Here is a 57,671-nt window from a genome sequence, read left to right as displayed (position 1 = left end):
TAGCGGCGTCAGGGCATTCAAAATTCCTGTATCCCCAATAATGGCCGATGCCATTGATGACTCCTGCAGCAAATAGCGGAATCCACATCATTTGGATTGCCCATACTGTGATTCCAGGAATCCCAAAGAAAAATAAATCCAGTAATAACATCAGCAAAATGCCTTTGCTTGAATGGCGCGAGTAGACATTTCGCTCTATCCAATCGGTTGGTGTGCCATGAGAATATTTGGCAACCATATCCCTGTCCTTACGCGCCTCTCTGTAAAGTTCAGCACCTTGCCAAAATACCTTCCTGATCCCCTCAACCACAGGGCTATGAGGATCTCCCTCGACATCAGTTGTTGCATGGTGTTTGCGGTGGATAGCAACCCAATCCGCAGTAACCATACCGGTAGTTAACCATAGCCATAAACGGAAAAAATGACTGACAACAGGATGTAATGTTAGCGCTCTGTGAGTCTGGTTCCTATGAAGGTAGAGAGTAACAGATGCTATTGTGATTTGAGTCAGGATAAAAGTTGCAAGAACATATCCCCAGAAAGACAGATTTAAAAAGCCGAATACCATAATAACCCCACATTGTACGGAATTATAAAAATATCTATAATTTAAGAGTGAATGTATGTTATCCCTAAATTATAGAATCAATATATGTGTAATGATAACACATTTTTTATCATTTCATTGCATGATTTCATGATGTAGTCGATAATAAATTTAATCATCTTATTTTATCAGGGTATAAATATGAGCGATAAAATTCAGAAATTGATTGAAAATATTGTGCCTTTTATAGTGATTGGTGTTGGGATCGCAATAGTCATAGCCTTATTGTTCATGTTTTTTTATGTAGCCATTTGGGGCGTAATCATCGGTGGAATACTCTGGCTTGGGGCCTTAGCTAAGGAATATTTCTTCCCCAGCAAATCATCCCAAAAAGAACAAGGAAGAATTATAGAACATGATGATAAAAAATAATGCCTGAATTACCCGAAGTTGAAACAACAAAGCAAGGTATTAAACCCCATCTTGAAGGCCGTATGATTACCGCGGTGCAAGTGCGTAATCGAAAACTTAGATTACCAGTACCTCTAAACCTGAATGAATTATGCCAAGGAAAGCATATAACCGCTATTACCCGTAGAGGAAAATACATCTTACTTCATATGGATAAAGGTTATCTTCTCATCCATCTTGGAATGTCCGGACATTTGCGTATCGTCTCCCAGACAACAAATCCTCAAAAACATGATCATATTGATCTGCACATTAATAATGGGCTTGCTCTCAGATTCTGCGATCCAAGAAGATTTGGCTTATTTATTTACATTGATGAAAATCCTTACCAACACCCACTGCTGGCACATTTAGGCCCGGAACCTCTGTCTGATGACTTTAATAGCGAGTACTTATTACGTAAAGCTGCGAATAAATCGCAATCCATCAAGTCATTTATTATGGATAGTCAAATTGTTGTCGGGATAGGTAATATTTATGCAGCAGAGAGTCTTTTTCTTGCCAAAATCCATCCAAATACCTCTGCAAAAAAGATAACTACAGAAAAATTCAATGCTCTGACTGGTCACATCAAAAAGATACTTGAATCTGCCATAGAGGCAGGAGGGACGACACTTCGTGATTTCTATTCTTCTGATGGTAAACCAGGGTACTTTCGTTTTGCTTTAAAGGTTTATGGCAGGAAAAATCTCCCCTGTTTGGTATGTGAAAATAAAATAGAAACTGTCGTGATTGCCGGGCGCCACTCCGCATTTTGCCCGCATTGCCAGCCAATCATTACATAATAAGTTTAATAATGGCCACCTGGAATCATTTTTGTTTCTTAATTGATTCTGTTGTTGTGACAAAAGGTTAATTTATGGATATTAAAAAACTTAAAAAGGCAGCCTCTAATTTTCTGGAAAGATATCCAGGAGGTTTCTACCACCCTGAAATGATTGAAATCGGTAAAAAGCATAAAATGGATAAGATGGTTACTTTGGCTCAAGGGAGTTTTGCCAGGCAAAATTTTAAAAATCCTGATAAAATAATAAATGCTATGTTAAAAATTGTTAGTCAGTCCTCTCTGATTTCAATATTTGAAAAACCTAAATTTAGAGATTTTATTAAAAGAACTCCTCCAAACGATAAAGAACTCATTGCAAAAGGATTAAAAGAACTTTTGTATGGAAATGAACAAGAAGGTTTTGAAGAACTTCTTTTTCAATTGCAAAGAGAGAAACTGGCGAAGTGGACTTTAATGACCGTTTTTCAGGCTTACTTTAATCCTGAAGTGGATGTGTTTATAAAACCTACGACAACCAAAAATATCATTAAAGAACTGAATCTTGATCTCGTATATAGCCCGCTCCCTTCCTGGAAGTTCTATGAATATTACAGGGATATCATTAACCAGATGAAAACAAAAATTGAACGATCGCTAGCGCCCAGCAATGCCGCATTCTGTGGTTTTTTAATGATGAGCCTATAGCTATTAAGTTTTCTTATGATTACCGCCTCATGGACTCTATGAAGACAGGCAACATTATTTTATTGAGCGGGTGATGGGAATCGAACCCACGCCATCAGCTTGGGAAGCTGAGGTTCTACCATTGAACTACACCCGCAAAAACCCACTAACCCTTTCATTAATAAAATATAAGGTACCACTTTGTAATTCTTGGTTCAATTGTGTTATCACAACGGCGATTTAAATTTAAAAACGGGCTTTAAAACTGAACGATTAACGTTTTGCAGAGTATGGCAAACGTAATTTACAGAACATAACCTGATTGCTTATTTTGATTACAATATTATATTCTTATCAAATAAGATAAAGAAATAGTTATTCTGTAGACTAAACTGTACAGATTCAAGAAAATCAGCCAAGACCTAATATGAAATCTCTGTTACTGCAATCTGCGATTGAAAAATGAATCCGATAAGAAAAATTATCCATATTGACATGGACTGTTTTTATGCGGCAATTGAAATGCGTGATTTCCCTGAGTTGGCAAATAAGCCTATCGCCGTAGGCGGGGAGGCAAGCCGTCGTGGAGTAATAGCAACTTGTAATTATGCCGCCCGTCAGTTTGGTATACACTCCGCAATGCCAACAGCCCATGCACTCAAACTTTGCAAAGAACTCATTTTGCGACCAGTACGTATGGATGTATATCAAAAAGAAAGTCAATATATTAGAACCCTATTTGCAGAATATACAGACATTATCGAACCCTTGTCATTAGATGAAGCCTATCTTGATGTCACTGAATCCACACAATGCCAGGGAAGCGCGACCTGGATTTCGCAAGAGATTCGCGCCCGAATTTATCAAACGAGACAACTCACTGCAAGTGCGGGCATTGCGCCTAATAAGAGCCTTGCAAAAATAGCCAGTGATTGGCATAAACCCAATGGGCAAATGGTTATTAGACCTGAAGACGTTAACACATTTATTCTTGATTTACCTGTACGTAAATTATTCGGTGTGGGGCCCAAGATGGAAGAAAAATTGAATGCTCTCAACATTAAAACCTGCGCTGATTTGCAGCGATATTCCGTTGAATATCTATTACATAAATTTGGTACCATAGGACAGAGACTTTATGAGTTAGCGCGAGGCATTGATAATCGCCCAGTCAATCCTGAACGTATTCGAAAATCCATTAGCGTTGAAGAAACCTATCCAATAGACTTGCCAGATAGTGAAGCTTGCCTGGAGGCCTTGCCAGATCTTATGGTGCGCCTGGAAGCACGGATACAACGAGCAGGTAAAATTTCTGGTATTCACAATTTATTTGTAAAATTGAAGTTTAATGACTTTCAGCAAACAACCATTGAACGAGTTCATGACAAGCTTGATTTAATCGTTTTACGTCAACTGATACAAGAAGGTTTTGCCAGAAAATGCTTGCCTGTGCGATTATTAGGCATAGGAATCAAATTAAAACAGGAAAACGTGTATCAAAGTATGCAACTTCCATTGCTTGACTTATAACGACTATATTATTCTCAAATAATAACAACTGGAAATATTATTTTGATGCACTCATTAATAATCAATGAAACACTGGTTTGTCGTTTAATCGCCAGCCAGTTTCCCCATTATTCCAATCTCCCTGTTAGCCCGGTAGCTGTCGGTGGATGGGATAACAGGACTTTTCATCTTGGTAAAGAAATGCTTGTGCGACTGCCCAGTGCCGAGCAATATGAATTGCAAGTTGAAAAAGAGCAACAATGGCTCCCTCAATTGGCTCCCTTGCTGCCTGTCCCAATTCCGATACCTTTGGAAATGGGGATGCCTGGCGAAGGATACCCTTGGAAATGGTCAATTTACCGCTGGCTTGAAGGTGAGGCAATAGCCTCTGCTAATGTATCCAACCTGAATGAAATCGCGAAGGATCTGGCAACATTCCTCACTGCTTTTCATAAAATTGATTCTACCGGCGGCCCAAAACCTGGGTTGCATAGCTTTTATCGTGGTGGAGATTTGAAAATTTATGATCCGGAAACCCGTCAAGCTATTGATTGTTTAAAAGGAAAAATTGATACAGATCATGCCACTGAAATTTGGGAAACTGCTCTGAATACTTCTTGGCAAAGTACTCCGGTGTGGGTACATGGTGATATCAGCGCTGGTAATCTTCTGGTTAAAAATGAAAAATTATGCGCTATTATCGATTTTGGGCAGTTATCCGTCGGCGATCCGGCCTGTGATCTTGCTATTACCTGGACATTATTTGCAGGGGACAGCAGAAAAATCTTCCGTGAAATGCTTCCTTTGGACAAGGGTACCTGGTCACGTGGGCAAGCTTGGACTTTATGGAAAGCGTTAATCGTAGCTGCAGGCATTGTAAACACCAATGCTATGGAAGCGCAAAAATCCTACCGTATTATTAATGAGCTATTTTTGACTGAGTTATAATCTATACCTTATCCCTCAATTGGACACAGGGAATACTATTGCCTCGAAAACAGTGATATGCTATGAAATAATCTCCGGACGAGACGCGCCGTACCCGGTTAAGACAAGACGACGCCTTTAATCATTTTAAAAGGAGTCGCTATGCTATTGCCTTGGCTTTATTTATTTATCGCGGGACTCTTGGAAGTCTGTTGGGCTGTTGGTTTAAAATATACGGATGGTTTTTCGAAATGGCTGCCAAGCCTGTTTACAGGCGCCACACTGATTATCAGTATGTTTTTATTAGCCAAAGCTGCTCAAACATTACCTATCGGTACTGCCTATGCAGTATGGGTAGGGATAGGTACACTAGGGACTGCTATCATGGGCGTACTCCTGTTTCAGGAACATCTATCTGTCTACCGTTTGCTATACCTTGTATTAATGCTAATATCTATCTTCGGTTTAAAATACACGTCTTGATTTGAATCGTTCCAGTATTCGTCAACTTGTTGTATGATGACCCTCTCATAATCCCATGCGTCCTAACGATGAAAATAAGTCGATTAAAAACTTTTTGGATAATTACCCGTCTATTTTATTACACAGGTGTTGCCTGCACACGCTCTATATTTAAGTACCTTTTTAGCACCCCTACGAGACCATGGGTCGATAACGTCATTCACCATTGGGTTGACCAGCTCTTAAATGCTGTAAAAGTAGAATATAAAGTAATCAATCCCCATAATGTCCAACCTCAGCCTGGCAAAGCAACAATTCTTATGTGCAATCATTCGAGTGCTTATGATATTCCTTTAGGCTTTAAAGCATTCCCCAATAACTCCATCCGTATGCTTGCCAAGCGAGAGCTCTCCAAAATTCCACTTTTAGGAAAAGGGATGGCTGCAGCAGAATTCCCTTTTATTGACAGAAAAAACAGATTTCAAGCCATAAAGGATTTGGAATTTGCCCAGCAACTAATGGAAAGTGGAATTATTCTATGGATTGCACCTGAAGGAACTCGCTCAAAAGATGGTAAACTAGCCTCATTTAAAAAAGGTGGCTTTATCACTGCTATTCAAGCCAAAGCTACTATAATTCCCATAGGAATTCGTGGGGCTTTTGATATTCTCCCTGCCCGCACCTTTAATATACATTTGAATCAAAAAGCAGAAATTCATATTGGTGAGCCTATTGATGCTGCTCAATATACAATTCAAAATAAAGAGGAATTAATCGAAAAAACTTACCAATCAATAAAAAAACTGGTTGGGGAGAATTGAAAAACTCACATTCAGGTTTGCTGAAAAAGATAGCTAAAAATAGCTATAATAACTAGTAGAAAAAAAGCCCACGTTACACAAGAAAATAAAATTGATTTTTACAATAGAATTAAGCAATCCAGACTACCTGCCTTTTAATATCGGTACTAACTGTTTTGAAATTTCCTAAAATGTCACCTAGACTTTAAAAAGCAAATCAATATGACCATGCCATGAGCATTAATAAAATAGAAGAAGAAGAAAGGGATACCTCTTCTGATCTGGAAAAGAAAACCAAGATGTATTTAGCGCATCGAATGGGTAATGTCGGACCATTAACAGTGAAAGATGTTCAAGTTCTGGTAAAAAAGTTAAGTAAAGATTTGCAAAAAAAACAGTTAACATTAATCGAATGCCTACGGATAATAAACCTTGTTGAATCCCGCTTTACCTTGGTCAAACAAGCAATAAGACATCTACAATTTTTTCTAAATAAACTTGGTGGCAAATCAATTAACCCCATCTTAATCCCACTTTCAAATAAGCCCTTTTGGCAAAATGAACCACATCCATTCGATCACTATCGTTCTACCGATTCCCTACCTGAACAAGCAGATATCGTAATCATAGGAGCAGGTTTAACTGGCGCCTCTACTGCCTATCATCTGATCGATACAGTCAAGAAAAGCAACCTTACTGTTGTATTGTTAGATAAAGGGAATCCAGCCACTGAAGCCAGCGGTCGCAATGGGGGTAATTTTGAATTATTACCTGAAAACTCTGTGGGAATCTATAGTGGTTTGGTTTCAGAGCGCTTTCGTTTTTTAAAACGATGTTACCCATATGTAGATCCGTCGATATTACAAATTGAAAGCGAATACCATGCTTCACTGGTTTTCCAGTTTGCTTTAAAAAATCGTAATCGCTTTAAGGAAATAGTACGAAAAGAACGTATTCATTGTGATCTTTCAGCAAAAGGATGGCTCTATATTGCTCATACTGAAGAGGAAGAACAAGCAATTTGTGATGAAGTCACTCTCGCTGCCCAACATGGCGAACGTATCTACATTTGGTCTCGTAAAAAAATTAGAGAACAATTTGGCATCAACTCCAGGTTCATCGGTCGATTTATTCCGGATGACGGTACCTACAATCCTTTTAAATACACCTGCTGTCTGATTAAAGCAGCCATCAAAAGCGGTATCAAGCTCTATACGTTTGTAAAAGTTGAACAAATTCAAAGTATGGATGAAGAATACCATCAATTGAAAACCAATATGGGTTTGCTTAAGGCTCGACAAGTTATTGTTGCAACAAACGCGTTTACTAGCGAATTACTCCCTGAATTGGGAGCCATTAAGCCTCACCAAAGTCAAATTGCAATTACTGAATCAACACCAGATTACTGTAAAGGCCGATTAATAACCAGTGAAGATGGACCTCTCTATCTCAATCAACCCAGAGCCAAATCAAAGAATGGTTTGGTGCCTTTGCTTATTGGTGCTGGTGACGACCGGGCAATGAAAAACCCTTATTATCGCAAGCGTTCAAAAAAGGTTCATGATCTTATTGTGCAGCAAAGAGATAAATATTTCCCGGACCTTAAAGGGAAACCATTTTCAACAGAATGGGTTGGTGCCTTGGCTTTTACACCTGATCAATTACCCGCCATTGGTTACCTGTCTCCGGGAATCATTATTGTGATGTGCTGTAATGGATATGGAGGAAGCTATACCACTGCAGCAGGATTTGCCGCGGCTGAAATTGCATTAACTGGAAAAAATCCCCCATGGTTACCTGCAGATGTATTTTCTCCTAAACGCCTCCTGTCAGACAAGCCGCTATTTTGGGAGGATAGTGACAGTTTGTGGCGGATTGGAAAAACACTTTGTACAACACTTAATAATCTCAATCAACTACTGGCTGAGTCCTTATCATATCAGTCCATATATCAACCTTATTCTACAACTTCTTCATTGCCTCATGGGCATCAAGAGAAAACTTGCATTCTTGACCCACTAAAAATAATGCATCAATTAGCAATCTTTAGATCTTTTGCATATCACGAATTAGAAATGTTAATTCGCTATACCTCGCCTGTTTGCTTAAATCAAGGAGAAATTCTTTTTAAACAAGGTGATGCTGGACATTCCTGTTTTATTCTGATTCAAGGAAAAATCAATCTTTATTATGAGCATGCTGAAGGCTTTACTTCAATGATTGCAGAAATGGAAGCAGGATCAGTATTTGGTCAAATGGCATTATTCCTTGAGAACAAGCGTATGGCCACTTGTCAGGCTACAGAAAACTGTTCCATGTTAGAAATCATGGTAGAGCCCTGTAAATCACTTTTTATTCAGCAACAGGCTCTTGGAATTAAATTACTCCGTCTCTTAAATCAGGGAGTCATCGATGCATTGCATAAGCTCAACAAGCGATTGAAAAACACTTAACACAAATCATAAAACAAATATTGCTTTCAATTGTTTTATTCCGCATTAACAATTTACGTATCGAGTGTAGCTGGCCAATTCATTTTAAAAATGTATTCTAGTAATTAACCCCATACCCATATGCCATATTAGATATCGCAGCAGCTAAACCAATATGTCTTGGATCAGAAGCAGCCGTTAAGACATTACTTTCTTTATCCCATGTAATGGCTTGCATATCTCCATAATATTGTTTCAATGGCATTAAATGGTATCCCATAGCTTGTAAACCCTGTTGAATTGAACTTGGGAAAGTATCAGGCTCAAATTGCAAAACATCTGGTAAATATTGATGATGAAATCGCATGGCTGAAACCATACTGATAGCTCCATACCCATCATAAAATAATAATGAAGCAAGTAAAACCATAGTAGGAATGCGGCTTCCTCCAGGAGTCCCCAAGATAGCTACCCGCCCTGGCATCTCCAGAAAGGTTGGAGTCATGCTGGATAGAGGTCTTTTTCGCGGTTCAATGGCATTGCGCTCGCTTCCCACTAAACCAAAGACATTTTGCTCACCCACTTTGGTAGAAAAATCGTCCATTTCATCATTTAATAGTACCCCAGTTCCCTTAGCAACTACACTTGATCCAAAAATGTAATTAATTGTCATTGTTGCAGCAACGCGATTACCTTCCATATCAATAATCGAAATATGTGAGGTATTTGAGTGCTTTCCAATAGGAACTGAGCCTTGCAAGATTTTACTATCAATCGCTTTATCAGGTGAAATCAAGCGGCTTAATTGTTTTGCATTATCAGAGGAAACCAACTTATCAAGAGGGACCTTAATAAAATCGGGATCACCCAGAAATTGATCTCTTTGCCAATAAGCCAATCTCATCGATTCAACAACGTAATGAACCCATTTTAATTTGGGGAATGAAGATAAAGGAAATTTAGATAATATATTCAGCATGGTTACCAATGCCACTCCACCAGCTGAAGGAAGAGGAGCGGTGATAATTAACATATTATTATAAGCACTAATTAAAGGTGGCCTCACTTTAATTTTATATTGATCCAAATCATCAAGAGACCAAATGCCACCTGCCGCATTGACACCTTGAACTAGAAGAGAAGCCGTTTCTCCCGAATAAAATCCGGCATTTCCATACTTGGCTATCAATCTGAGTGTTTTTGCTAAATCTTTTTGAATAAGCTTATCTCCAATTTCAAAAGGCTGGCCATTTTTTAAAAAAATGGCCGCAGTATCTGGATATTTCTTCAAGTTTTCTAATCTATCATCCAGAGTGGAAAAGTAGCGAAATTGAGGATCAACAGGAAAACCCTCTTCCGCAAGCTTAATAGCCGGAGCCAATGTCTTGCTAAGTGGGAGACGGCCATAATTCTTGGCTATATAAACCAGAGCAGCAGGCTGTCCCGGTATAGCTGCAGATAAACCACCATTGAGAGAAAGCCCGGGAATCACTTTGCCGTCAGGAGCCAGATACATATCTTTACTCGCGGCCAGAGGAGCTACCTCTCTGCCATCAATAAAGAGGTTTAAATGCTCCTTTTCCTGATGAAGCAGCCAAAAACCTCCCCCTCCGAGTCCTGAATGATATGGTTCGACTACCGCCAAGGCAGCTGCTACCGCAACGGCAGCATCAAAAGCATTTCCTCCAGCGGCTAAAATCTCTAAACCGGCATTAGTTGCCAAGGGGTGAGCACTCGCTACGGCATATCCTGGAGGGTGTTGTGGAAATATTTTTGCATTAACCTGATAAATACTACAAATTAATAAAAATAAACCACTCAGCCATCTACAGTTATATTTCATTTTGTCTCTTTTTTAATTCTCTAACTACATTGGGCGGAACAAATTGAGAAACATCTCCATTTAGGGCTGCAATTTCACGAACTAAAGTGGATGAGATATACATTAAATGCTCAGCAGGGGTTAAAAATAATGTTTCTACCTTTTTAGAGAGTTTTCTGTTCATTCCAGCCAATTGAAATTCATACTCAAAATCTGAAACTGCTCTCAATCCGCGTAAAATAATGCCTGCATTTTGCTCTAATACAAAATCAATCAGCAAGTTATCAAAACCCACGACCCTCACACCAGTTAAATGTCCAACAGACTCTTCCAGTAAACTAATTCTGGTTTCCCAAGATAAATAAGGCCGTTTGTTCTTATTGCTTGCCACAGCTACTATCAATTCTGGAAAAATAGTGCTGGCCCGAGTAATAATATCAACATGGCCATTGGTTACAGGGTCAAATGTTCCCGGGTAGATTGCTTTTTGTTTCATTTCGTTAATTACCATTTGCATATAGAAGCAGTCTAGCGTATTGTAAATTGAAAAACTATAAAAAAATGGAATTGAGGTAAGCAATGAATGCGATAAAACGTTTAACAATAATCTTAATTTGTTTTTTAACAGCATGTGCTCCCCCAAGACCCTCTGAAGAGCCGCCTGCAAACCGTGAAATTCCTCTTGCAGAACGCAAGGCAGAAACAGCCACTGTTTCATCATGGGAAATTAAAGGCGCCCTGGCTGCAAAAACCAAAGCGAAAGGCTGGTCTGCTACTATGAATTGGGTACAACAAGGAGCCAACTCATACCAAATTCGTTTAATGGGGCCATTAGGTGGTGGAGCCGTTCTAATCAGCAAGAAAGGGAATACTATTACATTTCAAGATGGCTCCAAAATAACTACTTCCACCAATGCGGATGAGTTATTACTAAAACAAACTGGCATTAGACTTCCTGTAAATAACTTGTATTACTGGGTAAGAGGTCTACCTGCACCAGGCGGAGTCCAATCAGAAAAACATGACCAATTCAATCATCTGGTACAATTGAAGCAAAATGGCTATACCATTGATTTTACTAAGTATACTTCTGTCAAAGGAATAGATTTACCAAGCATGATTCGCCTTGAAGGAAATGGTGTCATGGTAAAGGTAGTGATAAAGAATTGGATTGTATAAATTAATTCTTATAATTTATTTGCTTTCCGAAGTTGACATCGATAAAAAAGCACTGCAAAATACGCAGCACATTGCAGGGATGAATACTATTTTTAAACTCACGGAAGATTAAAGAATCTACAATTATAGGGGTGTCGCCAAGCGGTAAGGCACAGGGTTTTGATCCCTGCATACCTAGGTTCGAATCCTAGCACCCCTGCCATTTTCTTGTTGATTCAACCTAGAATATGACGTTGAATCTAGGTACAAGTAAACAGACGGCAGAAGATAACCTGGAAGGATGCGTACTTCGTATCGCTCAAATAATAATAATATCTTTTTGGCTGTCTTCTGCTATGTGTTTAAGTTATGTGATTAACCTAAATCTAAGGCTTTTGACACATGTCCACGATGATGATTTTTACAGGGAATGCTAACCCTGAATTAGCACTAAAAATATCCTCACATTTGCAAATACCTATTGGTAAAGCCACCGTTGGCACCTTCAGCGATGGAGAGACTATGGTCGAGATTTTGGAAAATGTGCGAGGTAAAGATGTTTTTGTTCTCCAATCTACTTGCGCACCCGCAAATAATAATTTAATGGAATTGCTGATTATGGCAGATGCCCTGAGAAGATCGTCTGCTGGCCGTATTACAGCTGTAGTTCCTTATTTTGGCTACGCCCGTCAAGATAGACGGGTACGCTCTGCCCGTGTCCCTATTACAGCTAAAGTGGTAGCAGACATGATGGCTTCAGTTGGAATTTGTCGAGTTCTTACTGTTGATTTGCATGCGGATCAAATACAAGGTTTCTTTTATATGCCAGTTGATAACGTTTACTCAACTCCGGTATTACTGGAAGATATAACCAAACAAAAATTAAATAACATCATGATCGTATCGCCAGATGTCGGTGGGGTTGTTCGTGCCAGAGCAGTTGCTAAAAGGCTGAATGACGCTGAGCTGTCAATTATTGATAAACGCCGTAGCGGGCCAAACAAATCAGAAGTGATGCACATTATTGGTGAACCAGCTAATAAAAACTGTATTATTGTAGACGACATAGTAGATACTGCTGGAACACTTTGTACGGCTGCTCAAGAGCTAAAGAAAAGCGGAGCAAATAGCGTCAGAGCTTACATTACCCATCCTGTATTGTCCGGCCCCGCAGTTAACAATATTAAACATTCAGGTCTTGATGAAGTGGTAGTAACTGATACTATCCCTTTATCAGCGGAAGCACAAAACTGTGAAAAAATCAGAGTGGTTAGTCTTGCTGATATGCTAGCCCAAGCAATCAAGCGAGTAAATGTTGAAGAATCGGTAAGCTCTATGTTTGCCGAATAAAATGATTATTCTTTGATAACAAAAAGGGAGCCTAGGCTCCCTTTTTGTTATCAACCTCTCTTAATCCCTTGTACCGACGTATTTATCATCAAAATAACGTCTTAATTTAGTTCTTAAAGTTCCACGACTAATTCCCAGCATGATTGCAGCGCGGGACTGATTATACTTGCAATGTTCCATTACTGCACGAAATAGAGGGGTCTCAATTTCTTCAAGTACAAACTGGTATAAGTCAACAGGATCAGTTCCCTTAAGCTCTGAAAAATATTTTTGTACAGATTGAGTCACGCTTTCGGCTAGTGAAGCAGTGGTATCTCCTGCATCATTACTGATTGTTGTCATTATTATTAGCTCCTCCTTTTAAAAGCGGTATATTACCGAATTGAGCAATACGAGACAAGGGCAGAACAGAAAAAACTACATTAAAATTCAATATATACTGTTTGCACCTGAATCATTGCCACGTTTCTCACCACAGTGGATTGAAAAGAGGACAAGCTGCTCTCAACAGCTTATCCTATATTTAACGAACTACTGGAATTTCATCATAGATGGATCAAATGGTTTCCCATTAACCGTGAATTTTCCCTCACTCAAACTCATCTCAATGACATAGTCTTTGCCATCGACAGTAATTAAACCAGATTGCTCCAACTCGTTAATTTGCTTATCTACTTGCATTGAAGCGATTTGCTCAGGGGTAGGTTCTGCCTGGTTTGATTGACCTTGACTACTTTGCAGCTGTTGAATTAACGCTTGTTGCATTTCTGGCTGTTTTGCCATTTGCTGCATAATCGATTGCTGCATCAGTTGCTTCACTACCTCGATTGGCATTTTTAACTTGGCATTACCTTGAGTTTTTTGAATCAACTCGAAAGGATTGGAACTATCGCCCTTAGGTAAAGTAATTAACAAGTTACCATCAATCATGCCTTGTGGAAGTTTGAGACTTAATTTGGAAATTTCAAACTCTGCGCCTTTACTAAATAGCTTTGGTAATTCTGGCAACATTGCCATTAAGGCTTGTTGACGCTCTTGATCTGTACCCCTTTGCATCGCATTAGCTTGCTCATTGATTTTGGCCAGTACTTCAGCATCAAGGTTTCTTAAAGACATCTCGACTTCACCAGGACCGTAATTTTGTCCATTGGCGAATAGTGATTTTAAAGCAGCACTAAAATGCGTGCTGAAGAGATTATCGTCTATATCGCTGCTTGAACTTAATGTCAATTCACTAATTTCAAACATCTTTTGATCTTTAACAACTACTGCAAGTGATGGTAATGAAAAACTGGCTTGACCCAAGTATAATCCTGTAGTCGTTTTATGTAAGTCATACTCGCTGGTTACCTTCCCCAAAGAGAGCTTGGTATCATCTTTAGAAAATTCAGCGCCATCAAATTCAATTTCTCCTTCGACTTTATCCAAATTGGAAGACATTGATGTGGTACTGTCCATACCCATCCAATTAAATTTACCATTTCCATCTTTAGCAGTTAATTTGAAAGAAGGAATGGACAACTCCACTGTACTTTTATTCAAATAATTTACAAAAATGCTTAAATCCAGCTGAGGCTTTTCTGAATCTTGAGAAAAAAGCTCATTAAATTGTTGATTATATTTTTCTGGAAATGGAAATACGGTTTGTGCAAAGCCCATTCCAAAACGTACCTGCTTATTCGCGTATATAATGGGGCCGTGATAAATCTTAATCGGCATTTCCATTTGATAATCTTGAGCAGGCGTAGTTTGCAATTTTCCATCATCGTCTTTTACTACTCGCTCGGGTACATGTAAACGCCATTTAACTAATGCATCAGAGCAAAACCAACCTCTCTTATATTGCTGAATATCAGCGAAAAGCCCATTGGATTGATTAATTACCTCGACAGTTTTTTTAACCGTTCTTTCGGTTAGAATTCCCATGCCATAATATCCACCTAGGATTAAAACAGCCAGGATAATTACTAATCCTGTAAGTTTTTTCATTATTATCTCCATGTTATTAATTTGCAAATAGCATTACTCGAGCGCAGCAAAGTGCTGCGAAAAGTATAACAGCAAATAACCTAAAAGTGCGACAGTCTAATGCAAGAAGATTAAAACTTAATGAAAAAAATTTTCATTAAGTTTTAATCAGTTGGTGTTTTTACAGCAAAAATCAAACAATGATAAGGTATTGATAATTCCATGCTCAGTGTTTGATCTTTACTATCTTAATGTCTTATGGGTTTACAATAGGTTTCTTTAACTGTAAACGCAAGGATTAAAGCAACTAAAGAACATAAGGGAAGTAATTTTAAACCGGCCTGGAAATCTGATAATAATAACGTTTCAACATTATAGGCTCTGGGTCCAGATACCATGTCTATGATACGTCCGACTAAAGGTTGGAATAATGCCCCGACAAAAATCGAAGTCATATTGGTAAATGCGATAGATGTACCAACGACACTCCTGTCATGTATTTCTGTAGAAACTGCATATGAAATCGCAACTCCAGTATTCGTAATACCAAAAACAAAAAATAATATGTAAGCCGTTGTTTGACTCATTTCAGGAATAAAAACAAATAAACTGCTCAATATAACCCCGCATACTGCGGAAATAATCATCAATGGCTTACGACGCCCCATTTTATCAGAGATCCAACCGGATAATGGGCCACTAATTCCCCAGCCTATAAAGATCAATCCCGTTGCAAAAGCAGCAGCGTGCGCGCCTAAACCACGACCAAACTGTAAGTAAGCAGGGCCTATTGCTTCACCAATTACAGCGGTGGGACCAAATAAAAATCCAGCATACATCGCATTAAGCCATGTTTGTTTATTTGACAAAATAATCTTTAAACTTTCCAATATACTGATTCGATTAACGGAACGAATTTCACTGCGATACTCACCGGGCTTATCTTGAACAAATTGGTACAATAATCCTGATAAGGCAATAAATAAGAACGCAATAATCAACATACTATGACGCCACCCAACATTACTCACTAAAAATGAAACAGGGGCTTCCCCTGCAGCAGCACCTAGCATTCCTAATGCTTGAGTTAATCCTGATAATAAACCGAGCATGGTTGGAGGAAACCATGAGGTGGCAAGGCGAAGTGAGCAAATAAATGCAAAAGCCGCACTAAAGCCAATCAACATTCTCCCAATTGATGCAGTCAGCAGACCATCCGCAAGACCAAATACACAGCAGCCAAAAGCAGTAACTAATGACATAATCGTCAATAACCATCGTATGCTTAAACGATCGACTGTTAATCCTACGGGAATTTGCATTAAGATATATGGAACATAGAAGGATGCAGTTAATATGCCGAAACCTGCTTCATTAATGCCAAAGTCCATTTGTAGATATCGGTGCATTACACCAGGCGCTACTCTAGCTAAATAATCAGAAAAATAAAAAGCAGCTGCCAACCCCCAAACTAACCACGCAAAACCCAGGTAATTTTTACGTTTATAAATTTCCACTTTAGATATTCCCATTTTGGTATAACCACCACATGCTGTATTTATTTAAAAAATGATCAATAAATTAACAATGATAACCTATCATTATACTGCTGTTGTAACTTATTTCAACATGTAGTTTATTTTTACCTTTTCCATATTAGTAATGTATTGAGAATTTAGGATATAATCCTAATTTTTAATGATTCATCGTCATACAGTTGAACAAAAAATTCTTTGGATTGAATTGGATTAATCGATGAATTCAAGATAATACTGAATAATTCCCGAAGGTTGACTACAAAATTTTAAAGTAGATAGGGCAAAATCATACATTGAGTATAAAATAAAAATTGACTTATTACTGCACAAGCGTGTATCGATCGTGCAAGCTACAACAAAGTTTGCTACTGAAATGGATTCATAACTGCTCGGGAATAGCAAAATATGCTCAAATTTATAAAGTATCACGGACCATAATCAACTTAAATTGGTATGATCTTGCCTTGCTTAAGTAGAATCTTCATATATTTTAAATAATAGAAATTAGTCACTCTGAACAAGTTTAAAAATCAAATTTTCAATATACTATAAAGACATGAGATCCATCCCTGATGAATAAACTAAATATTGCTATTAAAGAAGCTTTTGAATCTTCCGGAAGCTCAAAAGAAGCGAATAAAGTTTACCTTGAATTTATCAAAGCAAACTTTATTATCCCTATTGAATCTAATTCCGATGATAATGATCCTAGAGTATTATTTTTGGAAGAGAATAATACTGTTTTTTTGCCAGTATTCACTGACATGAAATACCTGGATACTTGGGCAAAGGAAATTAGCCCGCATATCAAATTACTTAAATTATCAGGGGTTGACCTGCTGAAAGGTTTAGGTGAGCAAGTTACAGTTTGCCTTGATATCGGCAGTGAACTTTATAAAGAATTTAATCCATCTGAAATTGAACGAATGAGGTCGATGGTTTTAAAATTATTTAAAGACTGAACTCAACACAAGAAATACTCCTATTCAATTGAAGAAGCATTAAATTATGCTCTTCAATTGAATGCGATGATCATGCTACAAGCTCAAGTAATTGGTAACCTACTATTGCAGAAGCGGCTATCGCACCACCAATTTCAAAGACTAAAGATAGAAAACTGTTTTTATGATGATATTGCTGATCATTTGCAGCATTGGTTTTATCTAAAAGAATATCTTCCTCGATATTATTCAAATCAAATAAAGGCTTTTCCCCATATATTCCAGCCCACCATCCTTCAAGCCATTGTTCTGCTTCTTGAGAACCTTCGCGGAAAGGATTATCTTCTTCTGGAACCTCTGCCAATGCACATTCATACCCAAAAACATAACATTCTTCATAGCTTGGGTGTTCGATGTTAAATCGTAATCTAATATGTGATAATAAGGATGTTGTCTCGTTCATGATGATAGCCTCTTTTATGTATCCTGAATATATTTCCGCTTTTCAACTCATTTACTCCTAAGCCTATAATTATTAATACAATTGGTGCAGAACCACTTTTTAGTGCATATAACTCCCACACTTAAATCAATTTTACGACTTTAATTTGCCCCCTGCCTTCGAAGATAAAATATTTACATTATCTTGACAAAAAACTTTTTACCTTTGGAGTTACAACATAATACTAAGTTAACTTATTGATTTTATTGATATGGAAGCAAGTATCAGGCCAACTTTTTTATCTTATATTTCATGTGCTTTTTGACTAACAAGAGGCCTTCATGTTTAATTTACCAACTAAAATGATGATAAATTATCCATTTTTAAATAACCAATCATAAATAAGATATTTATAAGACTTAAATAAAACCCTAAGGCCAAGCTGAAAATGTTTTTAACAAAGAGATTGGAGTTTTTGATAAGCCCTGATTTGTTAACCTAACAAAATTTGTGAACACAGCGTACTTATTAAAAATAATCTACTATATCTCAATAATAAAATAATGCCGGCAGGAATGATGACAAAAACTGCCGGTCAAGGTGCCAATCTACGGTGAATCCATTCATTACCATGCCGGTAATAATGAATTCGATCATGTAACCTGTTATCTCTACCCTGCCAAAACTCAATCTCATCCGGGATTATCATGTACCCGCCCCAATTTTCCGGCCTGATTACGGGTTTTTGACCATATTGTTCAATCAACTGATTTAACGCTTCTTCTAGAGAAATCCTATCCTGAATTTCTTGACTTTGGGGAGAAACAATCGCACTAAACTGACTTTTTAAAGGTCTCGAAGAAAAATAGGCGTCGGATTGCTCGCTACTGATTTTCTTCACTCGGCCACGAACACGCACTTGCCTTGCCATTTGAGGCCAATAAAAATTAAGTGCGGCATAAGGATTTTTTTGCATTTGCATTGCCTTGGCACTTTGATAATTGGTATAAAAGACAAAATTACCGTTCTCTAATCCTTTTAATAAGACAACTCTGGAATCTGGATAACCTTTTTCATCTACTGTAGACAGAACCATCGCCGTGGGATCATTCGTTTCATTTTGTAATACATCATCAAACCATAGTTTGAATTGGGAAATAGGATCATTTGCAGCCGATTCTTCACTAAGCTGCAACTCGCCATAATCTCGTCTAATATCCGCAATACTCCTAAATTTGCTCATAGCAAACCTTCACAAAAAAAAATGTAAACAATTATACTCTCTAAAATTTATAATTTGCGACAAGTTTTGCAGTTAAAATTTTTCAATAGACCCCATGCATAACCTGATTATTTTCAGGACTTATGAAAATCACATGATCAAGGCAAACAATGTTTTTAATGAGGGTGTTCAGATAAACTAAATGACCAATTTAAAACTTTTTTAACAAAGAGATTAGGGGCGTAAATCCTGATTTTGTTTTAGGGCAAGGTACAAATGTTTTGAGGAGCATAGTTTACATGTAGTCAATGAGCACCGCAAAAACATTTACAACGCGACAATAAAATAAAAGAGGCAGGTTAAAGTGATCCAGGCTTATTTAATCCAGTGTAAATCATGATGAGTGTTGGGCTGCGCTTAACACAGCACCAACATTAATCGAGTAAAAATCACCAATTTATTTTAATCAGTTCATATTTTTATAATGCAATCGCCCTTGAGTTAGAGAAAATAAATATTTTCTTACCAACCAGTGATTTCAGCTATTGCATCTCCCAAATCAGCAGGAGAGCGGACCGTTTTCACACCCGCCGCTTCCAGCGCAGCATATTTTTCTGCTGCGGTTCCCTTCCCACCAGAGATAATTGCTCCCGCGTGCCCCATCCGTTTTCCGGCAGGTGCTGTGACTCCAGCAATGTAAGATACTACAGGTTTTTTGACATGAGACTTAATGTATTCAGCTGCCTCTTCCTCTGCTGAACCACCAATTTCTCCTACCATGATGATGGCTTCAGTTTTAGGATCTTTTTCAAACAAAGACAAAGCATCAATAAAGCTGGTTCCTGGAATTGGATCTCCACCTATCCCTATGCAAGTACTTTGGCCAAACCCTTTATCAGTAGTTTGTTTTACTGCTTCGTAAGTTAATGTTCCTGAACGTGAAACGATTCCAACTTTTCCAGGTAAATGGATATAGCCTGGCATGATACCTATCTTGCACTCGCCTGGTGTAATTATTCCCGGACAGTTAGGACCAATTAACCGAGCCTGTGTATTGTTTTCTATATATACTTTTACTTGCAACATATCCAATACAGGCACGCCTTCTGTAATGCAAACAATTAGTTTAATACCCGCTTCTGCTGCTTCAATAATTGAATCTTTGCAAAATGGTGCAGGAACATAGATAACACTGGCATCTGCCTTGGTTTCCTCGACGGCTTCACGCATGGTATTAAATACAGGTAATCCTAAATGCATTTGACCACCTTTGCCTGGGGTAACGCCCCCCACCATCTTGGTTCCATAAGCTAGCGCTTGCTCTGTATGATAAGTACCTTGTTTTCCAGTAAAACCCTGACATAGTACTTTTGTATGTTTATCAACTAAGACACTCATTGTTAACCTCGTAATTTAATGGCATATCTGCTGTGAAAACCACCTTTACCAATAATGCCAAAATCAATTTATTCTTTATTTGGAAACTGCAGCTACAATTTTCTTGGCCGCGTCTGTCAAACTCGTTGCAGCAATCACATTCAAATTGCTTTTATTCAATATCTCGGCACCTAACTGGGCATTATTACCTTCCAGTCTGACAACCACAGGAATTTTTACATCCACTTCTTTTACAGCAGCAAGAATTCCATCAGCAATAAGGTCACAACGAACAATTCCACCAAAAATATTAACCAGGATTCCTTTGACTTTTTCATCTGACACAATAATCTTCAAGGCTTCGCTTACTCTTTCTTTTGTGGCGCCGCCCCCAACATCCAGGAAATTAGCCGGCTCACCGCCATGCAGTTTTATCACGTCCATAGTAGCCATAGCCAAACCAGCACCATTTACCATACAACCTATTGTCCCATCCAAAGGGATATAATTCAGTTCCCAATCACTGGCTCGGTTTTCTCGATCATCTTCCTGAGATACATCTCGCATATTTTTCAGTTTAGGTTGTCGGAATAAAGCATTTCCATCGATATTAATTTTTCCATCCAGGCAAATCAGTTGCCCAGATTTTGTTACAACAAGAGGATTTATCTCTAATAGACTTAAATCACATTCAACAAACATTTTCCCTAATCCCATCATTAAATGGGTGAATTGTTTGATTTGATCGTCTTTTAATCCAAGTTTAAAACCTGTTTCACGACATTGAAAAGGCATAACACCAACTAGTGGGTCAACAACCACTTTGAAAATTTTTTCAGGTGTTTCATGTGCAACTTTTTCAATTTCAACACCACCTTCCGTAGAGGCCATAATAACAACTCGTCTGGTGGCTCTATCAACAACAGCACCAAGGTATAATTCTCTGTCTATTTCACAAGTTTCTTCAACCAAAATAGCATTAACCGGTTGGCCTCTGGCATCAGTTTGATAGGTAACCAGGCGTGTACCTAACATCGATTTCGCAACTGCAGCCAATTCATCCTTGCTAGAAACCAATTTCACACCACCGGCTTTACCTCTACCACCTGCATGGACTTGTGCTTTCACAACCCATCGAGAGGTTGATAATTGAGAAGCAACGAGCAAGGCATCCTCAACATTATAAGCGACCTCACCACGAGGCACTGGTAAATCATAGCTCGCGAATAATTGCTTGGCTTGATATTCATGTAAATTCATTCTAATTACCTTTTAAAAAAGCAAGACCCGTCAAGACGGGTCTCGCAGTTAAACATGACTCATTAAACATTAAGTAAAAGTCGAGATGGATCTTCCAACAACTCTTTAACACTCACTAAAAATTGTACAGAATCTTTTCCATCAATTAAACGATGATCATAGGACAAGGCAACATACATCATAGGACGGATTACTATTTGCCCTTTCTCTACAACAGGTCTTTCCTCAATTTTATGCATCCCTAAGATACCTGTTTGCGGTGGGTTGATAATGGGAGTAGCTAATAATGAACCGAATACTCCACCGTTGGTTATGGTAAATGTGCCTCCTTGCATCTCTTCCATAGACAACTTACCAGTTCTGGCTTTTGATGCAGCATCATTAATGGCTAATTCAATTTCTGCCATGCTTAATTGATCAGCGTCTCTAATTACCGGAACAACCAATCCTCTTTCAGTAGAAACAGCGATTCCTATATCATAAAAACCATGATACACAATATCTTGCCCATCAATAGAAGCATTCACAGCCGGGAATCGTTTAAGCGACTCTACTACCGCTTTTGTGAAAAAAGACATAAACCCAAGTTTTACACCATGTTTTTTTTCAAAACTATCTTTATACTGAGAACGCATGTCCATAACTGCCTTCAAATTCACTTCGTTAAAAGTGGTTAACATGGCAGCATTGTGTTGTGCTTGTAATAAACGTTCCGCAATCTTGGCTCTTAGTCTCGTCATAGGGACACGTTTTTCTTCCCTGCCGCCAAAGGAAAGGGCTCTCATAGAAGGTTCTTTTTGAACTTCAGCGGTTTGGCTAGCTTTTTCTCTGTTAGATTCTATATAAGATAAAACATCTTCTTTGGTTATCCTGCCATCTTTACCGGTACCTTGAATCTGCCCAGCTTTCAAATCATTTTCAGCCATCATGCGTCTTACTACTGGACTGGTTGACTTATCTTCTTTTGAGCTGATTGATTCTCTTTCAGAAACTTTCATTTCTTCTTTTTTAGCGGGTTTCTCTTCTTTTTCAGTTTTTTGAGGTTCCGCGGAAACGCCTTGAGAAATTTTTGCAAGTAAGTCTCCTGAACCAACCGTATCTCCGGCTTTAAACAGAATATCGGATAATACTCCATCCACCGGTGATGGAACTTCAAGGACAACTTTATCTGTTTCCAGATCAACCAGGTTCTCATCGCGAGACACTTTATCACCCACTTTCTTATGCCATGCAGCCACTGTTGCATCAGCTACTGATTCGGGTAGAACAGGTACTTTGACTTCAATAGACATGGTTATACCTTCTCTTAATATTATATTGTTTAGATTTATTTTTTACCAAGTAATGCTTGCTCAACCAAAGCAACTTGTTGCTCCGCATGCAACCCGGGACTGCCCACTGCGGGTGCTGCAGCAAACTCTCTACCAGCATAATGCAAGGTTTGATCAGAACGCAAACAATCACGTATATTATGCTGAGAAGAGAACCAGACTCCTTGGTTTTGAGGTTCTTCCTGGCACCAGACTACTTCATTAGCCTGTTGATATTTCTCCAATTCAGCCATTAATGCTTTTTTGGGAAATGGATACAATTGCTCTATACGCACAATCGCTACGTGGTTTAAGTTTTTATCGCGGCGCATTTGCAATAAATCATAATAAACCTTACCACAACATAACACCACTTTTGTTACTTTTTGTGCGTTCAAGGCATCAATTTCCGGAATCACTGTGTGAAATTTTCCTTTAAACAAAGCTTCCAAAGGTGAAACAGCCAATTTATGCCGTAGAAGACTTTTGGGAGTCATGACAATTAAAGGTTTCCTGAAATTACGAATCACTTGTCGTCTTAATAAATGAAATATTTGTGCTGGAGTTGTTGGGGTGCATACTTGAATATTATGCTGTGCACAAAGCTGCATATAGCGCTCCAATCGCGCGGAAGAGTGCTCAGGGCCTTGGCCTTCGTAGCCATGGGGTAAAAGCATCACCAACCCGCATAGTCGCCCCCACTTTTGCTCACCGGAACTTATAAATTGATCGATAACAACTTGAGCTCCATTTGCAAAATCACCAAATTGAGCTTCCCAAATAACCAAGAAAGATGGCTCAGACGAAGCAAAGCCATATTCGAAAGCTAATACCGCTTCTTCGGAAAGTACTGAATCGATTACAGTAAAATAACGTTTGGGATTGGTTGATATATGTTCCAAAGGAATAAAAGTGTCGCCTGTTTCAATGTCATGGAGTACAGCATGTCTATGGGCAAAAGTTCCTCGACCACTATCTTGTCCAGAAATTCTTACTCCATAGCCTTCATGCAACAAACTGGCATAAGCCATAATCTCAGCATAGCCCCAATTCATAGGGATTTCACCAGCAGTCATTTTATTTCGTTCAGCCAACAAACGCTCCACAACGGGATGCAGTTTCATTCCTTCAGGCAATTTGTTTAATTGAGATGCAATTTTTTCCAATTCTTCCTTGCTAATGGTTGTATCAACTTTATCAGTCCACTTGGCATTCATATAAGGAGTCCAATCCAGTGATTGCTTTCCTTCATAATCCTCATGGACCAAATCAACAACCGCCTTGCCTTTATCCAATGTTTCTCTGTAAGAATCAACTAACTTATCTACTTCTGATTTGGTTAATAAATTAGCATTGACCAATTGTTCGCCATATTTTTCGCGTAATGTAGGCATGGATTTGATTTTTTTATACATCTTTGGCTGAGTCACTGAAGGTTCATCCGCTTCATTGTGGCCATGACGTCTGTAACAGACAAGATCAATTACTATGTCTCGCTTAAACTTCATTCGGAAATCAAAAGCAACCTGGGTGGCGAAAACTACTGCCTCAGGATCCTCTCCATTGACATGAATGACTGGCGCTTGAACCATTTTGGCAACATCTGTGCAATAAAGGGTTGAACGGGCATCCAAGGGATTGCTCGTTGTAAATCCTATCTGATTGTTGATAACAATATGGATCGTTCCACCAGTACAATAACCACGTGCCTGGGAGAAGTTAAAAGTTTCCATAACCACACCCTGGCCTGCAAAAGCGGCATCACCATGAATAACAATGGGAACTACTTTATCCTTTTTGGCCAAATCGTTGCGTCTTCCCAAACGTGAACGTACAGATCCTTCTACTACTGGCCCAATAATTTCCAAGTGGGAAGGGTTAAATGCCAACGCCAAGTGCACAATAGCGCCTGATTCTGTTTTTATGTCAGAGGAAAAACCCAGATGATACTTCACATCACCAGTTCGTTCGTATTTAATTTTTCCTTCAAATTCTTGAAACAATAATCCTGGTTCTTTACCGAGGACATTCACTAACACATTTAAGCGCCCTCTGTGTGCCATTCCAATGACAAGCTCTTTAACATGATTTACACCCGATCTTCTGATGAGTTCTTTCATCATTGGAATTAAAGAATCTCCCCCTTCAAGAGAAAATCGCTTTTGACCAACATATCGGGTTCCGAGATAACGCTCCAAACCATCTGCCGCTATCAAGTCTTTAAGGATGTTCAGTTTTTCCTTTGTACTGAACTCAGGGCAGCCACGAACTGATTCCATCTTATGTTGTAACCATTCAGTGACTTCTGTATCAGATATATGCATGTATTCAATGCCTATACTGCGACAGTATGTTTCACGAAGGGCGTTGTATATTTCCCCCAATGTCATCTCTGGTCCATTAAAACTGGTACCAGCAAAAAAAGTACGATTCACATCAACATCTGCAAGATTATGATAAGCCAACTCGAGACGTGGCACTGGCATACGCTCCGTCATTTCCAACGGATCTAACTTGGCTGCTAGATGTCCTAATGATCTAAAGTCATTAATCAAACTGGCAACCTGGTACTGCTGACTGTCTGCAATTTGAATTATTTTATTAAGCTTCTTATCAGCATGCTGCAAAAAATAATCCCGAATGTCTCTATGAGATACTTCTTTAGTGGCACTGTTTACTTTAGGTAAAGCACTAAATACCGCTCTCCAATCCTCTGACACTGAACCAGGGTCGGCGAGGTAATCCTCATAAAGACTATCAACATACGCCATACTTCCTCCAGACAAATAGGAAGAAGCCCATTCTTTTTGCAGATCAGAACTGCTCATTATCATTCTCTCCAAAGGGTTCACTCAGAAACTCTCTGAGTAACAAGAATTGATTTATTACGTTTCCTGCGTCAACATTTGCGTGCGAATTTTTGCAATCGCTTGCGTTGGATTGAGTCCCTTCGGGCATACATTCGTGCAATTCATAATAGTACGACAACGAAATACACTGAAAGGATCTTGTAATAAATCCAAACGATGTTGCGTTGCCTTATCACGACTGTCTGCTAAAAAACGCCTGGCTTGTAAAAGTCCAGCAGGGCCTACAAATTTATCAGGATTCCACCAATAAGATGGACATGAACTGGTACAACAAGCACATAAAATGCACTCATACAAGCCATCCAATTGTGCCCGCTCTTCAGGAGATTGTAACCTCTCTCGAGCAGGTGCCACTTCATCATTCTGTAAATAAGGCTCAATGCGTTCATATTGCTGATAAAATTGGGTCATATCGACTGCCAGGTCACGAATTACTGGAAAACCTGGTAAAGGACGTATCACAATTTTATCTGTATTTAATTGCGAAAGATGTGTAATGCAAGCTAATCCATTAGTCCCATTGATGTTCATGCCATCAGAGCCACATACCCCCTCTCGACAAGACCGCCTGTAAGTAATAGAAGGATCTTGCTCAGCCTTCAAGCGTTCAAGCAAAGTAAGCAGCATGGGATCACTTTTAGCCGGAATTTCTATCTCATAATCTTTCATGTAAGGTTTAGCATCCACCTCAGGATTATAGCGATAAATCGACAGGATTAATTTTCTACTATCAGCCATAAAATACCCTCATTAGTAAACGCGTTCTTTCGGCTCAAAAGGCTCGACATATTTGGGTGAGGTATTAACCGGACGATAATCTATCACCTCACCTTCCTCAAAATACAATGTGTGCTTAATCCAGTTTGCATCATCTCGTTTTGGATAATCTTCCCTGCTGTGAGCTCCTCTGCTTTCAGTTCTTGCAATTGCAGATAAAGCCGTTGCATAGGCAGTTGCCATTAAATTATCCAATTCCATAGCTTCAACGCGTTCTGTATTAAAAATTTGACTTTTATCATCAAGTTTAGCATGAGCCAATCGATCGCGCAGGGCTTGCAAACGTTTCAATCCTGATGCCATTACCTCACCGGTACGGAATACTCCAAAATCTTCCTGCATGACTCGTTGCATTTCATCTCGTATTACTGCATGGCTTTCACCATCTTTTGAGTTTTCCCAACGCTCATAACGAACCAAAGAGGCCGCTACATCGTCTTCGCTCACATAAGACATATCAGGCAGTTGATTTGATTGCCATAATTCTTCAACATGTATCCCGGCAGCGCGGCCAAACACCACCAAATCCAATAAGGAATTACCACCTAATCGATTGGCACCATGTACTGAAACACAGGCACATTCTCCTACCGCATACAATCCCTCCACCACATGCTCTTTGCCATCAGTTTTAGTTATAACCTGGCCATGCATGTTGGTGGGTATTCCTCCCATACTGTAGTGGCAAGTTGGAACAACTGGAATCGGCTCAACGATTGGATCCACACCGGCAAACTTCATAGATAACTCGCGAATACCAGGCAAGCGAGACATAATCAAATCAGCGCCCAGATGATCAAGTTTTAATTTCACATGATCAACGCCTTTTGGATCAAATCCCTTCCCAGCCCGAATTTCCAAAGCCATCGCACGAGCGACCACATCCCGAGAAGCCAAATCCTTTACTCTGGGGGCATAACGCTCCATAAAGCGCTCGCCATCTTTGTTAATTAAATAACCACCCTCACCTCGACAGCCTTCAGTCACCAGAACACCGGCGCCTGCTATACCCGTTGGATGAAATTGCCACATTTCCATGTCTTGAAGGGGTATGCCCGCTCTTAGAGCCATGCCAAAGCCATCGCCAGTATTGATAAAAGCATTCGTTGTCGATTGAAAAATTCTACCGGCTCCCCCAGTTGCCAAAATACAAACTCGAGTTTGAAAAAACACAATCTCGCCTGTCTCCATACACATTGCAGTAACACCTGCAATCCTTCCTTGCGAGTTTTTTACCAGATCGAGAGCATACCATTCACTAAATACGTGAGTTTTAGCTTTTAAATTCTGTTGATAAAGAGTATGCAGTAAAGCATGCCCGGTTCTATCTGCGGCAGCACAGGTACGAGCCGCTTGTTCCCCACCAAAATGTTTTGATTGGCCGCCAAACTGACGTTGGTAAATTTTTCCATTATCCATTCGTGAAAAGGGTAGCCCCATATGTTCCAGTTCATAAACTGCTTCAGGGCCAGTTTTACACAAATATTCTATACAATCCTGATCACCAATGTAATCAGCGCCTTTCACGGTATCATACATGTGCCAACGCCAATCGTCTTCATCAGCATTTCCCAAAGCCGCCGTAATACCGCCTTGAGCCGACACAGTATGTGAGCGGGTTGGAAATACTTTTGATAACAACGCTACTTTTAAACCAGAATTTGTCATCTGGAGTGCAGCACGCATTCCTGCACCACCAGCTCCTATAATTACCGCATCAAACCTGTTACGTGCCACTGTCATGCTATTGTCCCCAAATGATCATAAGGCCCCAAATGAATTGACCAAGGAGCCATAAAACAACTAATAACTGCACTGATAAACGTATAACAGTACATTTCATATAATCTGTAGTTACTGTCCAAATACCTATCCAGGCATGCAATGTCAAAGCTATCAATCCAATTGTTGTTGCAATTTGAAATGCCTTATTAGCAAACAAAAGATGCCATTGAGAAAAACTTAAATCAGGATTTGCCAATATAAATCCAAACAAAAAGATTAAATAGGCTGCAAAATAGACAGCGGTAACTCGTTGAATTAACCAATCCTTTAACCCATTTCCTGTTAAACTGGTGACATTGTTTACCATATCCAGATTCCTAGAAAAATTGCCAAAATAACTGCAAGAACTATAATTGAAACGGCCGACATACGACCAGCACGAAGACTCTCACCAAATCCCATATCCATTATCAGGTGTCTTATACCTGCGATGACATGATAAATCATAGAAGCACCAAAAGCCCATAACATAAGTTTATAGTAGGGATTGGCTAAAATTATTTTAGTCTGTACAAAAGATTCCTCTGATTGCAAGGAACAACCAAGAATAAATAATACGAAGGGAAATAATAAAAATATCAGAACTCCTGAAATCCTATGTAATATAGATGCAATAGCCATAGGCGGAAATTTCAGACTGCTTAAATCAAGATTGATCGGTCTTTTCTTGTTCACTATTAATTTCTTCCTCATAAGAAAATGTCATCAATATATTTTCTTCTAAATGTTGAATCCCATTCAATTATTTCACATTCACCCTTTAGACTTATTGAGAAACATAATTCATTAAGTATATTGCGCAACAAATGGCTTTGAAAAATAAAAAAATTGGGTCTTAAAAACTATTTAGAATTACTAAATTTCAATTCATGCATGGGAAGTATAGCACTCTGTTTTTATCACGCAAAGTTCAGTTTATAAGGAAAATGAATAGTCTATTGGCCAATTATAAAAACCCGTACTATGATTACATAATGTGAGCAAAAGGAGATCTTTATGATCACCAAGAGGCCAATATATAATCAACAATTAAAATGTGTCGCCTTTGAAATATTATCCTGCCGCAATGTAATGCTTAATGAAGAATTAACAAGGCAACTTTATGATCTCATTTACCACTCAGACACCCAATTACCTTTATTTGTCCCTTTTTCCCTAAAAAAATTGCTTGAGCAATTTGAAACTCCAATCAACAACCCCATTATTTTAAAATTATCCGCAGATGAAATCGAATCTGTTTATTCACTAGCTGAACTACAAGATTCTCTATTTTCTATCGCCTTGCTGATTAATACTCCCCAACAATTGGCATGGCTGAATTTTGCCGAATACATAGGACTGACTGAGCAGTTAATGAGTAAATCGGATGTAACCAAGGTAGTACAATACAGTAAGGCAAAAAATCGTAAAATTATTGCTTATGGTCTAAATCAACACGTTAATTTTGAAAAATGTAAGGCCATGACCATGGATTATTATTGTGGTGATTTCCTGCTTAACTCCATTGCAGAGGAACGAACAGAAATAGCGGCAAACAAATTAAATGTACTTCAACTTATCCAGGAATTACAAAAAGAAGATTGCGATTTAAACACGATCACTCATATTATCCAAATCGATCCATTACTAAGCTATCAACTTCTAAAACTAGTCAATTCAGTTGGATTTTCTAGCGGACCAAGCATAGAATCCATCGATCAAGCTGTTATAAGGCTTGGTATCATTAACCTGAAAAAATGGGTTATGTTATTTTCCATGAAAAATATCTCTGATAAACCCATAGAAATATTGGAATCAGGCCTAATCAGAGCCCATATGGCGGAAGCAATCGCCAAAAAAAGTTCAAATATTTTCAGTCAAAGTGCTTACACGGCAGGATTATTATCCATATTAGACTGTTTATTAAACAAACCCATGCCAGCGTTGGTAGAGCAAATTACCCTGGCTGAGGAGATAAAAAATGCTCTGACAAATAAATCAGGACCTTTAGGAAATCTATTGTCTTTGGTAATTGCTTATGAAGAAGGACATTGGGAAGAAGTAACTCAACTCAACATTAATGGAATTGATTTAAGTCAATTGTATATTGACAGTTTAGCCTTGGTAAGCCAAGGTACAAAAATCATGAATAGCTGATTGCACAATCACTTAATCAATATTCTTTTTATTTTTCCATGCCTGACCCAGGCTTCTATTTGAGCGACAAAAAATTTAGAATGTGTTTTTCCAAATGGTCAATATTGCAAAAATTATAGTTGAAATCAATACAGGATAAGTATTAGTTATGTTTTTCATCAAATATACAGGCGCAATGATTTATGATTTAATCATTCTATCTATTTTATTTTTTGCATACACCTCTGTCCTGCTCTTATTCACTCATGGACAAGCTATTCCACCTGCTACCCGTTGGTACCAATGTTCATTATTCGGTATCGCTTTCGTTTATTATTATGCATCTATTCGATTTGGTGGACAAACTGTAGGTATGAAAGCCTGGCGCTTTAAACTGACAACCGACTCTGGTAAAAAACTATCAAGACAACAAATCATCGCCCGATTTTTTTATTTTATTCCTGCCACTTTAATAGCCCCTTTTTGCTTAAAAGGGAGTTATACGCTTTTGCATCAATGGACCCAAACTGGTTTTAAAAAAGTTTAAAACACTGTTGAGCTATTCTCGCTAATTATTTATTTTCGTGCAGTAGTTGCAGAAGATACAGGATGCTTATAATTTTCTCTTGGGGATTCAGGAGGATAACCATACCCCTTATCCGCCAATCGCTTCACATTTTGTAAATATTTTTCACCCCATATTCCAGGATCAAAATTAGTCACAACAACGTTATAAGGTAAATTAATAATGGACTCAAAAGCCTTTCTCTGTGCTATTTCATGGCCAGCAAAAGCTATCTGAACTTCTGCTTCCATACTTACTCCACCAGATTTTAAGCGATCTACCAATATATGAACCATTTTTTCAATAGTATAGAAAAGTTTGCACATGGACATACCCGCACTAAACATATCCTGGCTTTTGGATGTAGATAATTTAGAGCCACTATCATGAATGGGATAAACAAATTCATGATCATTAGAACCAGGTATCAGCTCGGGTTCGATGACTATCGCAGGAGTAATAGTATCAATATGCGGAGAAATAACATGAAGATGAAAATCTGCCCAATGCCACCATATTAGATAGACTCGCTCCACTATGGCTAATGGATTATTCAAATCATCTATCATTGTCAATTTGCGATCGTCTAGATCAGTTTCTGCAAAACCTGCTTTGATTTCGATATCGCCGTCTGCCATTTATATTTACTCAGGTAATAAGGATATTACTGTTATATTAGCCCAAAATTGACAATAGAACATTAAACAGACCTTAAGAAAAGGTAAAAAAGCCGTAAAATCAATGTATAGCATAAAATAGATACCCGCTTATTCATAATAATTTGTGTTTATATCGTTTCATATGAATAAATTAAGGGGTGTTTTGAGGTAAATTTAAGTACTCAAATCAACAATCAATCGACGGATAAATTAACTTCAAGTAAAATAACTCGTATATTTTCTCAAGTTATTAAATTAATCAAATAAATTTCAAACAAAAGCGGAGTGTAGCTCAGACTGGTAGAGCACTGCCTTCGGGAGGCAGGGGTCGCAGGTTCAATTCCTGTCACTCCGACCAATAAAATCAAAGAATTAGAATTTGCCCGGTAACAATATTGGAAATTAATACAAATTATCATGACGCAATTTTAATGCTAAACGATCATACAGTAATTAGTCACGACGACTTGGATCAAAAAAATGTCTTATGGGATTGCTCAAAAAATCCCGTACTCATTGACTGGGAATCCGCTCGCAAGCTTAACCCTACCTATGAAATTATGAATGCAGCATTAGATTGGTCTGGGATTACTACACAACTTGATAAAAATTTATTTGGTAAAATGATAATAGCATACAAAGAAGCTGGCGGAATAATTGATATAAACATAGTTGAAGCCGCCTTTTTTGGTGTTTTAGGTAACTGGATTAATTGGATGGTCTATAACATCCAACGGGCTGCAAACCAGCACAATCCAGAACAACAAAAAATTGGAATGGAGCAAGTAATGCAAGTATTACCTACTATTATACGCCTCAAAAGTTTAATGCCTGAACTCATCAATGTAAGCAAAGCATGATCACCATAGACCTTCTAAAAAATTATCCAGACACTATCCCCGGATGTGCAAAAATATGGCATGAAGTGCTTGGAAAAATCTGGGTTCCTGAGATCCCGGTCGAACAAGTGATTCAACGGTTCCGTGAACACCTAAATGCTGACAAACTACCCATTACGTTTATTGCACTTGATACTGGGAAACCCGTTGGGATGTGCTCTTTACGTGAAAATGATGGCATCAGGCCTGACATAACCCCATGGCTTGGCTCCCTTGTGGTTGACCCTGCATATCAGAAACAAGGTATTGGAAATAGACTAATTGACGCCACAAAAAATAAAGCCAGAGATTTAGGTTTTAATAAGCTGCATCTTTTTGCCTTTGACCCAACCATTCCTAATTATTACTCCCGTCTTGGTTGGACCATAATCGGCATGGATCAATTTAAAGGGCATCCAGTCACTGTGATGGAGATATTATTATGACTCCTCATATTATTGGCATTAGTGGTATAACAGGCGCTGGAAAATCCACTTTGGCAAAAGCATTGTCCCTGGATTTAAAAGCAACTCTTATTTCATGGGATGACTTTGATGACATTTCTTTAGAACCCGAAGATTATATCGAGTGGTATCATAAGGGTTGTAATTACAATGAATTTCAAAGAGAACGTCTTGCAAAGACTTTAGCAAGCCTGAAATCAAAAAAAGAGAGCATCCATCCGGTTTTACGCACTTTGCTCAATCCCACGGAATACATAATTTTTGATGCTCCTTTAGGGAAACTTCACAGACAAACAGGTGAATATATTGATACCTGTGTTCATATTGAGGTGCCACTTGATATTTCATTGTGCCGTCGTGTTTTGAGGAATTTTAAAGATGAATTACAAACTAAAGAAAATCTTCTTGAAGAAATCAGTTTTTATTTAAACCATTCAAGACCTTTATTTTTTGATGACGATCTTAAACAAAATGCCACTATAGTAATTGACGGTCTCCTAAGTACCGAAGTGCAAATTCAAATAATCAAAAATTTTTTAATTGGTAAAAAAGATGACAAAACTAAAAAACCTGGATACTTATCTTAGCCTGTGCACTGAGGTCTATGACTTAAGCAAACCTAAGCCTCCTGAAGATGCTTATGCATTTTATCGCAGTTATGTAATGAATGTGAAAGGTCCTATTTTAGAGCCAATGTGTGGTACGGGTCGTTTCTTACTTCCATTAGTTGAAGAAGGATTCGAAGTGCATGGCTTTGATGCAAGCGAATATATGCTTGAAGCTCTCAATATTAAAGCCAAAGCTAAAAATATCAAACCCAAAGTATGGAGAGGTTTTGTTGAAGATTTGACGAGACCAGAAAAATACAATTTGATTTTTATACCAAGCGGTTCCTTTTGCTTGATTACCGATCCTGCAACGGTAAGATTAGCTCTTCAAACATTTTATAATCACCTAAGCGATGATGGTATTTTATTGTTTGAGGGCGAAACACTCAAATCAGTACCACAACTCGATGTCTGGAGAGGCTCAGTTTGGCATAAACCCAATGGCCAGAGGATTATACTAAGTCAATTAGCAACCCTGAAGAATAAGATTTGTAATTCTATCGGTAAATATGAACTCGTTCACAACAATAATATAATTCATACGGAAGTTGAAGAGTTGAGGATAAGAATTTACAACCCGCAGGAGTTAACAGGCATTCTTAAAAGTTGTGGTTTTAAAAATGTCCGTTTGATTAAAGCATTTGATAGTGCTGCAACCCCAGATGCACAAGATGAGACAATTGTTTATGAATGCCGAAAATAATGTTCTCAATACCCTGAATAACTTATCTAAGGAAATAAATAAACTCTATGGATACATCACCATTGCTGGTGACAATTTTGGTGAACCTGCAATTAACTCAGGCCCTTGTGGTCCATTTGCCAATGCTTTTTACAAGATATGGAATCAAAAATTTACTGAAAAAGTAAATATTGCATTTATTATGGTGAAAAATTCTGATGAATGCTGGCATATCTTAATCCGACTGCCCAATGGGTTGCTTTTTGATGGAGGTTTTGGTGTTCATAATGAAGACAGATGGAATAAAGACATTTTCGATATAGAAGATATGTTGGAATATGACCTTCAACTTTTAGAGAAGCATTCTGGTGGCTTAAATAGGACGTATCCTCGGTATTGCCCTAACTTTTCGATTGATGTTATTACCAATTTAATACACAACCATCTGGATTTAATTGAAAAAAATCTGTGAATAACTTGCTATCGCACCCCTGTTTATTGTTTTTAATTCGATAAAATTTACATTGTACTCCATGATAAACTCCCTCTTGTAGTATTCCATACCGCATTTTTCCATCACACGATGTGGTGCATCATGGTCGATTGGAACAAGTGCAATAATAAAGAAAGTTTATTCAATGAGTTATATCCAATAAGGGTATTATTGGTTCTTGGTTCTTTTGGCTTGGGTGCAAAACACCAGAAAACAGATGCAAACATCAAATACAACATGGGCCAATATTGGTCATTTGTGTTTTTTTGGTTATACTCTCCTCGCTTGTTTAACTAACATAGAGAGAGACCATAATGACAGACCTTAGAAAAGAAATTGAATCGCTCATTCACGATGGATTATTACCAGATAGAGAATATATTTCAACCAAGCGATTTATTAATCACTATGCCGATACCAATGAATTTTGGACTGGTTTGGCATTAGTAGGAATTACCCCTATTATCAATGGGTTATATGCTTGCTATCATGCTTCAAGGGCAGTATGGGCAACCTTACGTACTGTAGGTAATTTATTAATTTTAAAACCAGGCTTGGCTTTCGACGCAATCAAAGATGTGGGCTGCCATTTGACTCTCTCTACCTGTTTACTGCTTATGGCTCCAATTCACGCTCTGACTCATGCTGTTGAAATTCTTACAAGAGTCATATCATCATGGTTTGTTGGACAAGAGCCACGTCATAATTTATTAGAAACAGGACTTATGGAAAAGTGGGCAAACAGAACAAGTGGATATCAAATGGTTAATGAGCTGCCTTCATCCAATTACTTTAATAAAACCAGGTTCTTTTCTTCTTATAAAAATGCCTGGGATTGTTTAGAACAAATGGCATCTCCACTTACCTCCTTGGCTAAAGGTGGATTTCATTCATTAGTCGAAGCATTCTATGGGGTTGAATCTGCGATAGAGTGTATTGTCAATTTGGCTATCTGTAAGCCTTTACATGCAAAAGAGAATTTCCATAACTTACAAGTACATTTTGGTTTGGCTGTCTCTTTGGCTGTGATGACCCCAATTAACGCTCTGGTCGAAGGAATTGCCTTTATGGCACGTCTTGGCACTACCTGGGTTTCTGCTTGCCTCAAACCGGAAGTGGCTGAGACTGAGCATGAGAATACAACCGCTTATCAATTCAACTAATTCTTACCTGCCTGCCACAGTCGCTTGCGACTGTGGCTCATTAAAATACTCAGGTCCTTGTGATGACGGACTGATCTCCTTGTATAATTCTATAAAAATAATATGTTCTTCGAGTAGCCTCTTTCAATTAATGACGCTTGTTGTCTTTTTGGCAAAGATTTGTAACTATTGAAAATTAAAACAATGGGTAAGGCAAAAAAACCCTATGCAAGACACACAGCCTGCCATGACTCATTCTTTTTTTGAATCAAAATAGAGTCTGTTTGCAGGTAATAAATCAAGAAGGAGATTGAATGATGGACTTTGGCTTTCCAAATTTTATATATGGAACCGCCTGGAAAGAAAAACGTACAAGTGAACTAGTCGAGCTTGCATTAACAACAGGATTTCGGGGTATAGATACCGCAAACCAAAGAAAACACTATTATGAAGAAGGTGTTGGATACGCCTTGCAACAATACTATAAAAAATCAGGTATCTTGCGTGATGATATTTTTTTACAATCTAAGTTCACCTATGCTCATGGCCAGGATCATCGCAAACCTTATGATGATACGGCAAGCCTGACTATTCAAGTCCAGCAATCCTTTGCAAGCAGCCTTGAACATTTAAATACTGATTATTTGAATTCCTATATTTTACATGGCCCTTATTATCAATATCACTTTTCCGATGAAGATAAAGAAGTCTGGAGTAAAATGGAATCTCTGCATAAAGATGGGAAAGTAAAACACCTTGGCATATCCAATGTGAGTTATGAGCAATTAACCGAGCTCCTTTCATTTGCTTCGGTAAAACCCAGGTTTGTTCAAAACAGATGCTTTGCCCGTCTATTATGGGATAAACAAATTCGCAAATATTGCCAGGATCATGGAATTATTTATCAGGGATTTTCTCTGTTAACGGCCAATCAATATGAATTAAGACACCCTAAACTTGCAAATATCAGCAAAAAATACGAGAAATCAATTGAACAAATCATTTTTAGGTTTTCACAACAGGCAGGAATACTTCCTTTAACTGGCACTACAAATGCAGATCACATGAAAGAAGACCTGGCTATTAATCCATTCAAACTCACTGATGATGAAGTCCACTTCATTGAAAATATTGCTTTTACTTCATGAAGTTTTTTCAATTTGACTGGAATAAGTAATGTATTTAATTTCTGTTATCACCCGGGAGTTGGTATATCAGGATTTGGCTCATCATTCTCAAGGGATGAGTTTTCTATTTTAGTATCTTTAGGCCCAAAATTATTACGTTGAGCATCTGCTTCTTCAACAGTATCAATTGGGCTACCTACCTGTGTATCCAGATAAAGCTTTTTAATTCTATCTGCCGTTGACACTGGAGCTTGATTGTTATCTACTTTATTATCACCGTCTGATAGTCGTTTAATTTCATGCCATTTGGATTTTGGGGGTTGATCTGCCATAGTGTTTCTCAATTAAAGTAATATAGTACAATTATAGAACACTATGTTTATAGATCACAATATTAAGATTAGGACTTCTAAATAAGTTGATACATCGTTTAGCTCTAACATTAGACCACAAAATCCAAGTTCATTACGCCTATTCATCCTTGTCTGCTCATGACAATTTATTAATTTTGAGCTAATTTTAAAATTTGATTGATAAATTCACTCTTTGCATCAGTGTATTGCTCCCTATTATACTTGTGTTCCCGAGCCAATTTGATTTTTAGCTGCTGATATTTTTCTGCTGCTTCCGAATGAGAGAGCAAATAGTCTCTGAAAAGTATCTTTCCTTTCCAATGACTGGATGATGTTTCAACAATATGAACATGGTGTGTTCGCCCATTACCATAGGGTGGCATGCCTTTTACAAAGAACATTCGTTCAGAGTCCGGATTATCTTCCCAATATTCATAACCTAATTTCTGTAATATCGGCACAGCAATAATCTTCATTTCCTCCAATGACCTGGCTGCAATCTGAATATCAATAATGGGTTTTGCTGCCATGCCAGGTATTGCTGTACTACCCACATGCTGGAGATCAATCACACTATTGGCTGGAAATGAAGCGCGTAATTTCGCCATTTCTATTTTAGCTAGCAGTGGCCACTCGGTATTATAGGCAACAATGTCGATATGATCTTTTTCAAGCACATCATTATTATCCTTGATAAAATCTTCATAAGTCATGGCCCAATGCTCATGACCTTGCCACACATCATTCACCCTCAAATAACGTGGAGAAAATCCTTCATAACGAAAACCATTTTTCTTCACCAGCCAGATTGAACGGTTATTTTCAGGTTGTATATTCGCCTCTAACCGATGCAACCCCATTTCCTTAAAAATCCTGGTTAATATTAATTTTAAACCCTTACTCATGTATCCTTTACCCGCATGAGCCTCAACAGCATAAAAGCCCAAATACGCATTTTGAAAGTAACCACGTACTATTTCGCTGATATTAAAGACGCCCGCTAAGTTATTGGCAGAAAAAAGCAGATAACTTTTTTGGTTTGGTTTTTGATAGCGAGAAAAATACTCATCAAACTCATCAGGTGTTACAGGCGCTTTAACCCAAGGATGATGTAATGCTTGACTACTTTGCATTGCGCAAAGAAATATCTCTTTATCTTCGGACTTTATCTCACGAATAATTACGTCGCTCATTGGATTATAAACTCCAAAATATTTTATGAACCATAAGCTAAAATATGATACTTAAGCTTGGGAATAATAGATATCTATGGTTTCTAGCCAGATTCTTAGGGAAATATCAAGGTGTTTAATTTGGATTGCTTTATAAGTCACAGGATATTTTTCTTAGAAATGCTTAAGAGGCGATTGATTTGATTCAATAAAGCAAAATCTACCGTTCTTTCCCTATCGAAGGGTGACCCTTAAGAAATAATATCCATGATTATGAGTAAACCTATTTCACAGTAATGATATCAATACCACCTAAATAAGGCTTCAGAGCATCCGGTATATGAATGTTTCCATGCTCGTCTTGATAATTCTCCATAATGGCAACTAAAGTTCTTCCAACGGCTAAACCTGATCCATTTAGAGTGTGGACTAATTGAATCTCATTAGTATCCGGATTGCGGAAACGCGCTTTCATTCGGCGTGCCTGAAATGCCTCCATATTGGAACAAGAGGATATTTCTCGATAAGTATTCTGGCTAGGCAACCAAACCTCAAGATCATAGGTTTTGGCTGAACCGGCGCCTATATCCCCGGTACACAAAGCAACCACTCGGTAAGGCAAGTTCAAACGCTGTAAAATAACTTCAGCATGCTGAGTCAGTTGCTCTAAAGCATTATAAGAATCTTCCGGTTTGGTAATCCAGACCAGTTCAACTTTCTCAAATTGATGCTGTCTAATCATTCCCTTTGTGTCTTTACCGTAAGAACCCGCCTCACTACGAAAACACGGGGAATGGCAAACATAACGAATAGGTAATTGCTCAGCAGACAATATCATTTCCCTTACTGTATTGGTCACTGGAATTTCTGAAGTAGACGTCAAGTAGTACCCATTATCTCCTGTTAATTTAAATAAATCGGCCTCAAACTTTGGTAACTGTCCAGTCCCTAGTAAGCTATCCGCATTAACAATATAAGGTACATATATTTCCTGGTAACCATGTTGCTGAATATGTATATCCAGCATGAATTGAATTAAAGCCCGATGTAATCGGGCCAGATGCCCTTTCATGACGACAAAACGACTACCAGTAATTTTAGCTGCGAGTGCAAAATCCATTTGCCCCAGCGCTTCACCCAACTCATCATGTGACTTTACCGGGAAAGAAAAAGCAGGTACTTCCCCCCATGTTCTGATTTCCTGATTGTCCAATTCATCTTTACCCACAGGCACTGATTCATGAGGAATATTAGGTAATGACAGAGTAATTGCTTCAATTTGCTTAAGAACCTCTTCCAGTTCCGTCTTTTGTTGCTCTAATTTGGCGCCAAGTTTATTCACTTCTTCGCGCATAGGCTCTATGTTTTCACCTCGAGCTTTTGCTTCGCCGATTGCTTTCGAACGCATATTTCGTTCGTTCTGTAATGATTGTGTGCTTACTTGCAAAGCCTTACGCTTTTCTTCCAACTGACTGAAAGTGACAGCATCAAATTGAAATCCTCGTTTCAGCAATTGGGTTGCCACATATTGAGGATTTTCTCGAAGTAATTGATTATCTAACATAAGCCAACACTCTAAAAATTATTAAATGGGGTCCTGATGTCCTAATAATACATATTTAGCAACTAATGTTCCAATAAAGACCATGGATAATGAGCCAACATTATTAACCAGTATATTGGTAATTAATTTAAACCAATAACCTTGCTCAAACATAAACAAAGATTCTGCGGCAAAACTTGAAAAGGTAGTAAAAGCGCCTAAAAATCCCGTAAAAAGGAATAAACGAAATGACTCCTCAGCGCTAAAACGACCTGTTAATACAATAAGAAAAAAACCAGCTAGAAAAGAGCCTATTGTATTGACTAAAAGAGTACCATAAGGAAATTTTATTCCCCATGTATTTTGCGCCATTATTGTAACTAAATAACGTGAAATTGCCCCTAGGGAACCTCCGATAGCTACAGCCAAATAGGGAGCAACAACCATTGGTTACCTCACAATGCCTCTTGTTGATTGATTCAAAGCATCAATCATAGGGACAATTTCAGGACACTCATTTTGAATCAGCTCTAATTCTGAAACTGCCTGTTGAACTGTTAATCCTTTTCGGAAGATAATTTTATACGCACGGCGCAAACAATCAATCGCTGCGGAAGAAAAACCTCGCCTTCTTAAACCAACCGTATTGATTCCACAAGCAGAGGTAGTATGACCTGCAATCATGACATAGGGTAATACGTCTTTAGTGACATAAGTAGCTCGGGCTATAAAAGCGTAAGCTCCCACCTGACAAAATTGGTGAACTGCAGCATAAGGACCGATAATTGCGTAATCATTAATAGTGACATGACCTGACAAGGCAGCATAATTCACCATAATGATATGATTACCAACCATACAATCATGGCCAATATGTGAATAAGCCATTAAATAATTACTATTGCCAATGCGAGTAACTCCCCCACCTTTGACCGTTCCACGGCTAATCATGCAATATTCTCTGATTACATTATTATCACCAATTTCAAGACGAGTTGGCTCGCCCTTGTAAGTGATATCTTGCGGCTCATCTCCTACGGAGGCAAATTGAAAGATTTTATTGTTTTTACCAATTACAGTAGGTCCTTCAATTACCACATGCGGCCCTATCCAGGTATTTTCACCAATCTCAACATCAGCGCCTATTACTGTCCCGGGGCCTATTGACACTCCGCTTGCCAGCTTCGCCGATGGGTGAATCATTGCTCTTTCATCTATCACTTTTTAATTTCCTTTGTTGCGCTCAACAAGTCTGCGGAACAAGCTAATTTATCACCGATATAAGCTTCTCCGTGCATACGCCAAAAATCTCTTTTTTGCCCAACTAGTCTCACCTCTAATCGCAATTGATCCCCAGGAATCACTACTTGCTTGAACCGAGCATTGTCAATACCGGCAAAATAATGCAGAAACTCATACCCTTCTTTGGGTTGGCGAGACAAATTAGCCAAAATGCCGCTAGCTTGAGCCAAAGCCTCAAGCATTAGTACTCCAGGCATAATAGGATTTCCTGGAAAATGCCCAGTAAAGAAGTTCTCATTAATAGTCACATTCTTAATTGCAATCAAATATTCCATTACTTTGTAATCTATGACTCTATCAACCAGAATAAATGGATAGCGGTGTGGTAACAAAGTAAAAATTTGATTTATATCTATCGATTCGTTCATACCCTAGTTCTCATTAATCGCCTATTGCATTACAAAATGGCTCATTATCTTGGTTTAGCTCATTCTAATCAATTAAAAATTTCAAAAAAATGTTACTTCAGATTGTTAAAACATAATCAGTTGTTATTATTCAATTTTTTTTCTATTGTTTTCAGCTTTGTAATGTAATCATCTAAATGCCTGAACCGCGCTGTATTACGACGCCACTTGTGATGCTCGTGAACTGTCGTTCCTGAAGAATAAACTCCGGAGCGAGTAATGGATTTTGTCACAGTAGACATCCCTGTTATTACTACATCATTGGTCAAGCGAATGTTCGCCGCAAGGCAACTTGCCCCGCCTATGATACAATCCATCCCTATTTGCACTAGAGCACCAATTGCAGCACAACCTGCAATAGCAGTGTTATTTCCTACATAAACATCATGTGCGATAAGTACTAAACTGTCTATACAAACTCCATCACCTAAATAAGTATCGCCAATGCAGCCTCTGTGAATTACTGTATTTGCACCGATTTGAGTTCTTTGACCAATTACAACTCCACCAAAGATTGGTCCTTGTTGCCAAACACCATGCTCTTTGTAGTAATTAAACGGGGCAGCACCAACAATACACCCGGAACCAACAATCACAGATTGGCCTAAAACTGTACCCGAATGAATTATTGATCCAGAACCTAGCTGACTTCCTCTACCAATCAATACTGAACATTCAATGGTCGTATTAGAACCAATAGTCACGTTATCATCCAATTGTACATTTTCACCAATCACGCTGTTAGCACCAACTGATACATGCTGGCCTAATTGGGCAGACTTGTGAATTTGAGCTGTAGGATGAATTCCGCAAGCCTTGTTGCCAAGGTGAGGCAAGATCTTTGCTGCTTTAAACATGGCTTCTGACGGATTGGGGACTACAATACAGTTTACAGGAGACCAGTCCAAGTGCTCAGATTTTAACAAAACGGCGCCCGCTCTGGTAGAGTTTAAGACAGACTGCAATAAAGGATTATCAAAATATGCAAGATCTTTAGATGAAGCGCGAGCTAATGAGGATACACTAAAAATGGCGTGATTGGCATTTCCATGCCAGACGCCATTTAAATAGTTTGCCAGTTCCTCTAAGGTTAGCAACGCATCCGCCGAATTAATTAATTAATTGCTTTAATAACTTTATCTGTTACATCAAGAGATTCGCTGCTGAAAGGAGCTGCATCTTTCTGAACAATAATATCGTATTTTTCATCCTTGGCAATTTTAGTAATAGCAGTACGAACTTTATTATACAAACCTTCCATAGCTTCATTGTGAGCTGTACTCAATTCTTGCTGATATTGTTGTCCATCACGTTCAAACTGTTGTTGTGCTGCAACAATTTTCTTTTCCAATTCTTTCTTTTGGCTAGCACTCATTATAGCACCATCACGCTTAAATTTTTCCATGTCGCTTTTCAAGCTCGCTTCCATTGCAACAAGCTTGTCTCGACGAGGCTTAAATTCTTTTTCCAGCTTCTGTTGAATTTCTTTCATTTGATTTGAAGTTTGCATGATTTTTTGTAAATCAACCACGCCTATCTTTGCCCAATCAGCAAATACAGTCGTGCCGAACAAACCCAAAAACAATGCGACCAGCACCGCACCCAGACGTTTCATAATGTTCTCCTAATTTAAAGTTAGAAATGCTAGCACAATTCGAAAAAGGTTGCGATATGTACAGCACTAGTTTTTAAAATACTCAAAAATCTGCTTGCTCCAAGCCATAATATATCTCTAAAAACCCGAGGAAAGAGCAAATTGGAAAATTTGTGTCTGATCGAATGGCTGTGGGTTCAATGCCTTAGCCAAGCTAAAAGACAATGGACCAAAAGGTGAACGCCATTCTAATGATACACCGGCTGAATAACGCATCGGACCCGCAGGAGTACCACGTAAAGCAGGAGGTGTCCCAGAAGCAAAAACATTACCTGCATCAGCAAAAATAGTCGTTCTTACATTATCTCGACTCAATGGGTATGGTAGTATCAGACCAACACTTCCATTCACAAGGAAATTCGCTCCCATAGCATTTCCAAAATTATCTAGCGGGCCTAGAGAATAACTGTCATATCCTCGAACCTGGCCTGGTTGAACTGGACCACCAGCATAGTAGTTTTCAAAAAAGGGTAATCCGAAATTATCAAACGTATTTCCGTATCCCACATTCCCTAAGACAGAAAAGATCCAGCCGCGAGTTAGAGGGTAATATAAATGCGCCTGATAAGAACTCTTATAGTAAGATAGTGATTGTGAGGTCGCAGGCAAAGCGACCATGGCAATGGCTTGTTGATTAAATCCCCGGTTAGGATAGGGCATTTGATCGTAACTGTTTCTGCTCCAACCGGATGTCAACCGTATTTCCTGAAAATGACTTCCATTTAACGCAACGAAATTGATGATGGGGAGTACATAACCCACCGATTTGATATTAACGTCTTGATAACCATATCCCAATTGAAAACTGCTTTTTTCACCTAACGGGAAGTTATAACTGATATCGCCACCATAACGATTAGAGCTGTATGTACTGACATTTAAATTTTTAGGATCGATCCTTGAATAATATAAGCTTCCTCCACGACCTACCCCAGTATCCGTATAGAACGGATTATAATAGTTAAAAGAGTAGTCCTGCCCCCATTGACTTGCATTGAAAGAAGCACCCATGGAGCGCCCGCTTCCCATAAAATTACGCTGGTTAACAGATGCATTGAATTGATAGCCGTTTGTACCATATCCCATAGACGCGCTGGCTTCTGCTGAAGGAGCCTCCTCCACATTGACATCCAGATCGACCTGGTTGTTGGTTCCTGGAACAGGAGTGGTTTTAACATCAATGTTTTTTAGATAACCCAGCATTCGCAACTGGCGCTCAGACTCCTTGATGTTATGTAAAGACAGTAATCCTCCTTCATCCTGACGAATCACATTACGTAAAACATAATCTCCTGTCTTCGTATTACCATGAAAATTAATACGTCTTACATAAACATGACGGCCCGGCTGCACTACAAAAGTAATAAATACTGTTTTATTATTTTCATCTATTCGAGGTTCAGCATTAATCGCAGGAAAACCATATCCTACATCCCCTAAAGCCAACCCTATCGCAGAGATGGATTCAGTAACCTTCTTACGCGAAAAAACATCACCTTTCTTAACCTGTATCAGTGAATCAATTTTTTCTTTAGGTAATATCGTTTTCCCAACCACATCATAGCCTGAAAAATGATATTGAGGTCCTTCTTCTATATGAATATTGATGTAGACATCTTTTTTATCTGGCGATAGCAAAACCTGGGAAGATACGACATTAAATTTCAAATAGCCTCTATCTAAATAAAATGAACGTAATGCCTCTAAAGAAGCATCCATTCCTGCTTTGGAATATTGATCTTTTTTAGTGAAATAAGTAAACAGATTGCTTGTGCTTAAAGTCAACTCAGGCAATAACTCATTTGCTTTAAAATCATGGTTACCAATTATTTTTATTTCTTTAATCCGCGAAACTCGACCTTCTGATACAGTAATACTGATGGCTACTCTATTCTCGGTAAGAGAAGTCACTTTAGTTTCAATACGAGAATTATACTTTCCTCTGGCCGTGTAAGCTTGTTTCAGTTCTTTTTCCAAACGCTCCAGTGAGGACCTTTGAAACACTCTGCCTTTGACCAAACCCATTTCTTTAAGAAACGCCTTCATTTTATCAGAAGGTATTTCTTTGTTTCCTACAACTGTAATAGAACCTATGGTTGCTCGTTCTACCACATTGACCACCAAAACATTCCCTTGGCGTTCAAGCGAAACGGATTGGAAAAAACCTGTCTCATAGAGTGCACGGATAATTTGAGCTGTTGAGTTGGAACTGATTTCCTCACCCACTTGCACAGGCATATAGTTTAAGACCGTACCTGTCGAAACTCTTTGCAATCCGTTAACTCTAATTCCTTTGACAATAAAGGTATCAGAAGAGAATGATTGGGATGACCAGGCTAAAAGAGTAGAACAACAAACACCTAATATTAATTTATTACTGACTTTTTTCATTATTATTTTACGTCCAGCACTACGCGCACTTATGAAATTAAAAACCATTCAATTGTACAAAAAATTGAAACCCTTTTATAGGAAGTAGATACTACTGTCAAGTTTCTTTATCTCTAAAACATCATTTCATCCATTTATCATACAGAAATCAGAATTACCCTCGTCAAATCCTAACTGGTTAATCTTGATATATCGTTACTAAGAGCGATAAACATTAAGGCAACCAGCAATAATAATCCAAAATAGATTCCAACGGATTTAACTCCATCCGATAATGGCTTTCTTCTTATGATTTCCACGACATAATACAAAAGATGACCGCCATCCAGCATAGGGATTGGTAATAAATTAAGTGCTCCCAGGCTGATGCTTACTAAAGCCAGGAAAAATAAATAGGATACCAATCCTCCTCGTCCGGAATCACCGGCTCCTTGCGCTATTCCAACAGGGCCACTAATACTGTTTAATCCCAATTTTCCAGTCACTAATCTTCCCATTAAAACAAAGGTTGTGCCTGTGAGTTGTATTGTTTGTTTAAAAGCCGTGCCAAGTGCCGAAATTGGCGGCTGTTGTTCCAGGCGTAGCCAATGAGCAGGCCAATCCACTTTCTGAGATCTAACTCCTATTAACCCTTCTAATTTTCCATTATTATCCTGGCTTCCGGTGTGTACCCTAATCTTCAGCAATTTACCTTGTCTTTTAATATCCAAATCGATTTGAGAATTGGGCCTTTCCCTTACGTAACTGACTAAATACAACCAATCATTGAAATGCTGGCCATTTACACTGATAATTTCATCCCCTATTTTTAAGCCCGCTTTTTCGGCAGGAGAATCGGGAACCACTTCGCCAACTATCGGAGGAATGGTGGGTATAAAAGGAACGATACCCAGGCTTTTAACGGGATCGGGCTTTTTATCATCCAGCTGCCACTTATCCAAGGGCAACGACAACGTGCTTTCTTCCCCATTTATCATAGACTTTACAGTCAAACTCACCGTTTCCCGGGAACCGATAAGAGGCATTATTTCATATTGAAAATCTCGCCAACTATTAATTTTAACTCCATTAAGAGCAATGATTTCCTGTTTTGGGCTTAGACCAGCTCGTGCAGCGATACTATTTGGTTTTACTGACTCAATCATCGGTGCCAAAGAGTGCATACCGATAACCAAAACTAACCACAATGCTACAAATGCAAAAATAAAATTGAATAAAGGACCTGCTACTACAATAGCGATCCTGACAAGAACAGATTGATTATTGAACGCGAAAGGCTTTTCTTCCTCAGAAACCTCTCCTTCTGTTTCATCAAGCATTTTGACATAGCCACCCAAAGGAAACAAAGACCAGGCATATTCTGTTCCTTTCTTATCATAAAAACGTGCAAGAATTTTTCCGAAACCAAATGAAAATCTTAACACTTTCACACCACACCAACGCGCCACTTGAAAGTGACCATATTCATGTATGGTGACTAACAATACCAATGCTAATAAAAAGTACAGCAACGTTGAAAGCATATCGCTATCCAAAGGTTGATACGACCAGAAAATTAAATTCCCAGTGGTATGTAGGTTAATCCAAAGTAAAACCATGGTAACGCGGCAATTAGACTGTCCAGTCGGTCTAATATGCCCCCATGACCTGGAATAATATTTCCAGTATCTTTTAATTGACAACGCCGTTTTAATATACTGATGAACAAATCACCAAAAATTGAAATAATTACAGTAGACAATGCTAAACCAAACCATATAGAAATTGAGTAAGGTATAAAATAATAATAGCCCAAAGTCGCGATTATCATGGCTAAAATAAGCCCGCCTGTAACACCTTCCCAAGATTTGCCCGGACTAACTTTAGGGATTAACTTATGCTTCCCCCATTGTTTGCCAGTAAGATAAGCCCCAATATCAGAAGCCCAAATTAAAAAAAGCAAATAGACAAGTAATTCCTTTCCTTGTTGTAAAAAAGAAATTTGAATAAGACTTTGAGTAAATAAAGGTAACAATATCAAACAGGCTATTGCAACAATCATTGGATAACCCCAATAATTTTGTGAGCGCGGATAAGTGAGAATTGCTAAGCCATTGAATAGCCAAACGAATAACCCCACGCTTAACCAATAGGGATATAAATAGCCACATGCCCAAAAGCACATCAATAGAAATATCAAAAAACAAGCTTGCATAGATAAATTGTCAACAGGTATCAATTTCAAACTTTCAATTCCCGCAAGCAGGAGTATCACAAGAACAACACCCCATAAAATCCAGGAAGGCGCATAGAAAATAGCAAGCAAAACCAAAGGCGCTAATATTAATGTCGTAATCAAACGTTGCATAAACATGGTTTTACCTTTATTCAGATTGTGAAATTTGCCCAAACCTTCTTGCCCGCTTAGCAAAAGAAGCCAATGCTAATTCAAACTCATGCTCATTAAAATCAGGCCAATGAACATCAGTAAAATACAGCTCAGTATAAGCCAGCTGCCAAAGAAAAAAATTACTTATCCTTAATTCACCACTAGTTCGAATAAATAAATCAGGTTCTGGTATACCATTCGTATCAAGAAACTGAGCGAATACTGCTTCACTGATTTCATCACATGCCAATTTTCCATCCGAAACAGCGTGTATTATTTTTTTAGCCGCCGTCACTATATCCCATTTCCCACCATAATTCACAACAACATTTAGGATTAATTGTTGATTATTTTTAGTCCGGGCTTCTGCATCACACATTTGCTTTTGTAATACTTGGGACAAAGGCTCTCTATCGCCAGTAAACTTTAATCGTATTCCATGCTGGTTTAAATCGTCTATCTCTTTGCGCAAGGCCTCCAAAAACAACTCCATAAGAAAATTGACTTCTGTCACTGGTCTTGACCAATTTTCAGAGCTGAATGCGAACAGGCTCAAACAGGGAATTTTTTTTTCCAGACAACAATTGATAATCTTTTTAACTGATTCAAGGCCTGCCTTGTGTCCCTCTACACGGGGCAAACCGCGGCTTTCAGCCCAACGCCCGTTTCCATCCATGACAACAGCAATGTGCTGAGGTAATTTATGGTTCAAAACAACTTATCCGACTAATCAAAATGACGCATAGTCTAACCTCTTTAAGATAAAAATTTAAGTACTACCTTAAGAAATCAATTGACCTTGTTTATGAAACACCTCATTATTAAACCTAAATAAATTTACGTAACGAGTTGTCACTTTTCGTCATGAATATCAGAAAGGAGATAATTCTAATGACCTATAGTGCCCTGCGTCGTTTTTGGCTACGGTTATCTGTACAAACTCCATTCATCCCTTTGCATTATCTCGGGACGAACCAATGCATCAATATTTCAACCCAAACGTTATACAATACGCTATTCATCACTAAGACCAATGATCAATACCTGTAGATGAGGACATAATGAAACAATCTATCAATCGATTCATAAAAACCCGATTATTCGCAACGAGCATAAGCTTGTTGGCTTTTTCCTCTATAACTTATGGTGAATCGAATGGTAGTTTTGCTTTGTCCGAGCATTGGTCCATGGGACAACAAATCAAACTACGATTTGATATGAATGATGCCCCCCAATCCGGTGTTGTATTACATTTAAGAAATGGCTTGGCACTTACAGCCGGCGATATCATGAGTCTTGGTGATCTGTATGGAATTGTAGGGAAACCAATTAGTCATGGATTAACAAAACTGGAAAAACAAACTCGTTTTAAAGAGATTTTCAACAGTTTTGCCAGGAATATTACTGCAGTTAGTGAGGTAGAAGATCTTAATTCCGTTATCAGAGCGGAAATGCGCGAAGTCGAATCAGGAATTGCAAAAGGAGAAACTGCTGAAGCTATTTATAAACGAATTGGGAATGAAGTTGGTCGTCAAATCAACTGCATCACAGGAGGTGGTTGTAATAGCCTGACCTGGTGGTTAAATCCTGGCAGATATCTAAAATTAGCCATGGAAAACTATGATCATTTTACACCAAATAACCTAATCGCCTATAAAAGTGGCCACCATGTCGCATTGCAACAGGCATTAAAAGCTAAACGAACGGGAAAACGCTCTGATTTGGAAATCGCCTATGCGATGGACGCTTTTGCCTGCCACTATTTATCAGATCACTTTGCTGCAGGCCATTTGCGAACTCCCAGAGAAGAATTATCAGCGATTATCACACCAACAGTCCTTGGTGCGTTGTTATCCAACTATATGCATAATGAAGAAAATAAGTATGGGATTCATGTGACTAATGATCTGGGAGAGCAATGGTTAGTTTATGGTGATTATTCTTACTTTAATCCTTTCAATCAAACCAACCAGCAAATACTCTTAAAAACCTTGCAAGCTTCTGCTGATGAAATATTTGAAGCCTATTACTCAGGAGTTCTACCGGAAAAAAATCAAATAGAGGATATGATTCCGCACATCACAAAATTAAATGATGAAAATAACATGGATATTGCTCCTATGTTCTATTGGGATGAAGAAAACAAACAGTTGTTACGAAGAACCAACTTGGCAAATCCTTATGACAGGCATTGGACAAATAGTTGGTGGGGCTGGAGTACGTTATTATTGTTAAAAACACAATATGGCATAACCTCAACTGTGCAATTGAGTTTAAGCAAATATTTGTCTCAGTACGTACCAGAAGAATTGCAAGATAATCCTTTGGTATAAGAGCAAAACCATAACAAGCAACTATACTCTTAATTATCGCACAATACGGGGTACAAAATTAAAAAGGAGTTTATTATGAGTAGGGATAGTAAAAACCTGATTCTCAAAGCAGTTATTTTATTTATCAGTTTAACTGCTCTTGTTAACCATGCCGTGGCGATGAATCTATTAGGAATAGGGCCAAATCCAAAAAATCTGCCTAAGGACGATGACGTAAGAGCTACTTTTAATCATTGTAAATCCTGTGATAAATCAACTACTCCTCCTTTAGTCATTACAACTCCGGTACCCATTATTTATTATCCAGGGTGTCGTCCAATCCAGTCATGCGATGCTTATGGTCACTGTGAACAAAAAGAAGATTGTTACTAAATTTAATAAAACTGTGAACCTTTGCTGAAACTATATACCTCTTATCGCAGCGAAGGTATAATTATTATTTTAGCCCTTTAATTGTACAGTTTAGGATTTAGGTCATGCCTCATAATGCTCCCCTGGTACTCATGATTCTTGATGGCTGGGGCTATAACGAAAATAATAGATACAATGCGATTGCAAAAGCTCATACCCCTCAATGGGATGAATGGTGGCAAACCTGCCCTCATATTCTTTTGCAAGCCTCTGGCTTGCCTGTTGGTTTACCTGATGAGCAAATGGGTAATTCAGAAGTTGGGCATATGCATATTGGTGCTGGTCGAGTGATACAACAAGACTTTACTCGCATTAATGAAGCAATAAAAAACGGAGAATTCGCTAAAAATGCAGTTTTCCATGAAGTAATTGAGCAATTGCAGAAAACAGAAAAATCGCTTCACATTATGGGGTTGCTCTCTTCGGGCGGAGTGCACAGTCACGAACAACATTTGTTTGCTTTACTTGCCCTTTGTAATCAAAAAAAATTCAGAACTGTCCATCTGCATTTGTTTCTTGATGGCCGAGATACTCCCCCACAAAGCGCTCTTGATAGCCTGAAATGCCTGAATGAAGAACTTGCCAAACACCCTGTTGCAACCATTAATTCGATTTGTGGTCGATATTATGCGATGGATAGAGATAAACGTTGGGAGAGAGTAGAACCTGTTTATAATTTATTAACACAAGGCAAAAGTGAACGCCAGTTCCCTGATGCTGAAACTGCAATTCATTTCTATTACAAAAATAAAGTTTCTGATGAGTTTGTTCCACCTACCCTTATAGGAAAAGGGCATTCTATACAAGATGGTGATGCCGTCCTGTTTTTCAATTTTCGTGCTGACAGAGCAAGGCAATTAACTACTACATTTCTTGATCCTTTGTTTAAAGGATTTGAAAGAAAAACACGACCAAAGCTATCCTATTTTGTCTCTATGACCCAATACGACAAAAATTTATTGACCACAATAGCATTTCCACCTGCTCCTTTAAATAATACCTTGGGTGAGGTATTGTCTTCTCATGGCCTCAGTCAATTACGTATTGCTGAAACTGAAAAATATGCTCACGTTACTTTTTTCTTTAATGGCGGGTGTGAAAGTGTTTTTACGAATGAAGAACGCATTATGGTACCCTCTCCTCAAGTGGCAACCTATGATCTGCAACCAGAAATGAGTGCACCTGAATTAACTAAAACTCTGATAGCCGCCATCAACAGCCGAGATTATAATGTCATTATTTGTAATTATGCCAATGCTGACATGGTTGGACACACAGGGAATTTTGAAGCTACTGTTCAAGCTATAGAATGCCTTGATCAGTGCATGCATCAGGTTTGGCAAGCCCTTAAAAACAATGGGGGTAAATTATTGATCACAGCTGATCATGGAAATGCCGAAGAAATGTTTAATGAATCCACAAATCAAGCTCATACAGCACACACCAGTGATCCGGTTCCTTTTCTTTATGTAGGTGGAGGCTGGCACTTCACTCATTCTGAAGGAAGTTTGATTGATATAGCGCCTTCTTTACTTACATTATTAGGGTTAACTCCGCCTTCGGAAATGACTGGTCGTATCCTTCTGGAAAAAAACCATGCGCATGCCTAACCTACCTAACTATTTATCTAGTACCCCTCTCGGTTTGGCACTTGTACTCATTCTATTTTTTTGTAATGGCCTTGAGGCAAAAACTGCTCCAAATTCTATCACTCAAACACAAGCCAAACTAAAACAGTTAGATGCCAAGATTAACAAACTAAAGCAAGTTTTAGCCAATGCACAGGATAAACGGACTGTACTAAACCAGGAACTGGGCAGCACAGAAAAACAAATTGGAGAAGGAATACGCAAGCTAAGAATCATACAGGCTAATATGTCTGCAAAAGAAAAAAGCATTGCCGAATTGCAAGGAAAAATAAATCACTTAAATGGACGATTACTAGCCCAACAGGAAATGCTGGCAAACCATGTCAGGGCGCGTTATCAGATGGGGGAATATCAACCTTTGAAATGGCTCATTAATCAAGATGAGCCTTTTAAGATCAACCGAATTTTAACCTATTATCAGTATATAATCAGATCTCGTCAGCAGTTGATTGATGAAATTGCTCGAACCCGACAAAATCTTAACGACAGTAAAACCAAGCTTGGGAATGAACTTGCAGAAAACAAGCAACTGCAATTTAAGTTATCACAAAATCAACAACAGTTAGAGCAAAATAAAAGATACCATAGCACACTGATTCAATCCATTGATAATGATATTCAAAATAATCAACAATCATTAAAAGATTTTCAAAAAGATAGAGACAATTTATCTCATCTCTTGAAGTCATTATCTCAACAAAGTGTCATTCAAAACGGCAAACCGTTCACTGGAATGCGCAAAAAATTGCCGTTACCTGTCCAAAGCACACATCGATCTTTACGTAGAATGAATCAAGGAGTGACATTTTTTGCCGATGAAGGTTCTATGGTTACTGCTGTTTACCCAGGAAAAGTCGTCTTTAGTGATTGGCTAAAAGGTTATGGTTTGCTTCTGATTATTGACCATGGCCAAGGGTTTATGACTTTATACGCTCACAATCAATCTCTCTTCAAACGCAAAGGGCAAATCGTCCAACAAAACGAGCAAATCGCAAGCGTAGGCCATACCGGTGGAATTAAGCAAAACGGTCTATACTTTGAGATAAGACAAAGAGGGAAAGCGGTCAATCCGTTAGACTGGTTGTCTTAAAGCTTAGCCGCTGGCATTTAAATTGCATAATAAAAATACGCAGGTGGCTAATTTCATGGCCTTGCATCTGAGGAGATTGCTATGGTTATTAAGAAACTATTTTCCGGTTCTTTGGCATTGGTTTATGCCCTAACTCTGATGCTGCCTTTGACTGTGTTTTCGGCTGAAGAAACAAACTCAAATTATTCTAATACAAAACGAATTCCGTTGGAAGATGTACAACGATTTTCTAATGCCATCGGTGAAATAAAGAAATACTATGTCAAGCCAGTTGATGATAAAGAATTATTTGATAACGCAATTCGCGGGATGCTAACTGGCCTTGATCCGCATTCCAGTTATCTCAATGAAGAGGAATTTAAGGAGTTGCAAACATCAACCAGTGGTGAATTTGGTGGTTTAGGTATTGAAGTCACTATGGAAGAAGGTGTTGTTAAAGTAATCACCCCACTTGTAGACACTCCCGCATTTAAAGCAGGAATCAAATCAGGCGATTATATTATTAAACTGGGTAAAGAGTCAGTTCAAGGTCTTTCTCTTAAAGACGCTGTTAATTTAATGCGCGGCAAACCTGGTACTACTATAGAATTAACCATCTTGAGAAAAGGTGTAAACAAACCTTTAACTTTTGACTTGATTCGCGAAATTATTCAAATAAAAAGTGTAAAAAGCAAAATGTTAAGTGAAGGTTATGGTTACATTCGTTTAACTCAATTCCAAGCTTTAACTGGCAAAGACATGATTAAAGCAATCGAACAATTAAAACAACAAGCCGGCGGCAAATTAAAAGGATTAGTATTGGATTTAAGAAATAACCCAGGAGGTTTACTTGATTCAGCTATACAGGTATCCGATGCATTTCTTGGCAATGACAAGGCAGGTAAGCAAGAAATGATAGTCTATACGGAAGGCAGATTGCCTGGTTCCAAATTTACTGCCCTGGCTAATCCAGGGGATGTATTGGACAATGCCCCTATCGTTGTCTTAATTAATAATGGCTCTGCCTCTGCTTCAGAAATTGTCGCCGGAGCATTAAAAGATAATAAAAGGGCTATAATCCTTGGTACAAAGAGTTTCGGAAAAGGCTCCGTTCAAACCGTGTTACCTCTTGATGGCAAAACCGGAATAAAACTAACCACGGCACTCTATTACACCCCATCAGGAGTCTCCATCCAAGCCAAAGGAATAATTCCTGACATCATTGTAGAAGAAGTAGACGTTCCTAAAAATGCCGTCAAAAAAGACACTCTGGCTGGTTTTACTGAAGCTGACCTAAATGGGCACTTGATTAACAAAGACAATTCAGAAAACACTGAGTCCAAAAACAACCAAATACAAACAGGAGATTTAATACACGAGGATTATCAATTATATGCGGCGCTCACCGTATTGGAAGGAATGGCGTTAGCTAACAGATAATGACCAATTAGTCACTCCCGACTGAAATCATCGATTCACAATGTACCGATGATTTCAGGTTTTATTTTCAACCTAGACTGTATGAATCTCGCCTTTTTTCACAGTTTTCACTTCAGATTTGGTAAATAAAGAACCCTTATCATCTAAAACCATGGTTCCCATTACCCCTCTACCATTGGCAATATCATGGAGTTGATGAACGACTTCCTCACTTGTAACAGAACCTTGTGTTCTTATCGCCGTTACTATGCTTTTATTCAAAAGCTGAAATAAATCAAACGCATAACCTGCTTCAGTTACAGGATAATTTAAATAATTTTGTTTAAATTGATTAATAAAATCAGGCTGCATCTCATGAGAATCAACATACCATTGACCTTCAAATACCTTTAGCACTTCTGGAGTAGCGCGCTCAACTATACTGGTAATAGGTACATGTAGTTTATCTACTCCCATTTGTTCCTGTATTAATTTAATATCATCAGGTGATGCCATTACCAAATACATATCCACATTTTTCCTTTTAATTCTGTTAGTTAATCTTGAAAAATCTTTATTCCCGGGTTCAAAAAACTCGGAGGCAGCCACATCAATGTGAGAATCAACCTGTAATTCTTTTATAACGCTATGTGTCAAAACGGTTGATGAAGGTTGATTTGCTGTAATAATTCCCAAGTGATGAACCTGCTGCCGTTTTAGTTCGTTAACCAAAACTTTGGCTTGCTCATAAACTGGGCTCCAGACAATAAAATTATTCCTGCCATCTGCAACTTTAGGATCGTTAGTCAAACTGAAATGAATCAAATTATTTTTCTTAGCAATGGGGGCTGCTATTAACCCGGTTTCCTTCCCTCCCGTGACCAATATATTAATATGATGAGTATTAATAAATTTTTGCAGCACAAGACCAGCATTCCTATTTTTAGAAGGTTGATCCAGGGTATAAAATGAATAATGAATATTAGAAGACTGCAGCTGTTCACTGCCCATCTCCATTGCAGCTAAAATATTTCTTCCAATAAAAGCAGAATGGCTGGAAAATGGAGCATAGATGCCTATGTGAACATCCAGTTTATTCTTATTTTTTGAATCAGTTTGAAATTCATGGGCATAGGAAAGATTTATAAAAATAAGTGCGATCACTAATACAAAAGATAAAGGCGCTGATCTTGTAAAAAAATTGGTCATTTTTTCTTCCATGTAGTAAACCTTAAAAACATTCTGCAATGAATAATAAAAAAATACAATCATTATCATTTCATAGAAAATCATAAGAGGTTGCATGATAAAACAGATATTCTGTTGGGAATCGTGCAAGATTATGAGATAATAACTGCCCAATTAATGATCACTGCGAAATTATGAACATTACCAGGTTACTCTCAACTTTTACCAGCTTCTTTCTTTTGTGCCCAACATACGCCAGTGTTGATTCCTATTTTAGTAATATAAAAAAGGATTCCAGTGCGCTTTATGCCTTTTTTAAAACGATGCCCAAAGGCGGTGAGTTACATTATCATTTGGCTGGGGGAGCCTATCCTGAAACCATGCTGGCGCTTGCCGCAAATGGCAACTATTGCCTCGATAAACACACCTTTGCCGTAAGTAAAGATTCTTCTCATTGTGAGGGAGTTAATATTAAAGAAGTCTTTAACAACCCTGAACTCTATTCCAACATAATTAAAGACTGGTCTATGAAAGATTTTATACCTGGCAGAGAATCAGGCCATGATCATTTTTTCAATGGATTTATCAAATACATGCCCATAGTTTTTGACTATCAACCTCAATTGCTTGCTGATATTGTTCAACGTGCTGCACAGCAAAAAGAACAATACCTGGAAATTATGACAATCCCGGACAATGCCCACTCATTAACTTATGGGGATTTAATCAAGGATATTCCATCGTATGACCAAAAAAGACGCTTGTTATTAGCGAATAAAGATTTTCAAAGCAACATACAAAATACTGTTTTGGAAAGTGACCGAATTCTTACAAAAACATCTCAAGAGTTAGGCTGCAACGAAAACCCTGCTTCCGATTCCTGTCGTGTAAAAATTAAATTCCTCTATTATGTACTCAGAGAGCAGCCTGTAGATAACGTCTTTGCCCAAGCCTTGAACGCCTTTGAAGCTGTATCGAAATCCAAGGGGAATTTAATCGGAGTAAACCTCGTGCAACCAGAAGATGGGATTATTTCTTTGCGTGATTACCACAAGCACATGTCCATCTTTGAATATCTGCATCGAATGTACCCGAATGTTCCCATTACCTTACATGCTGGAGAATTATCTCCCCAGGCAGTGACACCGGAAAATCTGAGTCATCATATTCGCGATGCCCTGCTGATTGGCCACGCGCAAAGAATTGGCCACGGCGTGGATATCGGCTATGAAAACAATTCAGAAGATACCTTAAAATACAT

56 protein-coding genes, 3 tRNA genes, 1 pseudogene and 1 riboswitch (2 of these 61 cut by a window edge) are annotated in these 57,671 nt (G+C 38.4%); of the genes and pseudogenes, 29 read left to right on the top strand and 31 right to left on the bottom strand.

The annotated features are described in order from the left end of the window. Positions 1–568: the 5' portion of a DesA family fatty acid desaturase gene (locus tag CC34_RS0104970; RefSeq protein ID WP_027228810.1), read on the bottom strand. The gene continues 620 nt to the left of window position 1, outside the view; the window shows 568 of its 1,188 coding nt (coding positions 1–568); the start codon lies at positions 566–568; its stop codon lies off the left edge, out of view. Positions 569–748: 180 nt separating this feature from the next. Here CC34_RS0104970 and CC34_RS0104965 point away from each other — a divergent pair, with 180 nt between their 5' ends. From CC34_RS0104965 to CC34_RS0104955, 3 genes are all read left to right on the top strand, one after another. Beyond that, on the top strand, positions 749–979 hold the full coding sequence (locus CC34_RS0104965; protein ID WP_027228811.1) for a hypothetical protein: 231 nt from the start codon (positions 749–751) through the stop codon (positions 977–979). Beyond that, positions 979–1,803 carry a bifunctional DNA-formamidopyrimidine glycosylase/DNA-(apurinic or apyrimidinic site) lyase gene (gene mutM / locus CC34_RS0104960; protein ID WP_027228812.1) on the top strand — a complete coding sequence of 275 codons (825 nt, stop codon included), beginning with the start codon at positions 979–981 and terminating at the stop codon, positions 1,801–1,803. The genes CC34_RS0104965 and mutM overlap by 1 nt, the downstream gene beginning before the upstream one ends. A 74-nt stretch (positions 1,804–1,877) precedes the next feature. Continuing rightward, entirely contained in the window at positions 1,878–2,489 is a 612-nt protein-coding gene (locus CC34_RS0104955; protein WP_027228813.1) for a hypothetical protein, read from the top strand. A gap of 65 nt (positions 2,490–2,554) precedes the next feature. Here CC34_RS0104955 and CC34_RS0104950 read toward each other — a convergent pair. After that, positions 2,555–2,625, bottom strand: a tRNA-Gly gene (locus CC34_RS0104950). A 305-nt stretch (positions 2,626–2,930) separates the two neighbouring features. On the opposite strand from CC34_RS0104950, the gene dinB reads away from it, so the two are divergent. From dinB to CC34_RS0104925, 5 genes are all read left to right on the top strand, one after another. After that, complete coding sequence (gene dinB, locus CC34_RS0104945; RefSeq protein WP_027228814.1) at positions 2,931–3,998, top strand: DNA polymerase IV; 1,068 nt, start codon at positions 2,931–2,933, stop codon at positions 3,996–3,998. A gap of 45 nt (positions 3,999–4,043) precedes the next feature. Beyond that, complete coding sequence (locus CC34_RS0104940; protein ID WP_027228815.1) at positions 4,044–4,925, top strand: aminoglycoside phosphotransferase family protein; 882 nt, start codon at positions 4,044–4,046, stop codon at positions 4,923–4,925. A 54-nt stretch (positions 4,926–4,979) separates the two neighbouring features. Beyond that, a riboswitch (guanidine-III (ykkC-III) riboswitch) is annotated at positions 4,980–5,043 on the top strand. 23 nt (positions 5,044–5,066) lie between these two features. Continuing rightward, on the top strand, positions 5,067–5,387 hold the full coding sequence (locus CC34_RS0104935; RefSeq protein WP_027228816.1) for a DMT family transporter: 321 nt from the start codon (positions 5,067–5,069) through the stop codon (positions 5,385–5,387). Between the two features lie 68 nt (positions 5,388–5,455). After that, positions 5,456–6,187 (top strand): lysophospholipid acyltransferase family protein, encoded by a 732-nt coding sequence (locus tag CC34_RS0104930; RefSeq protein ID WP_027228817.1) that lies wholly within the window; start codon positions 5,456–5,458, stop codon positions 6,185–6,187. 212 nt (positions 6,188–6,399) lie between these two features. Next, positions 6,400–8,619, top strand: a complete 2,220-nt coding sequence (locus CC34_RS0104925; RefSeq protein ID WP_027228818.1) for an FAD-dependent oxidoreductase — start codon at positions 6,400–6,402, stop codon at positions 8,617–8,619. Between the two features lie 97 nt (positions 8,620–8,716). Here the strand turns inward: CC34_RS0104925 and ggt are convergent, their stop codons facing one another. Together ggt and coaD are read right to left on the bottom strand one after the other, a co-directional pair. Continuing rightward, positions 8,717–10,441 (bottom strand): gamma-glutamyltransferase, encoded by a 1,725-nt coding sequence (gene ggt / locus CC34_RS0104920; protein ID WP_027228819.1) that lies wholly within the window; start codon positions 10,439–10,441, stop codon positions 8,717–8,719. Continuing rightward, positions 10,431–10,937: a pantetheine-phosphate adenylyltransferase gene (coaD, locus tag CC34_RS0104915; RefSeq protein WP_027223610.1), complete on the bottom strand. Its 507-nt coding sequence runs from the start codon at positions 10,935–10,937 to the stop codon at positions 10,431–10,433. Before coaD ends, ggt begins: the two co-directional genes overlap by 11 nt. A gap of 62 nt (positions 10,938–10,999) precedes the next feature. On the opposite strand from coaD, the gene lolB reads away from it, so the two are divergent. The 3 genes from lolB to CC34_RS0104895 all read left to right on the top strand — a co-directional run bounded on the left by lolB (position 11,000) and on the right by CC34_RS0104895 (position 12,928). Continuing rightward, complete coding sequence (gene lolB, locus CC34_RS0104910; protein WP_027228820.1) at positions 11,000–11,599, top strand: lipoprotein insertase outer membrane protein LolB; 600 nt, start codon at positions 11,000–11,002, stop codon at positions 11,597–11,599. A gap of 127 nt (positions 11,600–11,726) precedes the next feature. Next, positions 11,727–11,801: transfer RNA gene (locus CC34_RS0104900), tRNA-Gln, on the top strand. 179 nt (positions 11,802–11,980) lie between these two features. Then, complete coding sequence (locus tag CC34_RS0104895; protein WP_027228821.1) at positions 11,981–12,928, top strand: ribose-phosphate pyrophosphokinase; 948 nt, start codon at positions 11,981–11,983, stop codon at positions 12,926–12,928. A 60-nt stretch (positions 12,929–12,988) separates the two neighbouring features. Here the strand turns inward: CC34_RS0104895 and CC34_RS0104890 are convergent, their stop codons facing one another. The 3 genes from CC34_RS0104890 to CC34_RS0104880 form a co-directional block, all read right to left on the bottom strand. Beyond that, positions 12,989–13,270: a helix-turn-helix domain-containing protein gene (locus tag CC34_RS0104890; protein WP_010946289.1), complete on the bottom strand. Its 282-nt coding sequence runs from the start codon at positions 13,268–13,270 to the stop codon at positions 12,989–12,991. A gap of 189 nt (positions 13,271–13,459) precedes the next feature. Beyond that, positions 13,460–14,917 (bottom strand): YdgA family protein, encoded by a 1,458-nt coding sequence (locus CC34_RS0104885; RefSeq protein ID WP_027228822.1) that lies wholly within the window; start codon positions 14,915–14,917, stop codon positions 13,460–13,462. A 227-nt stretch (positions 14,918–15,144) separates the two neighbouring features. Further along, a complete protein-coding gene (locus CC34_RS0104880) occupies positions 15,145–16,428 on the bottom strand; it encodes an MFS transporter (RefSeq protein WP_027228823.1) in 1,284 nt (427 codons plus the stop codon). 578 nt (positions 16,429–17,006) lie between these two features. Between CC34_RS0104880 and CC34_RS0104875 the strand changes: the two genes are divergently transcribed. Beyond that, on the top strand, positions 17,007–17,396 hold the full coding sequence (locus CC34_RS0104875; protein ID WP_027228824.1) for an SseB family protein: 390 nt from the start codon (positions 17,007–17,009) through the stop codon (positions 17,394–17,396). A gap of 70 nt (positions 17,397–17,466) precedes the next feature. Here CC34_RS0104875 and CC34_RS0104870 read toward each other — a convergent pair whose 3' ends face one another. From CC34_RS0104870 to sdhC, 10 genes are all read right to left on the bottom strand, one after another. Then, the gene (locus CC34_RS0104870; RefSeq protein ID WP_027228825.1) at positions 17,467–17,838 is read right to left on the bottom strand and encodes a hypothetical protein; all 372 of its coding nucleotides are present in this window, start codon (positions 17,836–17,838) and stop codon (positions 17,467–17,469) included. Positions 17,839–18,412: 574 nt separating this feature from the next. Continuing rightward, positions 18,413–19,060 carry a pyridoxamine 5'-phosphate oxidase gene (gene pdxH / locus CC34_RS0104865; RefSeq protein WP_027228826.1) on the bottom strand — a complete coding sequence of 216 codons (648 nt, stop codon included), beginning with the start codon at positions 19,058–19,060 and terminating at the stop codon, positions 18,413–18,415. A gap of 501 nt (positions 19,061–19,561) precedes the next feature. Further along, positions 19,562–20,437 carry a succinate--CoA ligase subunit alpha gene (sucD, locus tag CC34_RS0104860; protein WP_027228827.1) on the bottom strand — a complete coding sequence of 292 codons (876 nt, stop codon included), beginning with the start codon at positions 20,435–20,437 and terminating at the stop codon, positions 19,562–19,564. 75 nt (positions 20,438–20,512) lie between these two features. Further along, positions 20,513–21,676, bottom strand: coding sequence for an ADP-forming succinate--CoA ligase subunit beta (gene sucC / locus CC34_RS0104855; RefSeq protein WP_027228828.1), 1,164 nt, complete (start codon positions 21,674–21,676; stop codon positions 20,513–20,515). Between the two features lie 62 nt (positions 21,677–21,738). Further along, positions 21,739–22,968, bottom strand: coding sequence for a 2-oxoglutarate dehydrogenase complex dihydrolipoyllysine-residue succinyltransferase (odhB, locus tag CC34_RS0104850; RefSeq protein WP_028378038.1), 1,230 nt, complete (start codon positions 22,966–22,968; stop codon positions 21,739–21,741). Between the two features lie 35 nt (positions 22,969–23,003). After that, positions 23,004–25,814 carry a 2-oxoglutarate dehydrogenase E1 component gene (locus CC34_RS0104845; protein WP_028378037.1) on the bottom strand — a complete coding sequence of 937 codons (2,811 nt, stop codon included), beginning with the start codon at positions 25,812–25,814 and terminating at the stop codon, positions 23,004–23,006. Positions 25,815–25,871: 57 nt separating this feature from the next. Beyond that, positions 25,872–26,594, bottom strand: coding sequence for a succinate dehydrogenase iron-sulfur subunit (locus CC34_RS0104840; protein WP_027223597.1), 723 nt, complete (start codon positions 26,592–26,594; stop codon positions 25,872–25,874). Positions 26,595–26,606: 12 nt separating this feature from the next. Then, positions 26,607–28,376: a succinate dehydrogenase flavoprotein subunit gene (gene sdhA, locus CC34_RS0104835; protein WP_010946277.1), complete on the bottom strand. Its 1,770-nt coding sequence runs from the start codon at positions 28,374–28,376 to the stop codon at positions 26,607–26,609. Between the two features lies 1 nt (position 28,377). Continuing rightward, on the bottom strand, positions 28,378–28,725 hold the full coding sequence (gene sdhD, locus CC34_RS0104830; RefSeq protein WP_027228831.1) for a succinate dehydrogenase, hydrophobic membrane anchor protein: 348 nt from the start codon (positions 28,723–28,725) through the stop codon (positions 28,378–28,380). Then, on the bottom strand, positions 28,719–29,093 hold the full coding sequence (gene sdhC, locus CC34_RS0104825) for a succinate dehydrogenase, cytochrome b556 subunit (protein WP_028378036.1): 375 nt from the start codon (positions 29,091–29,093) through the stop codon (positions 28,719–28,721). The genes sdhD and sdhC overlap by 7 nt, the downstream gene beginning before the upstream one ends. Positions 29,094–29,414: 321 nt before the next feature. Here sdhC and CC34_RS0104820 point away from each other — a divergent pair, with 321 nt between their 5' ends. Further along, the gene (locus CC34_RS0104820) at positions 29,415–30,554 is read left to right on the top strand and encodes an EAL and HDOD domain-containing protein (RefSeq protein ID WP_027228833.1); all 1,140 of its coding nucleotides are present in this window, start codon (positions 29,415–29,417) and stop codon (positions 30,552–30,554) included. Between the two features lie 148 nt (positions 30,555–30,702). Then, positions 30,703–31,080 (top strand): RDD family protein, encoded by a 378-nt coding sequence (locus CC34_RS0104815; RefSeq protein ID WP_028378035.1) that lies wholly within the window; start codon positions 30,703–30,705, stop codon positions 31,078–31,080. Positions 31,081–31,109: 29 nt separating this feature from the next. On the opposite strand, the gene lvgA is transcribed toward CC34_RS0104815, so the two are convergent. Continuing rightward, the gene (gene lvgA, locus CC34_RS0104810; protein ID WP_027228835.1) at positions 31,110–31,736 is read right to left on the bottom strand and encodes a Dot/Icm type IV secretion system effector LvgA; all 627 of its coding nucleotides are present in this window, start codon (positions 31,734–31,736) and stop codon (positions 31,110–31,112) included. 302 nt (positions 31,737–32,038) lie between these two features. Between lvgA and CC34_RS0104805 the strand changes: the two genes are divergently transcribed. The 8 genes and pseudogenes from CC34_RS0104805 to CC34_RS0104770 all read left to right on the top strand — a co-directional run bounded on the left by CC34_RS0104805 (position 32,039) and on the right by CC34_RS0104770 (position 37,172). Next, positions 32,039–32,115: transfer RNA gene (locus CC34_RS0104805), tRNA-Pro, on the top strand. A gap of 28 nt (positions 32,116–32,143) precedes the next feature. Further along, positions 32,144–32,617 (top strand): annotated as a pseudogene (locus CC34_RS1000000116895) (phosphotransferase); the annotation flags it as partial. Then, on the top strand, positions 32,614–33,081 hold the full coding sequence (locus tag CC34_RS0104795; protein WP_028378034.1) for a GNAT family N-acetyltransferase: 468 nt from the start codon (positions 32,614–32,616) through the stop codon (positions 33,079–33,081). The pseudogene CC34_RS1000000116895 and the gene CC34_RS0104795, both read left to right, overlap by 4 nt. Then, the gene (locus CC34_RS0104790) at positions 33,078–33,686 is read left to right on the top strand and encodes a nucleoside/nucleotide kinase family protein (RefSeq protein ID WP_028378033.1); all 609 of its coding nucleotides are present in this window, start codon (positions 33,078–33,080) and stop codon (positions 33,684–33,686) included. Before CC34_RS0104795 ends, CC34_RS0104790 begins: the two co-directional genes overlap by 4 nt. Then, a complete protein-coding gene (locus CC34_RS0104785; RefSeq protein ID WP_028378032.1) occupies positions 33,652–34,410 on the top strand; it encodes a class I SAM-dependent DNA methyltransferase in 759 nt (252 codons plus the stop codon). Before CC34_RS0104790 ends, CC34_RS0104785 begins: the two co-directional genes overlap by 35 nt. Next, on the top strand, positions 34,394–34,861 hold the full coding sequence (locus CC34_RS0104780) for a hypothetical protein (protein WP_028378031.1): 468 nt from the start codon (positions 34,394–34,396) through the stop codon (positions 34,859–34,861). The genes CC34_RS0104785 and CC34_RS0104780 overlap by 17 nt, the downstream gene beginning before the upstream one ends. A gap of 335 nt (positions 34,862–35,196) precedes the next feature. Beyond that, positions 35,197–36,045 (top strand): hypothetical protein, encoded by an 849-nt coding sequence (locus CC34_RS0104775; RefSeq protein ID WP_028378029.1) that lies wholly within the window; start codon positions 35,197–35,199, stop codon positions 36,043–36,045. 296 nt (positions 36,046–36,341) lie between these two features. Further along, positions 36,342–37,172: an aldo/keto reductase family protein gene (locus tag CC34_RS0104770; protein WP_028379201.1), complete on the top strand. Its 831-nt coding sequence runs from the start codon at positions 36,342–36,344 to the stop codon at positions 37,170–37,172. A 47-nt stretch (positions 37,173–37,219) separates the two neighbouring features. Here CC34_RS0104770 and CC34_RS0104765 read toward each other — a convergent pair whose 3' ends face one another. The 12 genes from CC34_RS0104765 to CC34_RS0104710 all read right to left on the bottom strand — a co-directional run bounded on the left by CC34_RS0104765 (position 37,220) and on the right by CC34_RS0104710 (position 49,053). Continuing rightward, entirely contained in the window at positions 37,220–37,483 is a 264-nt protein-coding gene (locus tag CC34_RS0104765; RefSeq protein WP_027228841.1) for a hypothetical protein, read from the bottom strand. Between the two features lie 170 nt (positions 37,484–37,653). Beyond that, a complete protein-coding gene (locus CC34_RS0104760; protein WP_028378027.1) occupies positions 37,654–38,697 on the bottom strand; it encodes a GNAT family N-acetyltransferase in 1,044 nt (347 codons plus the stop codon). Between the two features lie 262 nt (positions 38,698–38,959). Beyond that, a complete protein-coding gene (gene serS, locus CC34_RS0104755) occupies positions 38,960–40,240 on the bottom strand; it encodes a serine--tRNA ligase (protein WP_027228843.1) in 1,281 nt (426 codons plus the stop codon). Positions 40,241–40,261: 21 nt separating this feature from the next. Continuing rightward, positions 40,262–40,666 (bottom strand): fluoride efflux transporter CrcB, encoded by a 405-nt coding sequence (crcB, locus tag CC34_RS0104750; protein ID WP_027228844.1) that lies wholly within the window; start codon positions 40,664–40,666, stop codon positions 40,262–40,264. Positions 40,667–40,669: 3 nt separating this feature from the next. After that, a complete protein-coding gene (gene lpxA / locus CC34_RS0104745; protein WP_027228845.1) occupies positions 40,670–41,440 on the bottom strand; it encodes an acyl-ACP--UDP-N-acetylglucosamine O-acyltransferase in 771 nt (256 codons plus the stop codon). Further along, positions 41,437–41,889: a 3-hydroxyacyl-ACP dehydratase FabZ gene (gene fabZ, locus CC34_RS0104740; protein ID WP_011214749.1), complete on the bottom strand. Its 453-nt coding sequence runs from the start codon at positions 41,887–41,889 to the stop codon at positions 41,437–41,439. Before fabZ ends, lpxA begins: the two co-directional genes overlap by 4 nt. 116 nt (positions 41,890–42,005) lie before the next feature. Continuing rightward, positions 42,006–43,025, bottom strand: a complete 1,020-nt coding sequence (gene lpxD, locus CC34_RS0104735) for a UDP-3-O-(3-hydroxymyristoyl)glucosamine N-acyltransferase (protein WP_028378026.1) — start codon at positions 43,023–43,025, stop codon at positions 42,006–42,008. 17 nt (positions 43,026–43,042) lie between these two features. Then, positions 43,043–43,543 carry an OmpH/Skp family outer membrane protein gene (locus tag CC34_RS0104730; protein ID WP_027228847.1) on the bottom strand — a complete coding sequence of 167 codons (501 nt, stop codon included), beginning with the start codon at positions 43,541–43,543 and terminating at the stop codon, positions 43,043–43,045. A gap of 117 nt (positions 43,544–43,660) precedes the next feature. Beyond that, complete coding sequence (bamA, locus tag CC34_RS0104725; protein ID WP_027228848.1) at positions 43,661–45,973, bottom strand: outer membrane protein assembly factor BamA; 2,313 nt, start codon at positions 45,971–45,973, stop codon at positions 43,661–43,663. Between the two features lie 170 nt (positions 45,974–46,143). After that, positions 46,144–47,496 (bottom strand): RIP metalloprotease RseP, encoded by a 1,353-nt coding sequence (rseP, locus tag CC34_RS0104720; RefSeq protein WP_027228849.1) that lies wholly within the window; start codon positions 47,494–47,496, stop codon positions 46,144–46,146. 32 nt (positions 47,497–47,528) lie between these two features. After that, on the bottom strand, positions 47,529–48,326 hold the full coding sequence (locus CC34_RS0104715) for a phosphatidate cytidylyltransferase (RefSeq protein WP_027228850.1): 798 nt from the start codon (positions 48,324–48,326) through the stop codon (positions 47,529–47,531). Positions 48,327–48,336: 10 nt separating this feature from the next. Further along, on the bottom strand, positions 48,337–49,053 hold the full coding sequence (locus CC34_RS0104710) for an undecaprenyl pyrophosphate synthase (protein ID WP_027228851.1): 717 nt from the start codon (positions 49,051–49,053) through the stop codon (positions 48,337–48,339). A gap of 179 nt (positions 49,054–49,232) precedes the next feature. Between CC34_RS0104710 and CC34_RS1000000117350 the strand changes: the two genes are divergently transcribed. The 6 genes from CC34_RS1000000117350 to CC34_RS0104685 all read left to right on the top strand — a co-directional run bounded on the left by CC34_RS1000000117350 (position 49,233) and on the right by CC34_RS0104685 (position 55,243). After that, a complete protein-coding gene (locus CC34_RS1000000117350) occupies positions 49,233–49,391 on the top strand; it encodes a hypothetical protein (protein ID WP_154219816.1) in 159 nt (52 codons plus the stop codon). Between the two features lie 11 nt (positions 49,392–49,402). Then, positions 49,403–50,674 carry a hypothetical protein gene (locus CC34_RS0104705; RefSeq protein WP_028378025.1) on the top strand — a complete coding sequence of 424 codons (1,272 nt, stop codon included), beginning with the start codon at positions 49,403–49,405 and terminating at the stop codon, positions 50,672–50,674. A 75-nt stretch (positions 50,675–50,749) separates the two neighbouring features. Beyond that, the gene (locus CC34_RS0104700) at positions 50,750–51,046 is read left to right on the top strand and encodes a hypothetical protein (protein ID WP_028378024.1); all 297 of its coding nucleotides are present in this window, start codon (positions 50,750–50,752) and stop codon (positions 51,044–51,046) included. A gap of 104 nt (positions 51,047–51,150) precedes the next feature. Then, on the top strand, positions 51,151–52,695 hold the full coding sequence (gene gpmI / locus CC34_RS0104695; RefSeq protein WP_028379200.1) for a 2,3-bisphosphoglycerate-independent phosphoglycerate mutase: 1,545 nt from the start codon (positions 51,151–51,153) through the stop codon (positions 52,693–52,695). After that, positions 52,682–53,824, top strand: a complete 1,143-nt coding sequence (locus CC34_RS0104690) for a murein hydrolase activator EnvC family protein (RefSeq protein ID WP_027228855.1) — start codon at positions 52,682–52,684, stop codon at positions 53,822–53,824. The genes gpmI and CC34_RS0104690 overlap by 14 nt, the downstream gene beginning before the upstream one ends. Positions 53,825–53,905: 81 nt before the next feature. After that, a complete protein-coding gene (locus CC34_RS0104685) occupies positions 53,906–55,243 on the top strand; it encodes a S41 family peptidase (RefSeq protein ID WP_028378023.1) in 1,338 nt (445 codons plus the stop codon). Between the two features lie 72 nt (positions 55,244–55,315). On the opposite strand, the gene CC34_RS0104680 is transcribed toward CC34_RS0104685, so the two are convergent. Continuing rightward, on the bottom strand, positions 55,316–56,431 hold the full coding sequence (locus tag CC34_RS0104680; protein WP_027228857.1) for an ABC transporter substrate-binding protein: 1,116 nt from the start codon (positions 56,429–56,431) through the stop codon (positions 55,316–55,318). A gap of 173 nt (positions 56,432–56,604) precedes the next feature. Between CC34_RS0104680 and CC34_RS0104675 the strand changes: the two genes are divergently transcribed. Next, positions 56,605–57,671: the 5' portion of an adenosine deaminase family protein gene (locus CC34_RS0104675; RefSeq protein WP_027228858.1), read on the top strand. 409 nt of this gene lie beyond the right edge of the window; 1,067 of the gene's 1,476 nt are visible here — the first part of the coding sequence; the start codon lies at positions 56,605–56,607; the stop codon falls past the right edge of the window.

This window comes from Legionella pneumophila subsp. fraseri (genome assembly GCF_000586315.1).
Classification (GTDB): Bacteria; Pseudomonadota; Gammaproteobacteria; order Legionellales; family Legionellaceae; genus Legionella; species Legionella pneumophila_B.
Note: the sequence above shows the minus strand (reverse complement) of the source record. Positions and strands in the feature narration are given on the sequence as shown.

Excerpts from the sequence above, each read along its gene's own strand:
- CC34_RS0104965 (WP_027228811.1), top strand. The coding sequence starts at position 749 with ATGAGCGATAAAATTCAGAAATTGATTGAAAATATTGTGCCTTTTATA.
- mutM (WP_027228812.1), top strand. The coding sequence starts at position 979 with ATGCCTGAATTACCCGAAGTTGAAACAACAAAGCAAGGTATTAAACCC.
- CC34_RS0104955 (WP_027228813.1), top strand. The coding sequence starts at position 1,878 with ATGGATATTAAAAAACTTAAAAAGGCAGCCTCTAATTTTCTGGAAAGA.
- dinB (WP_027228814.1), top strand. The coding sequence starts at position 2,931 with ATGAATCCGATAAGAAAAATTATCCATATTGACATGGACTGTTTTTAT.
- CC34_RS0104940 (WP_027228815.1), top strand. The coding sequence starts at position 4,044 with ATGCACTCATTAATAATCAATGAAACACTGGTTTGTCGTTTAATCGCC.
- CC34_RS0104935 (WP_027228816.1), top strand. The coding sequence starts at position 5,067 with ATGCTATTGCCTTGGCTTTATTTATTTATCGCGGGACTCTTGGAAGTC.
- CC34_RS0104930 (WP_027228817.1), top strand. The coding sequence starts at position 5,456 with ATGAAAATAAGTCGATTAAAAACTTTTTGGATAATTACCCGTCTATTT.
- CC34_RS0104925 (WP_027228818.1), top strand. The coding sequence starts at position 6,400 with ATGAGCATTAATAAAATAGAAGAAGAAGAAAGGGATACCTCTTCTGAT.
- ggt (WP_027228819.1), bottom strand. The coding sequence starts at position 10,441 with ATGAAATATAACTGTAGATGGCTGAGTGGTTTATTTTTATTAATTTGT.
- coaD (WP_027223610.1), bottom strand. The coding sequence starts at position 10,937 with ATGCAAATGGTAATTAACGAAATGAAACAAAAAGCAATCTACCCGGGA.
- lolB (WP_027228820.1), top strand. The coding sequence starts at position 11,000 with ATGAATGCGATAAAACGTTTAACAATAATCTTAATTTGTTTTTTAACA.
- CC34_RS0104895 (WP_027228821.1), top strand. The coding sequence starts at position 11,981 with ATGTCCACGATGATGATTTTTACAGGGAATGCTAACCCTGAATTAGCA.
- CC34_RS0104890 (WP_010946289.1), bottom strand. The coding sequence starts at position 13,270 with ATGACAACAATCAGTAATGATGCAGGAGATACCACTGCTTCACTAGCC.
- CC34_RS0104885 (WP_027228822.1), bottom strand. The coding sequence starts at position 14,917 with ATGAAAAAACTTACAGGATTAGTAATTATCCTGGCTGTTTTAATCCTA.
- CC34_RS0104880 (WP_027228823.1), bottom strand. The coding sequence starts at position 16,428 with ATGGGAATATCTAAAGTGGAAATTTATAAACGTAAAAATTACCTGGGT.
- CC34_RS0104875 (WP_027228824.1), top strand. The coding sequence starts at position 17,007 with ATGAATAAACTAAATATTGCTATTAAAGAAGCTTTTGAATCTTCCGGA.
- CC34_RS0104870 (WP_027228825.1), bottom strand. The coding sequence starts at position 17,838 with ATGAACGAGACAACATCCTTATTATCACATATTAGATTACGATTTAAC.
- pdxH (WP_027228826.1), bottom strand. The coding sequence starts at position 19,060 with ATGAGCAAATTTAGGAGTATTGCGGATATTAGACGAGATTATGGCGAG.
- sucD (WP_027228827.1), bottom strand. The coding sequence starts at position 20,437 with ATGAGTGTCTTAGTTGATAAACATACAAAAGTACTATGTCAGGGTTTT.
- sucC (WP_027228828.1), bottom strand. The coding sequence starts at position 21,676 with ATGAATTTACATGAATATCAAGCCAAGCAATTATTCGCGAGCTATGAT.
- odhB (WP_028378038.1), bottom strand. The coding sequence starts at position 22,968 with ATGTCTATTGAAGTCAAAGTACCTGTTCTACCCGAATCAGTAGCTGAT.
- CC34_RS0104845 (WP_028378037.1), bottom strand. The coding sequence starts at position 25,814 with ATGAGCAGTTCTGATCTGCAAAAAGAATGGGCTTCTTCCTATTTGTCT.
- CC34_RS0104840 (WP_027223597.1), bottom strand. The coding sequence starts at position 26,594 with ATGGCTGATAGTAGAAAATTAATCCTGTCGATTTATCGCTATAATCCT.
- sdhA (WP_010946277.1), bottom strand. The coding sequence starts at position 28,376 with ATGACAGTGGCACGTAACAGGTTTGATGCGGTAATTATAGGAGCTGGT.
- sdhD (WP_027228831.1), bottom strand. The coding sequence starts at position 28,725 with ATGGTAAACAATGTCACCAGTTTAACAGGAAATGGGTTAAAGGATTGG.
- CC34_RS0104820 (WP_027228833.1), top strand. The coding sequence starts at position 29,415 with ATGATCACCAAGAGGCCAATATATAATCAACAATTAAAATGTGTCGCC.
- CC34_RS0104815 (WP_028378035.1), top strand. The coding sequence starts at position 30,703 with ATGTTTTTCATCAAATATACAGGCGCAATGATTTATGATTTAATCATT.
- lvgA (WP_027228835.1), bottom strand. The coding sequence starts at position 31,736 with ATGGCAGACGGCGATATCGAAATCAAAGCAGGTTTTGCAGAAACTGAT.
- CC34_RS0104795 (WP_028378034.1), top strand. The coding sequence starts at position 32,614 with ATGATCACCATAGACCTTCTAAAAAATTATCCAGACACTATCCCCGGA.
- CC34_RS0104790 (WP_028378033.1), top strand. The coding sequence starts at position 33,078 with ATGACTCCTCATATTATTGGCATTAGTGGTATAACAGGCGCTGGAAAA.
- CC34_RS0104785 (WP_028378032.1), top strand. The coding sequence starts at position 33,652 with ATGACAAAACTAAAAAACCTGGATACTTATCTTAGCCTGTGCACTGAG.
- CC34_RS0104780 (WP_028378031.1), top strand. The coding sequence starts at position 34,394 with ATGAATGCCGAAAATAATGTTCTCAATACCCTGAATAACTTATCTAAG.
- CC34_RS0104775 (WP_028378029.1), top strand. The coding sequence starts at position 35,197 with ATGACAGACCTTAGAAAAGAAATTGAATCGCTCATTCACGATGGATTA.
- CC34_RS0104770 (WP_028379201.1), top strand. The coding sequence starts at position 36,342 with ATGGACTTTGGCTTTCCAAATTTTATATATGGAACCGCCTGGAAAGAA.
- CC34_RS0104765 (WP_027228841.1), bottom strand. The coding sequence starts at position 37,483 with ATGGCAGATCAACCCCCAAAATCCAAATGGCATGAAATTAAACGACTA.
- CC34_RS0104760 (WP_028378027.1), bottom strand. The coding sequence starts at position 38,697 with ATGAGCGACGTAATTATTCGTGAGATAAAGTCCGAAGATAAAGAGATA.
- serS (WP_027228843.1), bottom strand. The coding sequence starts at position 40,240 with ATGTTAGATAATCAATTACTTCGAGAAAATCCTCAATATGTGGCAACC.
- crcB (WP_027228844.1), bottom strand. The coding sequence starts at position 40,666 with ATGGTTGTTGCTCCCTATTTGGCTGTAGCTATCGGAGGTTCCCTAGGG.
- fabZ (WP_011214749.1), bottom strand. The coding sequence starts at position 41,889 with ATGAACGAATCGATAGATATAAATCAAATTTTTACTTTGTTACCACAC.
- CC34_RS0104730 (WP_027228847.1), bottom strand. The coding sequence starts at position 43,543 with ATGAAACGTCTGGGTGCGGTGCTGGTCGCATTGTTTTTGGGTTTGTTC.
- bamA (WP_027228848.1), bottom strand. The coding sequence starts at position 45,973 with ATGAAAAAAGTCAGTAATAAATTAATATTAGGTGTTTGTTGTTCTACT.
- rseP (WP_027228849.1), bottom strand. The coding sequence starts at position 47,496 with ATGCTTTCAACGTTGCTGTACTTTTTATTAGCATTGGTATTGTTAGTC.
- CC34_RS0104715 (WP_027228850.1), bottom strand. The coding sequence starts at position 48,326 with ATGTTTATGCAACGTTTGATTACGACATTAATATTAGCGCCTTTGGTT.
- CC34_RS1000000117350 (WP_154219816.1), top strand. The coding sequence starts at position 49,233 with ATGACCTATAGTGCCCTGCGTCGTTTTTGGCTACGGTTATCTGTACAA.
- CC34_RS0104705 (WP_028378025.1), top strand. The coding sequence starts at position 49,403 with ATGAAACAATCTATCAATCGATTCATAAAAACCCGATTATTCGCAACG.
- CC34_RS0104700 (WP_028378024.1), top strand. The coding sequence starts at position 50,750 with ATGAGTAGGGATAGTAAAAACCTGATTCTCAAAGCAGTTATTTTATTT.
- gpmI (WP_028379200.1), top strand. The coding sequence starts at position 51,151 with ATGCCTCATAATGCTCCCCTGGTACTCATGATTCTTGATGGCTGGGGC.
- CC34_RS0104690 (WP_027228855.1), top strand. The coding sequence starts at position 52,682 with ATGCGCATGCCTAACCTACCTAACTATTTATCTAGTACCCCTCTCGGT.
- CC34_RS0104685 (WP_028378023.1), top strand. The coding sequence starts at position 53,906 with ATGGTTATTAAGAAACTATTTTCCGGTTCTTTGGCATTGGTTTATGCC.
- CC34_RS0104680 (WP_027228857.1), bottom strand. The coding sequence starts at position 56,431 with ATGACCAATTTTTTTACAAGATCAGCGCCTTTATCTTTTGTATTAGTG.